This window comes from Streptomyces sp. NPDC057682 (assembly GCF_042799575.1).
Classification (GTDB): domain Bacteria; phylum Actinomycetota; class Actinomycetes; order Streptomycetales; family Streptomycetaceae; genus Streptomyces.
The window spans coordinates 118,152-173,869 of record NZ_JBHVIN010000023.1 but is presented as its reverse complement, the minus strand read 5'-3'; the positions used below and the strand labels follow the sequence as shown (position 1 = coordinate 173,869).

Annotated in this window: 50 protein-coding genes; 32 read left to right on the top strand and 18 right to left on the bottom strand. The window is 72.4% G+C overall.

Annotated elements, in window-relative coordinates:
* Positions 1–65: 65 nt before the first annotated feature.
* The 3 genes from ACFVDM_RS33985 to ACFVDM_RS33975 all read right to left on the bottom strand — a co-directional run bounded on the left by ACFVDM_RS33985 (position 66) and on the right by ACFVDM_RS33975 (position 2,866).
* Positions 66–1,079: a heme A synthase gene (locus tag ACFVDM_RS33985; protein ID WP_383649685.1), complete on the bottom strand. Its 1,014-nt coding sequence runs from the start codon at positions 1,077–1,079 to the stop codon at positions 66–68.
* Between the two features lie 75 nt (positions 1,080–1,154).
* On the bottom strand, positions 1,155–1,922 hold the full coding sequence (locus tag ACFVDM_RS33980) for an ABC transporter permease (RefSeq protein ID WP_383649681.1): 768 nt from the start codon (positions 1,920–1,922) through the stop codon (positions 1,155–1,157).
* Positions 1,919–2,866, bottom strand: a complete 948-nt coding sequence (locus ACFVDM_RS33975; protein ID WP_383649679.1) for an ABC transporter ATP-binding protein — start codon at positions 2,864–2,866, stop codon at positions 1,919–1,921. The genes ACFVDM_RS33980 and ACFVDM_RS33975 overlap by 4 nt, the downstream gene beginning before the upstream one ends.
* A gap of 136 nt (positions 2,867–3,002) precedes the next feature.
* Between ACFVDM_RS33975 and ACFVDM_RS33970 the strand changes: the two genes are divergently transcribed.
* The 8 genes from ACFVDM_RS33970 to ACFVDM_RS33935 all read left to right on the top strand — a co-directional run bounded on the left by ACFVDM_RS33970 (position 3,003) and on the right by ACFVDM_RS33935 (position 9,583).
* Complete coding sequence (locus tag ACFVDM_RS33970) at positions 3,003–3,743, top strand: helix-turn-helix transcriptional regulator (RefSeq protein ID WP_383649676.1); 741 nt, start codon at positions 3,003–3,005, stop codon at positions 3,741–3,743.
* A complete protein-coding gene (gene sufB, locus ACFVDM_RS33965) occupies positions 3,740–5,161 on the top strand; it encodes a Fe-S cluster assembly protein SufB (RefSeq protein WP_383649673.1) in 1,422 nt (473 codons plus the stop codon). Before ACFVDM_RS33970 ends, sufB begins: the two co-directional genes overlap by 4 nt.
* A gap of 74 nt (positions 5,162–5,235) precedes the next feature.
* A complete protein-coding gene (sufD, locus tag ACFVDM_RS33960) occupies positions 5,236–6,417 on the top strand; it encodes a Fe-S cluster assembly protein SufD (protein WP_383649669.1) in 1,182 nt (393 codons plus the stop codon).
* A complete protein-coding gene (locus tag ACFVDM_RS33955; protein WP_383649665.1) occupies positions 6,417–6,734 on the top strand; it encodes a bifunctional 3-phenylpropionate/cinnamic acid dioxygenase ferredoxin subunit in 318 nt (105 codons plus the stop codon). Before sufD ends, ACFVDM_RS33955 begins: the two co-directional genes overlap by 1 nt.
* Before the next feature lie 7 nt (positions 6,735–6,741).
* A complete protein-coding gene (sufC, locus tag ACFVDM_RS33950; protein WP_383649661.1) occupies positions 6,742–7,506 on the top strand; it encodes a Fe-S cluster assembly ATPase SufC in 765 nt (254 codons plus the stop codon).
* Complete coding sequence (locus ACFVDM_RS33945; RefSeq protein WP_383649656.1) at positions 7,503–8,771, top strand: cysteine desulfurase; 1,269 nt, start codon at positions 7,503–7,505, stop codon at positions 8,769–8,771. The genes sufC and ACFVDM_RS33945 overlap by 4 nt, the downstream gene beginning before the upstream one ends.
* A gap of 21 nt (positions 8,772–8,792) precedes the next feature.
* Entirely contained in the window at positions 8,793–9,248 is a 456-nt protein-coding gene (gene sufU, locus ACFVDM_RS33940; RefSeq protein ID WP_383649652.1) for a Fe-S cluster assembly sulfur transfer protein SufU, read from the top strand.
* A complete protein-coding gene (locus tag ACFVDM_RS33935; RefSeq protein WP_383649650.1) occupies positions 9,245–9,583 on the top strand; it encodes a metal-sulfur cluster assembly factor in 339 nt (112 codons plus the stop codon). The genes sufU and ACFVDM_RS33935 overlap by 4 nt, the downstream gene beginning before the upstream one ends.
* A 66-nt stretch (positions 9,584–9,649) precedes the next feature.
* Here the strand turns inward: ACFVDM_RS33935 and ACFVDM_RS33930 are convergent, their stop codons facing one another.
* Positions 9,650–10,651 carry a hypothetical protein gene (locus tag ACFVDM_RS33930; protein ID WP_383649647.1) on the bottom strand — a complete coding sequence of 334 codons (1,002 nt, stop codon included), beginning with the start codon at positions 10,649–10,651 and terminating at the stop codon, positions 9,650–9,652.
* Positions 10,652–10,997: 346 nt separating this feature from the next.
* On the opposite strand from ACFVDM_RS33930, the gene ACFVDM_RS33925 reads away from it, so the two are divergent.
* The 3 genes from ACFVDM_RS33925 (at position 10,998) to dapD (ending at position 13,575) form a co-directional block, all read left to right on the top strand.
* A complete protein-coding gene (locus ACFVDM_RS33925; protein WP_383649643.1) occupies positions 10,998–11,597 on the top strand; it encodes an RNA polymerase sigma factor in 600 nt (199 codons plus the stop codon).
* Positions 11,584–12,453 carry a CU044_5270 family protein gene (locus tag ACFVDM_RS33920; protein WP_383649640.1) on the top strand — a complete coding sequence of 290 codons (870 nt, stop codon included), beginning with the start codon at positions 11,584–11,586 and terminating at the stop codon, positions 12,451–12,453. The genes ACFVDM_RS33925 and ACFVDM_RS33920 overlap by 14 nt, the downstream gene beginning before the upstream one ends.
* A 132-nt stretch (positions 12,454–12,585) precedes the next feature.
* Positions 12,586–13,575, top strand: a complete 990-nt coding sequence (gene dapD / locus ACFVDM_RS33915) for a 2,3,4,5-tetrahydropyridine-2,6-dicarboxylate N-succinyltransferase (RefSeq protein WP_383649637.1) — start codon at positions 12,586–12,588, stop codon at positions 13,573–13,575.
* Between the two features lie 3 nt (positions 13,576–13,578).
* On the opposite strand, the gene dapA is transcribed toward dapD, so the two are convergent.
* Positions 13,579–14,472, bottom strand: a complete 894-nt coding sequence (gene dapA / locus ACFVDM_RS33910) for a 4-hydroxy-tetrahydrodipicolinate synthase (RefSeq protein WP_383649632.1) — start codon at positions 14,470–14,472, stop codon at positions 13,579–13,581.
* Positions 14,473–14,614: 142 nt separating this feature from the next.
* On the opposite strand from dapA, the gene ACFVDM_RS33905 reads away from it, so the two are divergent.
* Positions 14,615–15,283 (top strand): DUF4232 domain-containing protein, encoded by a 669-nt coding sequence (locus tag ACFVDM_RS33905; RefSeq protein WP_383649712.1) that lies wholly within the window; start codon positions 14,615–14,617, stop codon positions 15,281–15,283.
* A gap of 38 nt (positions 15,284–15,321) precedes the next feature.
* Here ACFVDM_RS33905 and ACFVDM_RS33900 read toward each other — a convergent pair whose 3' ends face one another.
* A complete protein-coding gene (locus tag ACFVDM_RS33900; protein ID WP_383649628.1) occupies positions 15,322–16,443 on the bottom strand; it encodes a lipid II:glycine glycyltransferase FemX in 1,122 nt (373 codons plus the stop codon).
* Between the two features lie 252 nt (positions 16,444–16,695).
* Between ACFVDM_RS33900 and ACFVDM_RS33895 the strand changes: the two genes are divergently transcribed.
* Both ACFVDM_RS33895 and ACFVDM_RS33890 read left to right on the top strand, forming a co-directional pair.
* Complete coding sequence (locus ACFVDM_RS33895; protein ID WP_383649624.1) at positions 16,696–18,174, top strand: hypothetical protein; 1,479 nt, start codon at positions 16,696–16,698, stop codon at positions 18,172–18,174.
* Between the two features lie 178 nt (positions 18,175–18,352).
* Positions 18,353–19,822, top strand: coding sequence for an alkaline phosphatase PhoX (locus tag ACFVDM_RS33890; RefSeq protein ID WP_383649619.1), 1,470 nt, complete (start codon positions 18,353–18,355; stop codon positions 19,820–19,822).
* A 67-nt stretch (positions 19,823–19,889) separates the two neighbouring features.
* Here the strand turns inward: ACFVDM_RS33890 and ACFVDM_RS33885 are convergent, their stop codons facing one another.
* Positions 19,890–21,101: a TerD family protein gene (locus ACFVDM_RS33885; protein ID WP_383649616.1), complete on the bottom strand. Its 1,212-nt coding sequence runs from the start codon at positions 21,099–21,101 to the stop codon at positions 19,890–19,892.
* Between the two features lie 86 nt (positions 21,102–21,187).
* On the bottom strand, positions 21,188–21,997 hold the full coding sequence (locus ACFVDM_RS33880) for an NAD-dependent epimerase/dehydratase family protein (protein WP_383649612.1): 810 nt from the start codon (positions 21,995–21,997) through the stop codon (positions 21,188–21,190).
* Positions 21,998–22,239: 242 nt separating this feature from the next.
* On the opposite strand from ACFVDM_RS33880, the gene ACFVDM_RS33875 reads away from it, so the two are divergent.
* The gene (locus ACFVDM_RS33875) at positions 22,240–23,199 is read left to right on the top strand and encodes a 5-dehydro-4-deoxyglucarate dehydratase (RefSeq protein WP_383649607.1); all 960 of its coding nucleotides are present in this window, start codon (positions 22,240–22,242) and stop codon (positions 23,197–23,199) included.
* The gene (locus ACFVDM_RS33870) at positions 23,196–24,374 is read left to right on the top strand and encodes a hypothetical protein (RefSeq protein WP_383649603.1); all 1,179 of its coding nucleotides are present in this window, start codon (positions 23,196–23,198) and stop codon (positions 24,372–24,374) included. Before ACFVDM_RS33875 ends, ACFVDM_RS33870 begins: the two co-directional genes overlap by 4 nt.
* On the opposite strand, the gene ACFVDM_RS33865 is transcribed toward ACFVDM_RS33870, so the two are convergent.
* Positions 24,357–25,577, bottom strand: coding sequence for an MFS transporter (locus ACFVDM_RS33865; protein WP_383649707.1), 1,221 nt, complete (start codon positions 25,575–25,577; stop codon positions 24,357–24,359). The genes ACFVDM_RS33870 and ACFVDM_RS33865 overlap by 18 nt on opposite strands.
* Positions 25,578–25,842: 265 nt before the next feature.
* Between ACFVDM_RS33865 and ACFVDM_RS33860 the strand changes: the two genes are divergently transcribed.
* The 12 genes from ACFVDM_RS33860 (at position 25,843) to ACFVDM_RS33805 (ending at position 39,792) form a co-directional block, all read left to right on the top strand.
* The gene (locus tag ACFVDM_RS33860) at positions 25,843–26,499 is read left to right on the top strand and encodes a GntR family transcriptional regulator (RefSeq protein WP_383649598.1); all 657 of its coding nucleotides are present in this window, start codon (positions 25,843–25,845) and stop codon (positions 26,497–26,499) included.
* A gap of 29 nt (positions 26,500–26,528) precedes the next feature.
* A complete protein-coding gene (locus ACFVDM_RS33855; protein WP_383649595.1) occupies positions 26,529–27,431 on the top strand; it encodes a dihydrodipicolinate synthase family protein in 903 nt (300 codons plus the stop codon).
* Positions 27,428–29,155, top strand: a complete 1,728-nt coding sequence (gene araD, locus ACFVDM_RS33850; protein WP_383649591.1) for an L-arabinonate dehydratase — start codon at positions 27,428–27,430, stop codon at positions 29,153–29,155. The genes ACFVDM_RS33855 and araD overlap by 4 nt, the downstream gene beginning before the upstream one ends.
* Positions 29,156–29,304: 149 nt before the next feature.
* Positions 29,305–30,234 carry a carbohydrate ABC transporter permease gene (locus ACFVDM_RS33845; protein WP_383649589.1) on the top strand — a complete coding sequence of 310 codons (930 nt, stop codon included), beginning with the start codon at positions 29,305–29,307 and terminating at the stop codon, positions 30,232–30,234.
* Entirely contained in the window at positions 30,231–31,151 is a 921-nt protein-coding gene (locus ACFVDM_RS33840; RefSeq protein ID WP_383649585.1) for a carbohydrate ABC transporter permease, read from the top strand. The genes ACFVDM_RS33845 and ACFVDM_RS33840 overlap by 4 nt, the downstream gene beginning before the upstream one ends.
* Positions 31,152–31,156: 5 nt before the next feature.
* Complete coding sequence (locus ACFVDM_RS33835; protein ID WP_383649582.1) at positions 31,157–32,335, top strand: Gfo/Idh/MocA family protein; 1,179 nt, start codon at positions 31,157–31,159, stop codon at positions 32,333–32,335.
* Positions 32,332–33,162: a PmoA family protein gene (locus tag ACFVDM_RS33830; RefSeq protein ID WP_383649579.1), complete on the top strand. Its 831-nt coding sequence runs from the start codon at positions 32,332–32,334 to the stop codon at positions 33,160–33,162. The genes ACFVDM_RS33835 and ACFVDM_RS33830 overlap by 4 nt, the downstream gene beginning before the upstream one ends.
* The gene (locus ACFVDM_RS33825) at positions 33,159–34,730 is read left to right on the top strand and encodes a family 43 glycosylhydrolase (protein WP_383649574.1); all 1,572 of its coding nucleotides are present in this window, start codon (positions 33,159–33,161) and stop codon (positions 34,728–34,730) included. Before ACFVDM_RS33830 ends, ACFVDM_RS33825 begins: the two co-directional genes overlap by 4 nt.
* Positions 34,731–34,826: 96 nt before the next feature.
* On the top strand, positions 34,827–36,161 hold the full coding sequence (locus ACFVDM_RS33820; RefSeq protein ID WP_383649570.1) for an ABC transporter substrate-binding protein: 1,335 nt from the start codon (positions 34,827–34,829) through the stop codon (positions 36,159–36,161).
* A gap of 161 nt (positions 36,162–36,322) precedes the next feature.
* Positions 36,323–37,159: a rhamnogalacturonan acetylesterase gene (locus ACFVDM_RS33815; RefSeq protein WP_383649566.1), complete on the top strand. Its 837-nt coding sequence runs from the start codon at positions 36,323–36,325 to the stop codon at positions 37,157–37,159.
* 63 nt (positions 37,160–37,222) lie between these two features.
* Positions 37,223–38,563 (top strand): polysaccharide lyase family 1 protein, encoded by a 1,341-nt coding sequence (locus tag ACFVDM_RS33810; protein WP_383649562.1) that lies wholly within the window; start codon positions 37,223–37,225, stop codon positions 38,561–38,563.
* A 122-nt stretch (positions 38,564–38,685) separates the two neighbouring features.
* Entirely contained in the window at positions 38,686–39,792 is a 1,107-nt protein-coding gene (locus ACFVDM_RS33805; protein WP_383649558.1) for a pectinesterase family protein, read from the top strand.
* Between the two features lie 67 nt (positions 39,793–39,859).
* On the opposite strand, the gene ACFVDM_RS33800 is transcribed toward ACFVDM_RS33805, so the two are convergent.
* The 8 genes from ACFVDM_RS33800 to ACFVDM_RS33765 all read right to left on the bottom strand — a co-directional run bounded on the left by ACFVDM_RS33800 (position 39,860) and on the right by ACFVDM_RS33765 (position 48,387).
* Positions 39,860–40,624, bottom strand: a complete 765-nt coding sequence (locus tag ACFVDM_RS33800) for a hypothetical protein (RefSeq protein WP_383649555.1) — start codon at positions 40,622–40,624, stop codon at positions 39,860–39,862.
* Positions 40,621–41,196 carry a SigE family RNA polymerase sigma factor gene (locus ACFVDM_RS33795; protein WP_383649551.1) on the bottom strand — a complete coding sequence of 192 codons (576 nt, stop codon included), beginning with the start codon at positions 41,194–41,196 and terminating at the stop codon, positions 40,621–40,623. Before ACFVDM_RS33795 ends, ACFVDM_RS33800 begins: the two co-directional genes overlap by 4 nt.
* A 172-nt stretch (positions 41,197–41,368) precedes the next feature.
* Positions 41,369–42,817 (bottom strand): penicillin-binding transpeptidase domain-containing protein, encoded by a 1,449-nt coding sequence (locus tag ACFVDM_RS33790; RefSeq protein WP_383649547.1) that lies wholly within the window; start codon positions 42,815–42,817, stop codon positions 41,369–41,371.
* Between the two features lie 95 nt (positions 42,818–42,912).
* A complete protein-coding gene (locus ACFVDM_RS33785; RefSeq protein ID WP_383649544.1) occupies positions 42,913–43,572 on the bottom strand; it encodes a response regulator in 660 nt (219 codons plus the stop codon).
* 19 nt (positions 43,573–43,591) lie between these two features.
* Positions 43,592–44,863 (bottom strand): sensor histidine kinase, encoded by a 1,272-nt coding sequence (locus ACFVDM_RS33780; protein WP_383649540.1) that lies wholly within the window; start codon positions 44,861–44,863, stop codon positions 43,592–43,594.
* A complete protein-coding gene (locus ACFVDM_RS33775; protein ID WP_383649536.1) occupies positions 44,860–45,876 on the bottom strand; it encodes a hypothetical protein in 1,017 nt (338 codons plus the stop codon). Before ACFVDM_RS33775 ends, ACFVDM_RS33780 begins: the two co-directional genes overlap by 4 nt.
* Before the next feature lie 91 nt (positions 45,877–45,967).
* Positions 45,968–47,248 (bottom strand): phosphatase PAP2 family protein, encoded by a 1,281-nt coding sequence (locus tag ACFVDM_RS33770; RefSeq protein ID WP_383649704.1) that lies wholly within the window; start codon positions 47,246–47,248, stop codon positions 45,968–45,970.
* Between the two features lie 365 nt (positions 47,249–47,613).
* Entirely contained in the window at positions 47,614–48,387 is a 774-nt protein-coding gene (locus ACFVDM_RS33765) for an IclR family transcriptional regulator (protein ID WP_383649533.1), read from the bottom strand.
* 155 nt (positions 48,388–48,542) lie between these two features.
* Here ACFVDM_RS33765 and ACFVDM_RS33760 point away from each other — a divergent pair, with 155 nt between their 5' ends.
* Positions 48,543–50,063 (top strand): aldehyde dehydrogenase (NADP(+)), encoded by a 1,521-nt coding sequence (locus ACFVDM_RS33760; protein ID WP_383649529.1) that lies wholly within the window; start codon positions 48,543–48,545, stop codon positions 50,061–50,063.
* Positions 50,064–50,145: 82 nt separating this feature from the next.
* Positions 50,146–50,760: a DUF1349 domain-containing protein gene (locus tag ACFVDM_RS33755; RefSeq protein WP_383649526.1), complete on the top strand. Its 615-nt coding sequence runs from the start codon at positions 50,146–50,148 to the stop codon at positions 50,758–50,760.
* A 143-nt stretch (positions 50,761–50,903) separates the two neighbouring features.
* Here the strand turns inward: ACFVDM_RS33755 and ACFVDM_RS33750 are convergent, their stop codons facing one another.
* A complete protein-coding gene (locus ACFVDM_RS33750) occupies positions 50,904–51,923 on the bottom strand; it encodes a zinc-dependent alcohol dehydrogenase family protein (protein WP_383649522.1) in 1,020 nt (339 codons plus the stop codon).
* Positions 51,924–52,024: 101 nt separating this feature from the next.
* Here ACFVDM_RS33750 and ACFVDM_RS33745 point away from each other — a divergent pair, with 101 nt between their 5' ends.
* On the top strand, positions 52,025–53,005 hold the full coding sequence (locus ACFVDM_RS33745) for an AraC family transcriptional regulator (RefSeq protein WP_383649520.1): 981 nt from the start codon (positions 52,025–52,027) through the stop codon (positions 53,003–53,005).
* Between the two features lie 330 nt (positions 53,006–53,335).
* Complete coding sequence (locus ACFVDM_RS33740) at positions 53,336–55,681, top strand: IPT/TIG domain-containing protein (protein WP_383649517.1); 2,346 nt, start codon at positions 53,336–53,338, stop codon at positions 55,679–55,681.
* The last annotated feature ends 37 nt before the right edge of the window (positions 55,682–55,718 follow it).

Sequence of the window (55,718 nt, the reverse complement as noted above, 5' to 3'; positions counted from 1 at the left end):
GGGCTTCGGTACGGGCGGCACAGCCGCCGTACCGAAGCCCCGCACGCGTATGTGAGGCGCTGTGATCAGCCCGTCGTCGCGGGCTCGGGCCGCTCGGCCGCCGGGCCGGGCAGCGGCGCCGCCGCCACCGGACGCTCGCGCAGCGACAGCACGACCCGCACGACCCCGATCCACACCAGGCACGAGCCGAGCATGTGCAGACCGACCAGGATCTCGGGCGTGTCGGTGAAGTACTGGACGTAACCGATGACGCCCTGGGACAGCAGGATCAGGAACAGGTCCCGGGTGCGGTGCAGCGGGCCCACCGGGGCGTCCACGGCCTTCAGGACGAACCAGAGCGCGACGGTCAGCGCCACCACGACCCAGGCCAGGTCCGCGTGCAGCTGGGCGATCGTCTTCCAGTCGATCGGGATGCGGTGCACATCGCTGGAGTCGCCCGCGTGCCGCCCGGCCCCCGTGACCACCGTGCCGACCGCCACCAGCAGACCGGCGGCGACCGTCAGCAGCCAGGTGAGCTGCGCGACCGCCTTGCCGACCAGCGGACGCGGCGCCTCGTCGCCCTCCCGGATCCGCTGCCACATCACCACCGCGAGGGTCAGCAGCGCCGTGGAGAGCAGGAAGTGGGCCGCGACGGTGTACGGGTTCAGGCCGACCAGCACCACGATGCCGCCGAGCACGGCATTGCCCATGACCACCCAGAACTGCGCCCAGCCCAGCCGGGTCACGCTCCGCCGCCACGGCTTCGCGGCGCGGGCGGCGATGATCGCCCAGCCCACCGCCGCGCACAGCACGTACGTCAGCATCCGGTTGCCGAACTCGATCGCTCCGTGGAAGCCCATCGCGCTGGTCGCCGTCAGGCTCTCGTCGGTGCACTTGGGCCAGGTCGGGCAGCCGAGGCCGGAGCCCGTCAGCCGGACGGCCCCGCCGGTGACGACGATGACGACCGCCATGACGACGGCGGTCATCGCGGCACGACGGACCGTACGCGGCGTCGGCGTCCAGCGTTCGGCGATGAAGAGCAGCGGATTCCGCGCGGCTTGAGCGACTTCGGCTCGGGTCAGCTTGGGCACGCGCACCATCGTAGGCGGCGGCTTGTGCAAGCTTTCACGAGGGGGACGAGTTACCCCAATCGCCTACGGAGCGCTGCCGCCGGCTCACTCCCAGCGGAAGAACCGGGCCGCCGCGCCCAGTCCCAGCACGGCCCACACGGCCAGGATCCCGACCTCGCCCCAGGGCAGCGCCGCCCCGTGCCGGAGCACGTCCCGCAGACCGTCGGACAGCGCCGAGATCGGCAGCAGCTCCAGCACCGAACGCACCGGTCCGGGGAACTTGTCCAGCGGCACCACGACGCCCCCGCCGACCAGCAGCAGCAGGAAGACCAGATTGGCGGCGGCCAGCGTCGCCTCCGCCTTCAGCGTCCCGGCCATCAGCAGCCCCAGACCGGAGAACGCGGCCGTCCCCAGCACCAGGAGCAGCAGCACGGCGAACGGGTTGCCGTGCGGCGACCAGCCGAGCGCCAGGGCGACCGCGGTGAGCAGCACCACCTGGAGCACCTCGGTCACCAGCACCGCGAGGGTCTTCGAGGTCATCAGCGCCCAGCGGGGGAGCGGCGAGGCCGCGAGCCGCTTGAGCACCCCGTACCGCCGCTCGAAGCCGGTGGCGATGGCCTGGCCGGTGAACGCGGTGGACATCACCGCGAGCGCGAGGATGCCGGGGGCCAGGAAGTCCACCGGATCGCCCGCCCCGGTGTCCACCACGTCGACGGCGCTGAACAGCACCAGCAGCAGGGTCGGGATGATCACCGTCAGCAGCAGCTGCTCGCCGTTGCGCAGCAGCATCCGGGTCTCCAGCGCGGTCTGCGCGGCGATCATGCGGGTCAGCGGGGCGGCGCCCGGCCGGGGGGCGTACGTACCGGCGCTCATGCGCGCAGCTCCTTGCCGGTCAGTTCGAGGAAGACGTCCTCCAGGGTGTGGCGCTCCACGGAGATGCCGGAGGGCATCACGCCGTGCTGGGCGCACCAGGAGGTGACGGTGGCCAGCAGCTGGGGATCGACGTCACCGGTGATGCGGTACGCGCCGGTGGCGAGCTCCGCCGCCTCCGTGCCGTCGGGCAGCGCCTTGAGCAGGGAGCCGAGGTCGAGTCCGGGGCGCCCGGTGAAGCGGAGGGTGTTCTCGGCGCCGCCGCGGCACAGGGCCTCGGGGCTGCCCTGGGCGACGATGCGTCCGGCGTCGATGACGGCGACGTCGTCGGCCAGCTCCTCGGCCTCGTCCATGAAGTGGGTGGTGAGGATCACGGAGACCCCGTCGGCGCGCAGCTCCCGGACCAGCTCCCAGGTGGAGCGGCGGGCCTGCGGGTCGAGACCGGCGGTCGGCTCGTCGAGGAAGACCAGTTCGGGCCGGCCGACGACCGCCATGGCCAGGGCGAGCCGCTGCTGCTGGCCGCCGGAGAGCCGGCGGTAGGTGGTGCGGCCGCAGCCGCCGAGGCCGAGCCGTTCGATCAGGGCGTCCACGTCGAGCGGGTGGGCGTGCAGTTTCGCCATGTGGCGGAGCATCTCGTCGGCGCGGGCGCCGGAGTACACACCGCCGGACTGGAGCATCACGCCGATCCGGGGACGCAGCCGGGCGGCGTCGGCGACCGGGTCGAGGCCGAGGACCCGGACCGTGCCGGCGTCGGGGCGGCGGTAGCCCTCGCAGGTCTCGACGGTGGTGGTCTTCCCGGCGCCGTTGGGGCCGAGGACCGCGGTGACCGCGCCGGCCGCGACGTCCAGGTCCAGGCCGTCCACGGCGGCCCTGGCGCCGTACCGCTTCACCAGGCCGCGGATCTGGACGACCGGGCCGGACGGGGGTGAAACGGGCTCGCTCTTCATGGGCCGCAATTCTAGGCAGCGGCCGGAGGAGGCCCTGCCCGGGGGCCAGATTAGGTAACCCTAAGTGATGGATTCCACCTTTGATCGTTCCGGACCGTGGTTGTCAGGGCCGGATGAATTACGCAACAATGGCGTTGTGAAATACACGGGCGAGGCTCCGCAGGAGGAACTCGCGACCGGTGAGCGTTCGACGCGCAACCGGGTCGCGCGGTCCATCCTGGACCACGGCCCGTCGACCGTCGCCGAGCTGGCGATGCGCCTGGGACTGACCCAGGCGGCCGTCCGCCGCCATCTCGACGCCCTCGTCTCCGACGATGTCGTCGAACCGCGCGAGCAGCGGATCTACGGGGCGCGGACCCGCGGCCGCCCGGCCAAGGTGTTCGCCCTGACCGACTGCGGGCGGGACGCCTTCGACCAGTCGTACGACGCGCTCGCCGCGGACGCCCTGCGCTGGATCGCCGAGACGGCGGGCGACGCGGCGGTCATGGCGTTCGCCCGTGCCCGGGTCGCCGACCAGTCGGCCGCCTACCGGGCGGCGATCGAGGCCGCCGACCCCGAGGCGCGCACGGAGGCGTTGGCCAAGGCCTTGTCCGCCGACGGGTACGCTGCTACGGCGCGCAGCGCGCCGGCCCCGCAGCAGGGCGAGCAGCTGTGCCAGCACCACTGCCCGGTCGCGCATGTCGCCGAGCAGTACCCGCAGCTGTGCGAGGCGGAGACGGAGATCTTCTCCAGCCTCCTGGGGACCCATGTGCAGCGTCTTGCCACCATCGCCCATGGCGACGGGGTGTGTACGACGTACATTCCGCGCAGCGGACACCCCACCCCACAGACCACCGATTCAGCATCTGCAAGCACAGCCGGGAGGAACCCCGCATGACGCTCCCCACGGAGACTGCCCACCCTGAGCTCGAAGGCCTGGGCACGTACGAATTCGGCTGGGCCGACTCCGACGAGGCAGGCGCGGCGGCCAAGCGCGGTCTCTCCGAGGCCGTCGTCCGCGACATCTCGGAGAAGAAGAACGAGCCCGACTGGATGCTGAAGCTGCGTCTCAAGGGCCTCAAGCTCTTCGACAAGAAGCCCATGCCCAGCTGGGGCTCGGACCTCACCGGCATCGACTTCGACAACATCAAGTACTTCGTCCGCTCGACGGAGAAGCAGGCGGAGTCCTGGGAGGACCTGCCCGAGGACATCAAGAACACGTACGACAAGCTCGGCATCCCCGAGGCGGAGAAGCAGCGCCTGGTCGCCGGCGTCGCCGCGCAGTACGAGTCCGAGGTCGTCTACCACCAGATCCGCGAGGACCTGGAGGAGCAGGGCGTCATCTTCCTCGACACCGACACCGCGCTGAAGGAGCACCCCGAGCTCTTCAAGGAGTACTTCGGCACCGTCATCCCCGTCGGTGACAACAAGTTCGCCTCGCTGAACTCGGCCGTGTGGTCCGGCGGCTCGTTCATCTACGTGCCCAAGGGTGTCCACGTCGACATCCCGCTCCAGGCCTACTTCCGTATCAACACGGAGAACATGGGCCAGTTCGAGCGGACGCTGATCATCGTCGACGAGGACGCCTACGTCCACTACGTCGAGGGCTGCACCGCGCCGATCTACTCCTCGGACTCGCTGCACTCCGCGGTCGTCGAGATCATCGTCAAGAAGGGCGGCCGCTGCCGCTACACGACGATCCAGAACTGGTCGAACAACGTCTACAACCTGGTCACCAAGCGCGCCGTGGCCTACGAGGGCGCGACCATGGAGTGGGTCGACGGCAACATCGGCTCCAAGGTCACCATGAAGTACCCGGCCGTCTACCTGATGGGCGAGCACGCCAAGGGCGAGACCCTGTCCATCGCCTTCGCGGGCGAGGGCCAGCACCAGGACGCCGGAGCCAAGATGGTCCACATGGCGCCCAACACCTCCTCCAACATCGTCTCCAAGTCGGTGGCCCGGGGCGGCGGCCGCACCTCCTACCGCGGTCTGATCGAGATCGGCGAGGGCGCACCGGGCGCGAAGTCCAACGTGCTCTGCGACGCGCTGCTCGTCGACACGGTCTCCCGCTCCGACACCTACCCGTACGTCGACGTCCGCGAGGACGACGTGTCGATGGGCCACGAGGCGACCGTCTCCAAGGTCTCCGAGGACCAGCTCTTCTACCTGATGAGCCGCGGCATGACCGAGTTCGAGGCCATGGCGATGATCGTGCGCGGCTTCGTCGAGCCGATCGCCAAGGAGCTGCCGATGGAGTACGCCCTGGAGCTGAACCGGCTGATCGAGCTGCAGATGGAGGGTTCGGTCGGCTAGGAGGCGTCCCCGTACGCAGCCGACCGCATCCCCCCGACACCTGTCCGACCGAGAAAGCGAGCACTACGACAGCCATGGCTGAGGCTCAGAACATTCCTGCGGGGTCCACGACCGCCGGTTCCATCGCGGTGGCCGCCGAGTCGACCGTCGCCACGCGCATGAGCGCGCCGCCGTCCTTCGACGTCGCGGACTTCCCGGTCCCGCACGGCCGCGAGGAGGAATGGCGGTTCACCCCGCTGGAGCGGCTGCGCGGACTGCACGACGGCACGGCCGTCGCCAACGGCGGCGGGGTGAAGGTCGCCGTCGAGGCCCCCGCCGGCGTCACGGTCGAGACCGTCGGCCGCGACGACGCCCGCCTCGGCAGGGCAGGCACGCCGGTGGACCGGGTCGCCGCCCAGGCGTACTCGTCCTTCGAGCAGGCCACCGTCGTCACGGTCCCCAAGGAGGCCGTGCTCACCGAGCCGATCCGCATCGCGGTGCACGGCGAGGGCGGCGTGGCCTTCGGCCACCAGGTCATCGAGCTGGGCGCCTTCGCCGAGGCCCTCGTCGTCATCGACCACACCGGTGACGCCGTGCTCGCCGCCAACGTCGACTACGTCCTGGGCGACGGGGCCAAGCTCACCGTCGTCTCCGTCCAGGACTGGGACGAGCAGGCGGTCCACGTCGGCCAGCACAACGCGCTGGTCGGCCGCGACGCCACCTTCAAGTCCGTCGTCGTCACCTTCGGCGGGGACCTCGTCCGGCTCCACCCGCGGATCGCCTACGCGGGCACCGGCGGCTCGGCCGAGCTGTTCGGCCTCTACTTCACCGACCGGGGCCAGCACCAGGAGCACCGCCTCCTGGTCGACCACAACACCCCGCACTGCACCTCCAACGTGGCCTACAAGGGCGCGCTGCAGGGCGACGGCGCCCACGCCGTATGGATCGGCGACGTCCTCATCCAGGCCGCCGCCGAGGGCACCGACACCTACGAGATGAACCGCAACCTGGTCCTCACCGACGGTGCCCGGGTCGACTCCGTGCCCAACCTGGAGATCGAGACCGGCGAGATCGTCGGCGCCGGCCACGCCTCCGCGACCGGCCGCTTCGACGACGAGCAGCTGTTCTACCTCCAGTCCCGCGGTATCCCCGCCGAGGAGGCCCGCCGCCTCGTCGTGCGCGGATTCTTCGCGGAACTGGTCCAGCAGATCGGACTGCCCGACGTCGAGGCCCGTCTCCTCGACAAGATCGAGGCCGAGCTGAAGGCGTCCGTCTGATGGCCTTCGTCAAGGCGTGCACGCTGAGCGAGCTGGAGGAGGACACCCCCAAGCGGGTGGAACTCGACGGCACGCCGGTCTCCGTCGTCCGCACCGAGGGCGAGGTGTTCGCGATCAACGACATCTGCTCGCACGCGAACGTCTCCCTCTCCGAGGGCGAGGTCGAGGACTGCATGATCGAGTGCTGGCTGCACGGATCGAGCTTCGACCTGCGCACCGGCAAGCCGTCCGGCCTTCCCGCGACGCGCCCCGTCCCCGTATACCCCGTCAAGATCGAAGGGGACGATGTGCTCGTCTCCGTCACCCAGGAGTCCTGAGTCACCCATGGCAACGCTTGAAATCCGCGACCTGCATGTCACCGTCGAGGCCGACAACGCCACGAAGGAGATCCTCAAGGGCGTCGACCTGACCGTGAAGCAGGGCGAGACCCACGCCATCATGGGCCCCAACGGGTCCGGCAAGTCCACCCTCGCGTACTCGCTGGCGGGACACCCCAAGTACACCGTCACCAGCGGCACCGTCACGCTGGACGGCGAGGACGTCCTGGCGATGTCCGTCGACGAGCGCGCCCGCGCCGGCCTGTTCCTCGCCATGCAGTACCCGGTCGAGATCCCCGGCGTCTCGGTCTCCAACTTCCTGCGCACCTCCGCCACCGCCGTCCGCGGCGAGGCCCCCAAGCTGCGCACCTGGGTGAAGGAGGTCAAGGAGACCATGTCCGGCCTCCAGATGGACCCGTCCTTCGCCGAGCGCAACGTCAACGAGGGCTTCTCCGGCGGTGAGAAGAAGCGCCACGAGATCCTCCAGCTGGAGCTCCTCAAGCCGAAGGTCGCGATCCTCGACGAGACCGACTCCGGCCTGGACGTCGACGCCCTGCGCATCGTCTCCGAGGGCGTCAACCGGGTCCGCTCGACCGGCGAGGTCGGCACCCTGCTGATCACGCACTACACCCGGATCCTCCGGTACATCAAGCCCGACTTCGTGCACGTCTTCGCCAACGGCCGCATCGCCGAGTCCGGCGGCGCCGAGCTGGCCGACAAGCTGGAGAACGAGGGCTACGAGGCATATGTGAAGGGTGGCGCTTCCGCGTGACTGACGCCCGCCAGGGGCTCACCGGCCTCCTCGACACCGAGGCGATCCGCAAGGACTTCCCCCTGCTGGACCGCACGGTCCACGACGGGAAGAAGATCGTTTATCTGGACAGCGCGGCGACCTCGCAGAAGCCGCGCCAGGTGCTCGACGCCCTCAACGAGTACTACGAGCGGCACAACGCCAATGTGCACCGCGGCGTGTACACGATCGCGGAGGAGGCCACGGCGCTGTACGAGGGCGCCCGTGACAAGGTCGCCGCGTTCATCAACGCGCCCAGCCGCAACGAGGTGATCTTCACCAAGAACGCCTCCGAGTCGCTCAACCTCGTGGCCAACATGCTCGGCTGGGCCGACGAGCCCTACCGGGTCGACCACGAGACCGAGATCGTCACCACCGAGATGGAGCACCACTCCAACATCGTGCCGTGGCAGCTGCTCTCGCAGCGCACCGGCGCCAAGCTGAAGTGGTTCGGCATCACGGACGACGGCCGGCTCGACCTGTCGAACATCGACGAGATCATCACCGAGAAGACGAAGATCGTCTCCTTCACGCTGGTCTCGAACATCATGGGCACGATCAACCCGGTCGAGAAGATCGTCCGGCGCGCCCAGGAGGTCGGTGCCCTCGTCTGCGTCGACGCCTCGCAGGCCGCCCCGCACATGGTGCTGGACGTGCAGGCGCTGCAGGCCGACTTCGTGGCCTTCACCGGCCACAAGATGGTCGGCCCGACCGGCATCGGCGTGCTCTGGGGACGGCAGGAGCTCCTGGAGGACCTGCCCCCGTTCCTCGGCGGCGGCGAGATGATCGAGACCGTGTCGATGCACTCGTCGACGTACGCCCCGGCGCCGCACAAGTTCGAGGCCGGAACGCCCCCGATCGCCCAGGCCGTCGGCCTCGGCGCGGCGGTGGACTACCTCACGGCCGTCGGCATGGAGAACATCCACCGCCATGAGCAGGCCATCGCCGGATACGCGGTGAAGCGCCTGCTGGAGGTCCCGGACCTCCGGATCATCGGTCCGGCCACCGCGGAGGACCGCGGCGCCACGATCTCCTTCACGCTCGGTGACATCCACCCGCACGACGTGGGTCAGGTCCTCGACGAGCAGGGCATCGCGGTCCGGGTCGGACACCACTGCGCACGACCGGTCTGCCTGAGGTACGGAATTCCTGCGACGACGCGAGCGTCGTTCTATCTGTACTCCACGCCCGCCGAGGTCGACGCCCTGGTGGACGGTCTGGAACACGTCCGGAACTTTTTCGGTTAGACAGCGGCTGAGGGTTGACTGGTGAAGCTTGACTCGATGTACCAGGACGTGATCCTGGACCACTACAAGCACCCCCACGGGCGCGGCCTGCGGGACGGCGACGCCGAGGTGCACCACGTCAATCCGACGTGCGGCGACGAGATCACGCTGCGGGTGCGCTACGACGGCGACACCGTCGCGGACGTCAGCTACGAGGGCCAGGGCTGCTCCATCAGCCAGGCCAGCGCCTCCGTGCTGAACGAGCTGCTGGTCGGCAAGGAGCTGGCCGAGGCGCAGAAGATCCAGGAGGTGTTCCTGGAGCTGATGCAGTCCAAGGGCCAGCTGGAGCCGGACGACGCGATGGAGGAGGTGCTGGAGGACGCGGTCGCGTTCGCCGGTGTCTCCAAGTACCCGGCCCGGGTGAAGTGCGCGCTGCTGAGCTGGATGGCGTGGAAGGACGCGACGGCCAAGGCGCTGTCCGAAGGGAAGACGGCATGAGCGAGAACGAGACTCTTACCACCAAGCCGGCCTCCGAGGAGGAGGTCCGCGAGGCGTTGTACGACGTCGTCGACCCCGAGCTGGGCATCGACGTCGTCAATCTGGGGCTGATCTACGGCATCCACATCGACGACGCCAACATCGCCACCCTCGACATGACCCTGACGTCCGCGGCCTGTCCGCTGACCGATGTCATCGAGGACCAGGCCCGGTCCGCCACCGACGGCATCGTCAGCGAACTCCGGATCAACTGGGTCTGGATGCCGCCGTGGGGCCCGGACAAGATCACGGACGACGGCCGCGAGCAGCTGCGCGCGCTGGGCTTCAACGTCTGAGGGTCCTCCCCGCGCATCGAGAACGGCCCCCGGCATCCGCCGGGGGCCGTTCCGCGCTCAGGGGGCCTACTCCTCGTACTGCGGGGGCTCCGCCGCGGCCTCGGCCAGGACCGGGCCGAGATTCTCCGTACGGATGCGGCGGTCCACGTACAGCAGCCCCGTCACCAGCGGCGGGAACGTGGACACGACCAGCTGGCTGACCATCTGGCCGAGCAGCAGCGAGCCCGCGTAGCCGCTCAGCGCGAGCAGCACGGACGCCGTGTTCGGGTCGTCGCCCAGGCTCATCGAGCCGAGCATCCCGGAGAACATCCCGATGAACGTGAACGGCATCTGGATCACATAGCTCGCCACCATGGCCATCAACCCGGCCAGCAGCGTGATGCCGAGGATCCGCCACCAGTCGCCGCGCACCAGCCGGAACGACCGGCGCATCGCCTCCACCGGCCCCTGGCTCTCGAACACGGCGACCGACGGCGCCAGACTGAACTTGACCCAGAGCCAGAGCGCCAGCGGCGCCGTCGCCACGAAGCCCAGGAAACCGACCACGACCAGGGCGACCGCCCCGCCGCCCCCGTCCATGCTGAACGCGCCGACGATCAGGGCCACGAACGCCATCCAGCCGAGCAGCACCGGGACCATGGCGATCAGCCCGGTCAGCACGACCGTGCCGATCACGGAGGCCATCCGCGACCAGGCCCGCCGCCATATCGCCGAGAACGTCGTCCTACGGCCCAGGACCGCCTCCTGGAGGACCGCCGGCACCGCCGTGTAGGTCAGCGCCGTGGCGAGCACACCGGTGATGAGCGCCACCAGCGCGACCGAGCCGAACGCGACGACGACCGGCACCCAGTCCGCCCGGTCGGCCGGGTCCCCCTCGTCCAACGCCAGCAGCCGGTCCACATGGTCCGCGACCGCCGAGTACGCGATCAGCGCGGCGGCCACCATCACGGCCAGCGCCCCGCCGAACGCGGCCGCCCCGACACCGAACAACTGCTTGCCGTACCGGCCCAGGGTCGCGAACGCGCCACCGAGCACATCACCGATCCGCAGCGGCCCCAGGGGTATCACCCCCGGTTTCGGCACCGCCCAGCCGCCGCCCCAGCCACCCCGTCCGGGCGGCCCTCCCGGCCCTCCGTACGGCATACCCCCGTACGCGCCACCGCCCCACCCCGCGTCCTGCGCCACTGCTGCTCCGTCGGTCCGTCGATCATGAACTGGCCTGTACTGGACGGCCCACGGTAGCGCCCCCCATTCCGGTCCCGCCCCGGGCCTCCGCCCCCCCCCCGGCCGCGAGACCCTGGGGAGAGCCGCCCGACGGGCCGCCCCGGAGAGCCGCGTGAACCCGGAACGCCGTTGCGGGCAACAGCAGTCGACAGTCCTCGCGCCCACACGCCGAAGAAGAGCGGAGACACCGTTGACCGGACCACCGAGAGACGACGACGCGGCCGTGATCGTCCAGTCCCTGGAGCAGCCCGAAGCCTTCGCCCTGCTCTACGACCGCTATGCCGCCGACATCCACCGCTACGCCGCCCGGCGCCTCGGCGAGGGGGCGGCCGAGGACATCACCGCCGACACCTTCCTCACCGCCTTTCGCTCCCGGGCCCGCTTCGACACCGGGCGGGCGAGCGCCCGGCCCTGGCTCTACGGGATCGCGGCCAATCTGATCGGCCGGCACCGCCGCACCGAGATCCGGGCCCTGCGTGCCCTGGCCCGCACCGGCGTCGACCCGGTCGCCGAATCCTGGACCGACGGCGCCGACCAGCGGGTCACCGCGCAGGCCGCCCACGGCCGGCTCGCGGGCGCGCTCGCCACGCTCTCCGCGGGCGACCGGCACGTCCTGCTGCTGATCGCGTGGGCGGACCTCAGCTACCAGGAGGTGGCCGACGCGCTCGCGCTGCCCGTCGGCACGGTCCGCTCGCGCCTCAACCGGGCCCGCCGCACGGTGCGCCGGGCCATGGGTGCCGATCCGACGGTCGTCACCGAGAGCCTGGAGGTGGCTCATGGACAGGGATGAGATGACGCTGGTGCGCGAACTGCGCGCCGACGCGCCCGTACCGGACCGGGCCGCCCTGGCCGCCGGACGGCAGCGGCTCACCGAGGCCGCCGGACGCCGCCGCCGGGTGCGCGCCGACTGGCGGCTCGCCGTCGTCGCCACGGTCGCCGCCGTCGCCCTGGGCGGAGCCGTCACCGCCGGGGTCGTCGGCGGCGTCCGGGGCGCGGATCCCGCTGCCGCGCCCGTCGTCACCGAACGGATCGACGCCGCCGCGGCGCTCCGCGACGCGGCCGCCCGGGTCGCCGACGACCCCGTCCCCACGCCCCGGGACGGTCAGTGGGTCTACACCGAGGTCCTGGAGGTCCGGGCCGGGGAGGACGGGCCGGGGGAGGAGGCGGGCGGACCGCGCAGGAGCGAGAGCTGGCACCGCTACGCGGACCCGGCCTTCGAGAACGGCAGGTCGGGCGACGACCACTCCCCGCGCGAGCGCTTCCGCTTCCTGGCCGGGCTGCCCTCCGCCCCGGCCGAGGTGAGGAAGCGGGCCCGCGCCTTCTACCCCGGCGACGGGGAGCCGGTCGCCCGGCACGACTTCCGGGCGCTGTCGCTGCTGGCCGCGTCCTCGCCCGCCGACCCGGAAGGGCTCGCCGCCGTCTACCGGGCGATGGCCACCGTGCCCGGACTGGAAGCGGTGCGGACCGAGGACGCGCTCCACCGGCCGGTGATCGGGATCGGCTTCGCCGGGGACCGCGAACTGCTGCTCCTGGACGCGGACACCCTGCGGTACGCCGGCTGGGGCTCGCTGGACTCGCCGACCGCCGACGGCGTGCGCACCGTGGTCAGGACCGCGCTGGTCGACGCCGACGGGGACCGCCCCTGACCGGCGGGGCCGAGGGCGGGCGCCCGGCAGCCGTACGGGGGACACGGGGGTGTTCCCGTACGGCGCCGGGCGCGACGCCCGGACGCTGAGACCGGTTGGCCCGAGCGGGCCCCGGCCGGTTAGGTTTCGGGCATGACCGACACGACTTCCACCCGCACCACCGGCGCCGTCGCCGCCGGCCTCGCCACCGTCGCCGGCGACGGTTCCGTCCTCGACACCTGGTTCCCCGCCCCCGAGCTCACCGCCGAGCCCGGCCCCGCCGGAACCGAGCGGCTCGACCCCGAGCAGGCCGTCAACCTGCTGGGCGAGGGCGCCGCGAAGGCCATCGGCGTCGACGCCCGCCGCGGGGTCGAGGTCGTCGCCGTCCGCACGGTCATCGGCTCGCTCGACGACAAGCCGCTCGACGCCCACGACGTCTACCTGCGCCTGCACCTGCTCTCGCACCGCCTGGTGCGGCCGCACGGGCAGAACCTGGACGGCATCTTCGGCCACCTGGCCAACGTCGCCTGGACCTCGCTCGGTCCGGTCGCCGTGGACGATCTGGAGAAGGTGCGGCTCAACGCCCGCGCCGAGGGTCTGCACCTCCAGGTCACCTCGGTCGACAAGTTCCCGCGCATGACGGACTACGTCGCGCCGAAGGGCGTCCGGATCGCCGACGCCGACCGGGTCCGCCTCGGCGCCCACCTGGCCTCCGGCACCACCGTGATGCACGAGGGCTTCGTCAACTTCAACGCCGGGACGCTCGGCACCTCCATGGTCGAGGGCCGGATCTCCGCGGGTGTCGTCGTCGGGGACGGTTCGGACATCGGCGGCGGCGCCTCCACCATGGGCACGCTCTCCGGCGGCGGCAAGGAGCGCATCGTGATCGGCGAGCGCTGCCTGGTCGGCGCCGAGGCCGGCGTCGGCATCGCGCTCGGTGACGAATGCGTCGTCGAGGCCGGGCTGTACGTCACCGCGGGCACCCGGGTCACCCTGCCGGACGGCCAGGTCGTCAAGGCCCGCGAGCTCTCCGGCGCCTCGCACATCCTCTTCCGCCGCAACTCGGTGACCGGCGCCGTCGAGGCCCGCCCGAACAACGCGGTCTGGGACGGCCTCAACGACGTCCTGCACAGCAACGACTAGGGCCTAGCCGACGGCGATCAGCCGCTCGTACGCCCCGCGCAGCCCGTCGGACGCCTCGTGCCCGGCGGGCTGCAGCGGTTCGCGGACCGGCCCCGCGTCCAGCAGCGCCTTGGCCGTGACCGTGCCGGGCAGGCCCGAGGCCATCATCAGCTCCGTGAGCGGCGTCAGCCGCGCGTTGAGCCGCGCCGCTTCCGCCGTGTCCCCGGCGTCGAAGGCGTCCAGGACGGCCCGCAGCGCACCGGGCGCCACATTGGCCACAGTGCTCACGAATCCCGCCCCGCCCACCGCGTACAGCGGCAGGTTCAGCTCCTCGCACCCCGAGTAGTACGCGAGGCCGGTCGCCGCGATCACCTTGGTGCTGCCGAGCAGATCCATGGCGCAGTCCTTCACCGCGACCACGCGCGGATGCTCCGCGAGCCGCAGCATCGTGTCCGGCTCGATCCGGGTGCCGGTGCGGCCGGGGATGTCGTACAGCATCACGGGCAGTCCGCTCGCGTCGGCGACCCGCCGGAAGTGCGCCTCCACGGCGGCCTGCGGGGGCCGGCTGTAGTACGGGGTGACGACCAGCAGCCCGTCGGCACCGGCCTGTTCGGCCGCGCGGGCCTGCGCCACGGTGTGCCGGGTGTCCGCGGTGCCGATCCCCGCGACCAGCGGCACCCCCGGCCCCACCGCCTCCCGGACCGCGCGCACCAGCTCGGTCTTCTCGGCGTCGGAGGTGGTCGGGGACTCCCCGGTCGTGCCGTTGAGCACCAGCCCGTCGCAGCCGGCGGCGACCAGACGGGCCGCGTGCGCGGCGGCGGCGTACGGGTCCAGGGCCCCGTCGGCGGTGAAGGGCGTGACCATGGCGCAGAGGGCGCGGCCGAAGGGGCGGGGGCGGGAAACGTCGTGCGGTGTCATGTCCGCAGTCTCGGGCCCGCCGACCATGAAGGTCTACTTAGATCTTCTCTGGGGCAAGGTGAAGCAGAACTCAACTATTGCGCTGTTCTGGCATGATCGGCCGCAGACGCGGGGCGGGGCGACCAGGGGCGGGTGCGTGAGGATGCGAACGGCGGCGGACAGCGGTAGGCGCGGGGCGACGGCGGCGGCGCTGGCCCTCACCGGAGTGCTGGGACTCTCCGGGTGCGCCGGATTCCTCGTCCCGGCCGGCGAGGGCGAGCCCGGCCCCAGCCCCTCGCCCACCTCCGCCGGGGCGGTGCGCGCCACGCCCCCGAACCCGATCGACATCGCGACACCCGGGGCACCCCGCCCGGGAGCCCCCACGCCGAAGGCCCCCACACCCACCGCCACCGGCTGCCCGTCCTCGGGCCTCGTCGTCACCATGGGCCCCGTCGAGGCCGCCATGATGCACCGTGCCGTCGGCCTCACCCTGACCAACTGCGGCAGCGAGCCCCGGCGCGTCGACGGCTACCCCTCCGTGCAGGCCCTCGACGAGAACGGCGACCCGCTCCCCGTCAAGGTGAACCCCGGCGGCTCGTACTTCGGACCGGACAAGGGCCCCGAGTCGGTCGTGCTCGCGCCCGGGAAGACCATGCGCTCCCTGCTCGTCTGGGTCTCCACCCCGACGGGCGGCGACCTGATCGAGGGCGACGCCCTGGAGATCGCCCCGGCCCCCGGCCTGGAAGCCCGGACCTTCCCGCTGGAGGGCAGCGACGTACGGCTCCTCGACGAGTTCAACATGACGGGCTGGCGCACGAAGATCGCCGGCTGACCGTCGGGAGGCGGCCCCGGACGCGGACCGCGCGGCGCTCAGCGCCTGGCCATGTACAGCCCGAACGCCCTGTGCAGCACCCTGTTCACCGGGAAGTCCCACTCGCCGACGTACTCGGCGGCCTCCCCGCCCGTCCCCGCCTTGAAGCGGAGCAGGCCCACCAGATGGCTGCCCTCGTCCAGGGTGTCGGTGATGCCGCGCAGATCGTAGACGGCGGCGCCCCGTTCGTGCGCGTCGCTCATCATCCGCCACTGGACCGCGTTGCTGGGCTGCACCTCGCGGCGGCGGGCGGTGGACGCGCCGTAGGAGTACCAGACGTGGGAGCCGACCGTCAGCATCGTCGCCGCGGACAGCACCTCCCCGTCGTGGTGGGCGAGATACAGCCGCATCCGGCCGGGGTCCTCGGCGCGCAACTCCCTCCACATGCGCTCGAAGTACGCGAGCGGACGGGGGATGAAGCCGTCGCGCGCGGCGGTCTCGCGGTACAGCTCGTAGAAGACCGGAAGATCCGTGGAATCCCCCTCGACGACCTTCACGCCCGCCTTCTCGGCCTTCTTGACGTTCCGTCGCCACTGCTGGTTCATCCCCTCGCGGACCTCCTCCAGCGAGCGGCCGGCCAACGGCACCTGGAACACGTACCGCGGCTGCCCGGCGCTGAACCCCGAGCCGTCGCCGTCCGACACGGGCCGCCAGCCCAGAGCGCGCAGTTGCTTCTCCACCTCCGCCGCGCGCGGGTCCGTCGTGTCCGCCGGCACGTCCCGCAGCCGCACCGCCGCCGGATCCGCGATCGCCTCCTTGACCGTCCGCGCCTTCCAGCGGCGCCCGATCACCGGCGGGCCCATCCGGACCGTGAACGCGCCCCGCGTCCTGGCGTGCGCCACCAGCGGCTCCAGCCACCGGCCCAACCCGCCCTCGTGCCACGGGACGACCGGCCCCTCCGGCAGATACGCCAGACAGCGTTTCAGCCGGGGGACCGGGCGGTACAGCACCAGCCCCGCCCCCACGATCCTTCCGTCGGGACCGGTCCAGCCGATGCTCTCCGCCCGCCAGTCCGGCTTCACCCCGCCCCACGACGGGACCTGCATATGGCTGGCCGAACCCTGTCCGACGACGAACGCCAGATGCTGTTCGCGCGTGATCTCCCCGACCCTCAGCGTCATACGGTGCTCCGTTCCTTGTCGGCCGGACGGCCGGCCGGTCCGCTGGTGGTCCCAGTCTGGTTCGGCACATCCGGATGAGAGCGCGGACGCACCGCAGGGGTCCGCCGGTTGCGCGCACCACCGCCTTCTCCTCCGGGTGCCGGGCGGCGCGGGGCGAAATGCGTCTACGCTGGGGGCCGCCCGACCCCGTACGCGACCGGAGCCGCGGCCCGGTGACGCGTACGTCCCGCACGTTCCGAGGAGACCCCCCTGATGTCCGCAGAGCGCCCCACCCTGCCGCCGGTACGGCTGCACACCGAGGCCGAGCTGGCACGGGACGCGCTCGCCGCGCCGCTGCTCGCCCGCGCCGTCCGGCTCGCCCGCTGGGCCGGTCCCGGGACGAGGGTCGGCGCCGGCGGCGAACTCGTCGACGCGCAACTGCCCGCGGCGGCCGAGCACCTCGGTCTCGCGGCGGACGAGGACGGCGCGGCCGAGGCCAGCGAGGCCTGGCGGCTCGCGGTCGACACCGGCCTCGTCGAGGTCGAGGACCCGTCGCCCGACGCGGACCGGGACGAGGACGGCTTCGACGCGCAGGCGGAAGGGACCGTCACCGCGGGCGAGAACCTGGCGCTGCTGACCGGCGGTTCGCCCCAGGACGTCCTGTCCATCTGGCTCGACGGCCTGGAGGCCGCCCACGCCGACGCCACCGCCCCGGTCTTCGACGACCTCACCGACCTCGTCGGCGAGGACGGCTCCATCGACTTCGAGGCCCTGGACTGGGACCCGGAGAGCGAGGCCGAGTTCCTCGACGGGGTGCTCGGCAACCTCTACCTCCTCACCGTCGGCGAGGGCGCGGGCGACGCCCCCGTCCCGCTGCCCGCGCTCGCCGCCTCGATGATCGTGCCCGACGACATGGGCGAGCCCACGGACGACGTCCTTGAACAGGTGTCGGACGCGATGATGCGCCTGGACGACCAGTTCCGGGTCCTCGAACCCATCGGCATCGTCGAGTACCGGCCGGTGGACGAGGCCCTGCTCGTCGAGGAGAGCGAGGGGGACGCCCCGCCCGCCGACGACGAGGACGTCTCCCGCTACGGCATGGTCCGGCTCACCCCGCTCGGCGTCTACGGCATCCGGGCCCGGATGCTGGAGGCCGGCGTGGACGCCCCGGCCATCGGTGACCTCGCGGACAAGGGCGCCGACGCCCTGCTCGCCGGGATCGCCCGGTACCCCGAGGCCGCCGCCCGGGGCGAGATCGAAATCTGGCTCGCCCGGCACGGCGCCGAGGGCGCGGCCGCCGGACTCCTGGAGGCCGCCCGCGGCAACGACCCCGAGGCCCCGCTGCGCCGGCTCCACTGCCAGCAGGCCCTCGCCCTGGTCGGCGCGGAGGCCGAGGACGCCGTACGCGGTGTGCTGGGCGACCCGGAACTGGGCGGCCTCGCCCGCGTCTGGCTCGCCGAACGGGGCGCGACGGACGTCCCCGCCCCCTCCGAGACCATGATCTTCTGGCTGGCCATCGACACGATCGCCGCCCAGCTGGAGGCCGACGGCGACCTCGACGAACTCCAGGGCCTCGTCGAGGGACTCTCCGGCCAGCACAGCGGCTTCTTCGACGAGGCCTGGCGGGTGGACCACCCGGCGACCGCCGACGTCCTGGAGGCCGTGGGGCGCCTGCACAGCGACAAGAAACAGGCCAAGGACGCCCGCAAGGCCGCGTTCAAGGCCCGCTCCCGGAGCGGCTCGGCCGGCTGAGGACGGAGGGCCCCGACCGGGGAGAACGGCCGGGGCGTCCGGCCCGGGGCCGGGTGCGGAACCGGGGATGTTCACGGAAGGGCTTCCCTCGAAGTCGTCCGCAGTTCAACTGGTGTTGGGGCGGGGACGGGACCGTGATCGGGCCAACAACCCGCCCCAGCAGCACCAGGAGTACGTGATGGCCTTCACGCGCAGGGAATTCACCAGACAGTCCGCCCTCACCGGCGCCGGTATCGCCCTCACCGGAACCGTCTCCGCCCTGGCCACCGCACCCGGCGCCCTCGCCGCCGAGGACTCGAAGCACGGCCACGGACACGGTCACGACGAGCACGGTCACGGGCACGGTCACGACCGCGAGCCGGGCTACGGCCCGCTGCTCCCCGACCCGAAGGGCCTGCTCGCGCTGCCCGCCGGCTTCTCCTACAAGGTCATCACCCACTGTGGCGTCACCAAGCTGGAGAGCGGCGAGTACACCCCCTCCAACCACGACGGCACGGCCGCCTTCGAGGGTGCGCGCGGTGTGACGCTGCTCGTCAACAACCACGAGCTGAGCGGCACCCGGGCCGGCTGGGACCACCCGGTCCCGCTCACCGACGGCCTCGTCTACGACCCGATAGCCGCCGGCGGCTGCACCGTCGTGGAGACCCGCCGCGACGGCCGCACCGCCGAATGGGTCGGCATCGCCGGCACCTCCACCAACTGCGCCGGTGGCGCCACCCCGTGGGGCACCTGGCTCACCTGCGAGGAGACCGAGGACAAGGCCGGCAAGAACGGTCTGCTCAAGGACCACGGCTACGTCTTCGAGGTCGACCCCTACGACAAGCGCGCCAACCGCGACCCGCGCCCGATCAAGGCGTTCGGCCGGTACGCGCACGAGGCCGTCGTCATCGACCCCAAGCAGGGCCACGCCTACCTGACCGAGGACGCCTCCGGCCCCAACGGACTGCTCTACCGCTGGGTTCCGCCGCACGGCTTCAAGCACGGCCGCGGCAAGCTCCGCACCCTCGCCGACGACGCCGGTGTGCTCCAGGCCTTCAAGTGCTTCGACAAGGGCGGCCGGTTCGTCGACGACCTCTCCCGCGCGACGACGATCGGCACCGTGTACGGCGTGGACTGGGTCGACGTGCCCGACCGCGACGCCAAGGCCGTCTCCACGCGCAAGCAGTTCGGCGACAAGGAGATCACCCGCGCCCGCAAGCTCGAAGGCATGTGGTGGGGTGACGGCGGCGCGTACATCGTCTCCTCGTTCGCCCGCGCCGAGAGCCCCGTCCAGCACGACGGACAGGTCTGGTTCTACGACCCGAAGCGGCGCACCCTCACCCTGAAGGTGCTCCTCGGCGTCAACGCCGACCCGTCCAAGGACGGCGCCTTCGACGGACCGGACAACATCACCGTCTCGCCCTACGGCGGGCTCGTCATCGCCGAGGACGGCGAGGGCGTCCAGCACCTCTTCGGGGCGACCGACTCCGGCCGCACCTACCCGATCGCCCGCAACGAGCTGAACATCGGCTCGGCGGACGACCCGGAGTACAGCGAGTTCACCGGAGTCACATTCTCGCCCGACGGCAGGACGCTGTTCGCCAACATCCAGACCCCCGGCATCATGGTGGCCATCACGGGGCCCTGGAAGCGCCAGCACAACAAGTAGGACCCCGCGAGGTCCGCGGGCGCCCGGCGGCGGGCGGGGCCGGGCGCCCGCGGACCAGGCGCATCCCCTACAGGGACTGGGCGGCCGGCTTCACCATGCCGCGCACCGTCCGCGACTTCACGAACTCGCCCATGGCCGTCATCTCCCACTCGCCCGAATACTGCCGGATCAGCTTGGCCATCATCACGCCCGTCTGCGGCTCGGCGTTGGTGAGGTCGAAGCGGACCAGCTCCTCGCCGGTGGCCGCGTCGAGCAGCCGGCAGTAGGCCTTGGCGACCTCGGTGAACTTCTGGCCGGTGAACGAGTTGACCGTGAACACCAGCCCCGTCGCCTCCGGGGGGATCCGGCCCAGATCGACGACGATCACCTCGTCGTCCCCCGCGCCCTCGCCCGTGAGGTTGTCCCCGGAGTGCTTGATCGCCCCGTTGAGAATGGTGAGCTTGCCGAAGTAGCAGCTGTCCAGGTGGTTGCGGTTGGGGCCGTAGGCGATCACCGAGGCGTCGAGGTCGATGTCCTTGCCGCGGAACGCGGGCTCCCAGCCGAGCCCCATCTTGACCTGGGAGAGCAGCGGACGGCCGCCCTTGACCAGGGACACCGTCTCGTTCTTCCGCAGGTTGACCCGGCCCTTGTCCAGATTGATCCGCCCGGGGGCGGCGGCCGGGGGAGCGGGCGGGGCGGCGGGCGGTGCCTGCGGAACCGGCGGGGCGGCGATCCTCGGGTCCACCGGGGCGGGCGCCGGCACCGGGGGCGCCACCGGGGCGGGCGCCGCCGCGGGCTCCTCCTCCACCGAGACCCCGAAGTCCGTGGCGATACCGGCCAGCCCGTCGGCGTAGCCCTGGCCCACCGCCCGGACCTTCCAGGCGCCGCCGCGCCGGTAGACCTCCATGACGACCAGCGCCGTCTCCGCGCCCAGCCGGGGCGGGGTGAACGTGGCCAGCGGGCTGCCGTCGTCCGCGTTGCGCACGGTCGCGGTCGGCTCGACGCCCTGGAAGGTCTGGCCCGCCCCGTCCGGGCTCGCCGTGACGACGATCTTCTCGATGGCGGGCGGCACCGCGGCGGTGTCCACCACGATCGCGTCGGGCGCGGTGCCGCCGCCGGAGCGGTACGTCACGCCCGGACCGGCGGGCTGGTTGTAGAAGATGAAGTCGTCGTCGGAGCGCACCTTGCCGTCGGCGGTGAGCAGCAGGCCCGAGACGTCGAGCCGCACGGGCGCGGCGACGTCCACCGCCACACGGACGGCGGGGAGAGGGAGGTTCGAGCCAGGTGTCATTGCGGTCATGTCCGACGTAACGAACGACCCGGCTTTGCCGTTCCCTTACCTTCCGGCCCCTTCGCCCGGACGGCGGCAGCGGCCGCGGCGGCCGTTCAGTACGGCCAGAGCGGCGGATGGGTGCAGAAGTGCCCGCCGAGGTGGGCGTGATCCGGATTGTCCGGGTCCAGTTCGCCCTGCTCGGCGATCAGCTTCTCCGCGAACTCCTCCGAGTCGTCCTGCGGCGCGTACCCCAGCGACCGGGCCGACGTCAGGTCCCACCACAGCCGGGTGTTGTCGGACGAGCCGTGGACCACGGTGTGCCCCACGTTCTCCGCGGTGAGCGCGGCGTCGAAGAGCCGGGCGCCGTCGCCGGGGCTCATCCACACCGACAGCATCCGCACCGATGTCGGCTCCGGGAAGCAGGACCCGATGCGCACCGAGACGGTCTCCAGTCCGTGCCGGTCCCAGTAGAGCTGCGCCAGGTCCTCCCCGAACGACTTGGACAGTCCGTAGAAGGTGTCCGGACGGCGCGGGGTGTCGATCGGGATCAGCGGGTCGCCCGGAAGGGGCCGGGGTGTGAAGCCGACGGCGTGGTTGGAGGAGGCGAAGACGATCCTCCGCGCGTCCTCCGCGAGCGCGGCCTCGTACAGGTTGTACGTGCCCTCGATGTTCGCCCTGAGGATCTTGTCGAACGAGGCTTCCAGGGAGATGCCCGCGAGGTGGATGATCGCGTCGACGCCCCGTACCGCCTCGCGCAGCGCTTCCTTGTCCGCGAGGTCGGCGGTGATCGCGTCCGGTTCGCCCTCGATCGGCATCATGTCGAGCAGCCGGAGTGTGTAGCCGTGGGCGGGCAGCAGGTCCCGCATCAGGGTGCCGAGGCCGCCGGCGGCGCCGGTGAGCAGGACGGTGCGGGGGGCGGGCATACGGGGGCTCCTCGGTACGGGGGCGGCTTGGCTCGCCGGGTCCTTGGATGGGGTTCACATGCGTGGACAAATTAGGGAGCGGTGAGGGTCGGCGTCAAGGGGGGTCCGTAGCGCGTACCTCGACCGTTGGGCGGTTGGTATCCACCTTGACCCCGCCGACCCTCTGCTCTAGCGTGAAGGCGTTCATGAATATGGACGCTAATCAGAAACGTGCACGCTTGAAGCCGCTCAGGGAGCGCCCCGTGACCTCAGCCCCTCTCGCCGCCCGGCTCACCGCCGTCGCCGGACCCCTCTTCTTCCCCGTCACCGCGTACGGACCGGACGGTTCCGTCGATCCCGAAGCCTTCCGCGCGCATGTGCGCGCCGGTGTGGACGCCGGCGCGGCGGCCGTCTTCGCCTGCTGCGGTACGGGGGAGTTCCACGCCCTGACCCCGGAGGAGTTCCGCCTCCTGGTCGCCGCCGCCGTCGAGGAGACCGCGGGCGAGGTCCCCGTCGTCGCCGGCGCCGGCTACGGCACCGCGCTGGCCGTGCGGTTCGCGAGGCTCGCCGAGGAGGCCGGTGCCGACGGGCTGCTCGCCATGCCGCCGTACCTGGTCGTCGCCGACCAGCCGGGACTGCTCGCCCACTACACGGCGCTCGCCGGGGCGACCGGCCTGGAGACGATCGTCTACCAGCGCGACAACGCCGTGTTCACGCCCGAGACCGTCGTCGCACTCGCCCGGACCCCCGGCATCATCGGGCTGAAGGACGGCTACGGCGACCTGGACCTGATGCAGCGGATCGTCAGCGCCGTGCGCACCGGACTCCCGGACGGGGACTTCCTGTACTTCAACGGGCTGCCGACCGCCGAACTGACCGGTCTCGCCTACCGGGGCATCGGCGTCACGCTCTACTCCTCGGCGGTCTTCGCCTTCGCCCCCGACATCGCGCTGGCCTTCTACCGGGCGCTGGAGGCCGGTGACGACAGCCGCGTCAACGCCCTGCTCGACACCTTCTACCGCCCACTCGTCGAACTGCGGGCCAAGGGCCGCGGTTACGCCGTCTCGCTGGTCAAGGCCGCCGTCCGGCTCCAGGGCCTGGACGTCGGCGAGGTCCGCAGCCCCCTCACCGAGCCGCCGGCCGCGCACATCGAGGAGCTGACGGAGATCATCGCGGCCGGCCGGGCGCTGCTGGACGGCGCGGAAGCGGAGGCGCGCGGATGAGGGCGTCGGCCTTCCTCTACCCCTGGGACGTCGTCGGGGACCCGGACGCCGCCGCCCGGATCGCGGAGCTGGGCGTCCAGCAGGTGACGCTGGCCTCCGCCTACCACTCCACCCGGGCGCTGACCCCGCGTCACCCTGGCCACCGCATCGTCACCGCCGAGCACGCGGCGGTGCTCTATCCGCCGGATCCGGCGCGCTGGGCGGGGCGTGCGCTGCGCCCGTACACCTCGTCGTGGGTGGCGTCGCGGGACGCCTACGCGGAGGCCGCCGAGGCGCTGGCCGGGGCCGGTCTGGACGTGCACAGCTGGGTGGTGCTCGCGCACAACTCGCGGCTGGGCGCCGAGCATCCGGACACCTCCGTGGTCAACGCCTACGGCGACCGCTATCCGTGGGCGCCGTGCATCGCCCGGCCCGAGGTACGGGCGTATCTGGTGGAGCTGGCCGCGGAGGCCGCGCCGCGCGCCGGGGCGCGGGGCACCGAGCTGGAGTCCTGCGGCTGGTACGGCTTCGCCCATCTGCACGCGCACGACAAGGTCGCCGGCGTCGGACTCGGCGACGCGGCGCAGTACCTGATGTCGCTGTGCTTCTGCTCCGTCTGCCGGGACGGGTACGGCGCGGCAGGGCTCGACGCCGAGGAGTCGGCCCGTGCCGTGCGCCGGGCGCTGGAGCCGGTCTGGGCCGGCGGGGCCGACGCGGGGACCGGCTGGGACGCGGTGGAGAAGCTGCTCGGCGCGGATCTCGCGGCCGCCACGCTCGCCTTCCGCACCGAGGTGGCCCGGGGGCTGCAGGAGTCGGTGGTCGCCGCCGTGCGGGCCGCCGCCGCGCCGGACTTCCAGGTGCTGCTGCACGCGGACCCCGCCCCGTACCGCTGTGGTGCCAACGCCGGGGTGGACGCCGGGCACATCCTGTCCGTGGCCGACGGTGTGGTGCTGCCCTGCACGGGCGGGGACGCGGCGCGCGAGGCGGTGATCGGCCCGTTCGCCGGCCGGGAGGGCGTCGTCGCGGCCAACTTCACCGTGGTGAGGGGGATGGGCGGCAGCCCGGACACCCTGGAGCGCGACGCGGCGCACGCCGTCTCGCTCGGCGCGAACCAACTGCGCCTGTACCACGCGGGTCTGGCTCCGGACAGCGATCTGACGGCCGTGCGAGCGGCGCTGTCACACCTCGGCGGCTGACGGCGGGCCGGCGGCGGCGGGGTCCCGCCGGCCCGTGACCAGCAGCGCGGCGGTCAGCAGGGCCGCCGCGCCGATCAGGGACAGCAGGACCGGGAGGTCCGTCACGGCGACCAGCCCCGCCCCGAGGGCCAGCGCGGCGGCGTTCGGGGCCATCATCAGGGTGCCGGCGGTGGCGGACGTCCGGCCGAGGAGCGCCTCCGGGGTCTCCCGCTGGACGGCCGTCATGGCGGCGATCAGGACGCACGGCAGACCCGTCCCGACGAGCGCGCAGGCGACCAGGGCCACCGTGTCGTCCGGGACCGCGCGCGCCACCACCGCCACCCCGAACACGGCGATGCCCGCCGCCGCGAAGACCCGTTCCCGCAGCCGGCGCATGAGCGGTCCGGCGAGCAGCCCGATCGCGACGGAACCGGCGCCCTGGGCGACGGAGAGCACCCCGGCGTACGAGGGGGAGCGGTCCAGGGTGCGGTCCAGGACGGCGTACAGGGTGGCCCCGTTGAGACCGGCGCAGAACATCGTGGCCCCCGCGGCGAGGACCAGCGGACGCAGGCTCGGCGACTCCCGGATGTGCCGCAGGCCCGCCGCCCAGCCGCCGCGCCGGTCCGCGCGGGCCTCCTGGGCCCTTCCGCGGGTCCTGAGCAGGGCGTACAGCCCGGCGGCCAGCGCGAAGGACGCGGCGTCCAGGAGGGCCACCGCGCCGCCCCCGTAACGGGCGTAGAGCGCGGCGCCGGTCAGCGGCGCGATCAGTTTCATGCCCTCGTTGGCGGTCATCCGCAGCCCGTTGAAGTCGCCGAGCAGCCGGCTCTCCACGGCCTGGGCGACCAGGGCCGATTCGGCCGCGTCCGTGAGCACGAAGCTCGTGCCGTACACCACGAGGACCGCGAACAGCAGCCAGGTCCGCCCGGCCGAGTCCACGGCGGTCAGGGTGGTCAGCAGCACGGCCATGACCAGGTTCGACCCGACGAGCAGGGCCTTGCGGGGCAGCCGGTCGGCGAGCGCGCCGAGCGGGGGCCCGAAGAGGACAGGCAGCCAGACCGCGAAGAGGGCGAGCGCCGCCAGACTGCTGGAACCCGTCAGCGACTTCACCCAGACCCCGGCCGCCAGCGTCATCGCCGAGCTGCCGAATCCGGAGACGACGATCGCCGTCAGGAACAGCGCGGCCGTCCGGTCCCCCAGGACCCGCCGTGTCGCCGAATCCGCCACCGTACCCACCCGAACCTCCCTGACCTGCACGTCCGTTACGCAGTCAGGCTGCGGGCTGAGGCCCGGGGCGGGCATCGGGCGGATGCCCTAGCCGGCCGGGGCGGCCGGGGCCGGGTCCGGGGCCGGATAGGGAAGTTGCCGCGTTCCGCGAAGTTCTTCTGCGAGAAGCGTTGACGAAACATTCCCGGCGCCTCTAGCTTCATCGCGTCGTACTTCGTACGTCATATATGAGACGCGATACGCGAGATGCGAGAGCCCTTCACCCATGACCTTTGCGCCCACCCCGATTCCGTCCCGCACCCAGTTCGTGCTGGAGGCGATCAAGCACGCGATCCTCACGGCGCAGCTGAGACCAGGGCAGGCGCTCGTCGAGACCGAACTCGCCGCGCGGTTCGGGGTGTCGAAGACCCCCGTCCGCGAGGCGCTGAAGACGCTCGCCGGCACCGGACTCGTCGTCATGAGCCAGTACAAGGGCGCGACCGTACGCCTCGTGGACGCGACCATGGCCCGCGAGGTGTACGACGTACGGCTGCTCCTCGAACCGGAGGCGCTGCGCCGCTCCATCACCCGCAGGGCCTCGCTCGACGAGGCCCAGGAGGCGCTGGAGCGGGCCGACTCCTCGGGTGACCAGGCCGACCGCTCGCTGGCCAACCGGGACTTCCACCGGGCGCTCTACCTGCCCTGCGGCAACCCGCTGCTGGCCCGGATGCTGGACGAGGTCCGCGACCAGGCCGCCCTGGTGTCGACCGTGGCCTGGTCGGCCAACCCGTCCTGGGAGCGGGAGGCGGCCGAGCACCGGGAGATCCTGCGGCTCGCGCTGGCCGCCGACGCGGACGCGGCGGTCCGGGCTCTGCACGACCACATCGCGTCGTTCGTCCGCCGCGCGTTCCCCGACGACGAAGACGGGGGTGACGCGGCGTGAACCGGCACACCGACGAAAGGCCTGTCCGCATGGACCTCACCCCGCTGAAGGCGGCCCTCGCAGATGTCGTGGCGATCCCGGTGACCCCGTTCGCCGAGGACGGCACCATCGACACGGACCGGCACCGCGCCCTGCTGCGCAGGCTCCTCGACGGCGGCGTGCGCATCCTCACCCCGAACGGCAACACCGGGGAGTTCTACGCCCTCACCCCCGAGGAGCGGCGCACCGTCACCGAGCTGACCATCGACGAGGCCGGGGACCGCGCCACGATCCTGGTCGGGGTGGGGCACGACGTGCCGACCGCGGTCGCCGCCGCCGAGCACGCCCGGGACGCCGGGGCGGCGATGGTGATGGTGCACCAGCCCGTCCACCCGTACGTCTCGCAGGACGGCTGGATCGACTACCACCGGGCGATCGCCGAGGCGGTCCCCGGACTCGGGGTCGTCCCCTACATCCGCAACCCGCACCTCGACGGCTCCTGCCTGGCGGCGCTCGCCGACAGCTGCCCCAATGTGGTGGGCGTCAAGTACGCCGTCCCGGACGCCGCGCGCTTCGCCGCCTTCGCCCGGGACGCGGGACTGGAACGGTTCGTCTGGGTGGCCGGCCTCGCCGAGCTGTACGCGCCCTCGTACTTCTCGGCCGGTGCCACCGGCTTCACCTCCGGCCTCGTCAACGTGGCGCCCGGCGTCTCCCTGGCGATGCTGGAGGCGCTGCGGGCCGGCGACCACGCGGCCGCGATGAAGGTGTGGGAGCGCATCCGCCGCTTCGAGGAGCTGCGCGCCGACCGGCAGTCCGCCAACAACGTGACCGTCGTCAAGGAGGCCCTGGCCTCGCTCGGACTGTGCGACCGCGCGGTGCGCCCGCCCAGCCGGGTGCTGCCCGAGGCCCAGCGCGCCGAGGTCGCCGACGAGATCGCCGGGTGGTCCATATGACCGGCCGCATCGCCCCCGAGGAACTGCGCAGCCACCAGTGGTACGGCACCGACGGGCTGCGCTCGTTCAGCCACCGCGCCCGCACCCGCCAGCTCGGCTACCTCCCCGAGGAGCACCTGGGCAAGCCGGTCGTCGCGATCCTCAACACCTGGTCCGACATCAACCCCTGCCACGTCCATCTCCGCGACCGGGCCCAGGCGGTCAAGCGCGGGGTCTGGCAGGCGGGCGGCTTCCCGCTGGAGTTCCCCGTCTCCACGCTCTCGGAGACGTTCCAGAAGCCGACCCCGATGCTCTACCGCAACATGCTGGCGATGGAGACCGAGGAACTGCTGCGCTCCTACCCGGTGGACGGGGCGGTGCTGCTGGGCGGCTGCGACAAGTCGACCCCGGCGCTGCTGATGGGCGCCGCCTCCGTCGACCTGCCGACCGTCTTCGTGCCGGCCGGTCCGATGCTGCCGGGCCACTGGCGCAACGAGGTGCTCGGCTCGGGCACCGACATGTGGAAGTACTGGGACGACAAGCGGGCCGGACTCATCGGCGACTGCGAGATGGGCGAACTGGAGAACGGCCTCGCCCGCTCGCCCGGCCACTGCATGACGATGGGCACCGCGTCCACGCTGACCGCCGCCGCCGAGGCACTGGGCGTCACCGTCCCCGGCGCCTCGTCCATCCCGGCCGTCGACTCCGGCCACGACCGGATGGCCGCCGCGTCCGGACTGCGGATCGTCGACCTGGTGTGGGAGCAGCGCACGCTCTCGCGGATCCTCACGGCGGAGGCGTACGAGGACGCCGTCGCCACCGTCCTCGCGCTCGGCGGCTCCACCAACGCGGTCATCCATCTGATCGCCATGGCGGGCCGCTCCGGGGTGAAGCTCACCCTCGACGACTTCGACCGCATCGCCCGCACCGTGCCGGTGCTGGCCGATCTGCGCCCCGGCGGGAAGTACCTCATGGAGGACTTCCACTTCGCGGGCGGACTGCCCGGCTTCCTGGCCCGGATCGCCGATGTGCTGCACCTGGACCGGCCCACCGTCGCCCACGACACCCTGCGCGAACAGCTCGACGGTGCGCTCGTGCACAACGACGACGTCATACGGGAGCGCTCCAACGCCCTGGCCGAGGAGGGCGGCGTGGCGGTGCTGCGCGGCAACCTCTGCCCGGACGGGGCCGTCATCAAGCACATCGCCGCCGAACCGCGTCTGCTGCGCCACACCGGTCCCGCGGTCGTCTTCGACGACTACCGGGAGATGCAGCGGACCATCAACGACCCGGCGCTGGCCCTGACCCCGGACCATGTGCTCGTGCTCCGCAACGCCGGCCCCAAGGGCGGTCCGGGGATGCCGGAGTACGGCATGCTGCCGATCCCCGACTACCTGCTGAAGCAGGGCGTGCGGGACATGGTGCGGATCTCCGACGCCCGGATGTCCGGCACCAGTTACGGCGCCTGCGTGCTGCACATCGCCCCCGAGTCCTTCGTCGGCGGGCCCCTCGCCCTCGTCCGCACCGGCGACACGATCACCCTGGACGTCGGGGCGCGGCTGCTGAACCTCGACGTGACCGAGGAGGAACTGGACCGCCGCCGGGCGGCGTGGACCCCGCCGCCCGCCCGGTACGGGCGCGGCTACGGGGCGCTGTACCAGGACCAGATCACCCAGGCCGACACCGGCTGCGACTTCGCCTTCCTGGCCCGGCCGGGAGAAGTCCCCGATCCGTACGCCGGCTGAACGGCCCCACGGAATTCGGGCGCCCCGCCCTGTTCGGTATGCCGAACAGTATGCGGCAAGCGCTTGCGTACTACACGCACCACCCCGCACCCCTTGCGAACCCTCGGCACCACCCCGCACCCCCGTACCAGAGAGAACGGAGACGTGTCATGGCCCAAGCCTCCGCCGCGGCCACACCGCCCAAGGTGCCCAGGCGCCGCTCCGCGAACCCCCGCAGCCTGCCGTATGTGCTGATCGCCCCGGCGGGACTGCTGATGCTGGGCTTCATCGCCTACCCGGTGCTCAGCGTCTTCTACTACAGCCTGCAGAACTACAACGTCACCAAGCCGTGGCGGAACGGCTTCGCGGGCCTCGACAACTTCACCCGGATCTTCACCGAGGACGACCAGTTCTGGACGACCCTGGGCTTCAGCGCCCAGTGGGTGGTCACCCAGGTCGCGCTCCAGCTCGCCCTCGGCCTCGGACTCGCCCTGATCGTCAACCAGACCTTCATCGGCCGGGGCATCTCCCGGGCCATGGTCTTCTCGCCCTGGGCCGTCTCCGGGGTGCTGACCAGCACGATCTGGATCCTGCTGTACAACTCCTCGACCGGCTTCAGCCGCTACCTCGCGGACGCCGGGATCGGCGAGTACGGCACCTCGGTGCTCTCCGACACCGGCACCGTCTTCTGGGCCGCCACCGTCGCCGAACTCTGGCGCGGCGTCCCCTTCTTCGCCATCCTCATCCTCGCCGACCTCCAGTCCGTCTCCAAGGAGCTGTACGAGGCGGCGGCGGTCGACGGCGCCGGGCGGCTGCGCCAGTTCTTCCACATCACCCTGCCCCACCTCAGGGACGCGATCATCCTCTCCACCCTGCTGCGCGGGGTCTGGGAGTTCAACAACGTCGACCTCCTCTACACCCTCACGGGCGGCGGACCGGCCGGCGAGACCACCACCCTGCCGCTCTACGTCGCCAACACCGGCATCGAGGGGCACGACTTCGGGTACGCCTCCGCGCTCACCACCGTCGCCTTCGTGATCCTCCTCTTCTGCTCGATCGTCTATCTGCGCCTGAGCAAGTTCGGAGGCGACCACAAGTGACTGCCGCACTCGCCGAGAAGAACGGCACCGACACCACCCGGCCACCCGCCCCGGACCCCGCCGCCCGCGCCCCGCGCCGCCGGCCCCGGCCCGGCCGCGAACGCGCCTTCGACGACGTGCCGCGCTGGCAGATCTACGTCCCGCTCGGCATCTACCTGGTCTTCACCCTCGTCCCGTTCTACTGGATGTTCCTCTTCGCCGTGCGCCCCGCGGGCTCCACCTCGCTGGTGCCCTGGCCCATGACCGGGGAGCACTTCTCCAAGGTCTGGAACGAGCGCAGCTTCGCCGTCTTCTTCCAGAACAGCATGATCGTCGGGGTCTGCACCCTGATCTGCACCACCCTCGTCGCCCTGGCCGGCGGCTACGCGCTCGCCCGCTTCGACTTCAGGATCAAGGGCGGCTTCATGCTGGCGCTGCTCTGCTCCCAGTTCATCCCCGGCGCGCTGATGCTCGTCCCGCTCTTCGAGATCTTCAAGAACCTCCAGATGATCAACTCGCTGGGCAGTGTGGTCATCGCCGAGACGGTCTTCCAGCTGCCGCTCTCCATCATCCTGATCAGCGGATTCATCAAGAACGTGCCGCCCTCCCTGGAGGAGGCCGCCTGGGTGGACGGCTGCTCGCGCTTCCGGGCCTTCTGCGCGGTCGTCCTGCCGCTGCTGCGCCCCGGACTCATCGCCGTCGGCTCCTTCGCCTTCGTGCACAGCTGGAACCACTTCCTGTTCGCCCTGATGTTCCTCAGCGAACAGGACAAGCAGACGATCCCGGTCGGCCTGAACACCCTCATCGGCGCGGACAGCGTCGACCTGGGCGCGCTCGCCGCGGGCGGAGTCATCGCCGCGGTCCCCGTGGTGATCGTCTTCGCCTTCATCCAGAAGTGGCTGATCACCGGCTTCAGCGCCGGCGCAGTGAAGGGGTGACGGACATGACGTCCCTGCCCACCGCACCCGTCCCGATCGTCCTCGCGGGAGCCCGCGGCCACGGCCGCTGGCACCTCGCCAACATCCGCCGCCTCCAGCACCGGGGCCTGGTCCGGCTCGCCGGAATCTGCGAACTCCGCCCCCTGGACGCCACCGAACTCGCCGCCTTCGCCGACGAACCCCCCGCCCAGTCGGACGACTTCGGCGCGCTCCTGGACTCCACCGGCGCCCGCGCCGCCGTCGTCTGCACCCCCATCCAGACCCACACCGCACTGGCGCTCACCGCCGCGGCCCGCGGCGTGCACCTCCTCCTGGAGAAGCCCCCCGCCGCCTCCCGCGCCGACTTCGACCGCATCCTCGCCGGGGTCCGCGAGGCCGGGACCGCCTGCCAGATCGGCTTCCAGTCCTTCGGCTCGCACGCCGTGCCCGCCATCCGGGACCTGGTGAGCGGCGGGGCCATCGGCACGGTCCTCGGCTACGGGGCCGCCGGCGCCTGGGCCCGCGACGACGCCTACTACCGGCGGGCCCCCTGGGCCGGGCGGCGCCGCATCGGGGAGACCGACGTCGTCGACGGCGTACTGACCAACCCGCTCGCCCACGCCGTCGCCACCGCCCTCGCGCTCGCCGGCGACGGCACCGCGCACGAGGTCGCCTCCATCGAGACCGAACTCTTCCGCGCGAACCCCATCGAGGCCGACGACACCTCGTGTCTCCGGATCACCACCACCGCCGGGCTCCCGGTCACCGCGGCCGTCACCCTCTGCGCCGAACAGGCCGGGGAACCCTATGTGATCGTCCACGGCGACCGCGGCCGCGTCACCTTCTGGTACAAGCAGGACCGCGTCCTGGTCCAGCGCGCCGGACACGGCCCCGAGGAGACCGTCCACGGCCGCACCGACCTGCTGGAGAACCTGGCCGCCCATCTGACCGGGGACACCCCGCTGCTCGTACCGCCGCACCGCACCGGCGCGTTCATGGAGGTCGTCGAGGCCGTACGCACCGCCCCCGAACCGCGCCCCCTGCCGGACGGCGCCTGGCACACCGCGCCCGGCACCGCCCCGGCCACCACCCGCCGGGTGGTGCGCGGCATCGACGCCCTGGTCGCGGCGGGCGCCGACACCCTCACGCTCTTCTCCGAACTCGGCGCCCCCTGGGCACTTCCTACCGAGGTGAGTTCACCGTGACCACGACCACCGCCGTGCTGAGCTGCGCCGGCCGCCCCGTCGGCCGCTACACCCGCGGACCGGCCGAGGACGGCCGCCCCCACCTCCACCCGGTCACCACACTCGGCGGCACCCCCGTCACCGAGGAACGCCCCGCCGACCACGTCCACCACCTCGGCGCCTCCGTCGCCGTGCCGGACGTGGCCGGGTACAACTTCTGGGGCGGACGCACCTTCGTCCGGGGCCAGGGACCCACCGCGCTCGACAACCACGGCGTCCAGCGCCACCTGGGCTGGAAGCTCCGAGACCCGGACGGCTTCGTCGAGGAGCTGAGCTGGGAGGCCGGCGGGACCGAGCTGCTCCGCGAGCACCGCACCGTCGCCACCGCCGCACTCGGCGACACCGCGTGGGCGCTGGACTTCTCCTTCTCGCTCACCAACCGGGGCGCCGGCGGGCTGTCGATCGGCAGCCCGGCCACCAACGGCCGCCCCGGCGCCGGCTACGGCGGCTTCTTCTGGCGGGCCCCGAAGGAAGCCGCCGCACCCCTCCTGTTCACCGAGGACGGCGAGGGCGAGGAGGCCGTCCACGGGCGGGCCGCCGACTGGATCGCGATGAGCGGCGAGGACTGGACCCTGGTCTTCGCCGGGGCGACCGAGGAGACCCGCCGCGACCCGTGGTTCGTCCGCGGCGCCGAGTACCCGGGCGTCGGCTCCTCCCTCGCCGCCGACCGGCGCCTCTCCGTCCCGGCGGGCGCCACCGTCGTGCGCCGGATCGTCACCGTCGTCGCCGACGGGCGGCTCGACCGCGCCGCAGCCGCGGCCCTCGCCCGCCGGGCGGTGACCGCGTGAGCGCCGCCGCGACCCGCCCCTGGACCGCCGACCGGGGCGACGGCACCTACCGCAACCCGGTGCTGAACGCCGACTGGTCCGACCCCGACGTGGTGCGCGTCGGCGACGACTACTACCTCACCGCCTCCAGCTTCGGACGGGTCCCCGGACTGCCCCTGCTGCACTCGCGCGACCTGGTCAACTGGACGCTCATCGGCCACGCCCTGGACCGGCTGGAGCCGGCCGCCGACTTCGCCGCGCCCCGCCACGACCGGGGGGTGTGGGCGCCGTCGCTGCGCCACCACGCCGGCCGGTTCTGGATCTTCTGGGGCGACCCCGACCACGGCATCCAGCAGATCAGCGCCGAGGACATCCGCGGCCCCTGGACCACGCCGCACCTGGTCAAGGCCGGTCGGGGCCTGATCGACGCCTGCCCGCTCTGGGACGAGGAGACCGGCGAGGCCTATCTGGTGCACGCCTGGGCCAAGTCCCGCTCCGGGATCAAGAACCGGCTCACCGGCCACCGGATGAGCCCCGACGGACGCGAACTCCTCGACGAGGGGAAGACCCTCGTCGACGCCGACACGATCCCCGGCTGGTTCACCCTGGAGGGCCCCAAGCTCTACCGGCGCGACGGCGAGTTCTGGATCCTCGCCCCGGCCGGCGGGGTGTCCACCGGATGGCAGGGCGCCTTCCGCTCCCGGGACTTCTTCGGACCGTACGAGGAACGCGTCGTCCTCGCCCAGGGCTCCACCGACGTCAACGGCCCCCACCAGGGCGGCTGGGTGACGACCCCGTCCGGCGAGGACTGGTTCCTGCACTTCCAGGACCGGGGCCCCTACGGGCGGGTGGTGCACCTCCAGCCGATGCGCTGGGACGCCGGGGACGGCGGCTGGCCGGTCATCGGCGACCGGGGCGAGCCCGTTCGCGCGCACCGGAAGCCGACCGCCCCCGAACAGACCGTCACGGCACCGGCCTCCAGCGACAGCTTCCCCGGCGGCCGGTACGGCCGGCAGTGGCAGTGGACCGCCAATCCGCGCCCCGGCCGGACCGTCGAGCACGGCGGCGACGGGCTGCTGCTCAGCTGCGTACGGACCGCGCACGCGCACGATCTGCGGGCCCTGCCGCATGTGCTCGTCCAGCGGCTGCCCGCCGAGACCTTCACCGCCGAGGTGGAGCTGAGCCTCGGCAGCGAGGTTCCGGGGGCCAAGGCCGGACTGGCCGTGCTGGGCGACGCGTTCAGCTGGATCGGTCTGGAGCGGGCGGCCGACGGCGAGGAGGACGGCGACGGCGGCGTACGGCTCGTGCACCGCTACGCCGAGTCCGTCGCCGAACGGGAACGCGACGCCGCGTACGCCCGGCCGGTGCCGGGGGCGAGCGTCCGGCTCCGGATCGAGGTGGGCACGGGGGCCCGCTGCCGGTTCCTGGCCGACACCGGGGACGGGACCGGGTTCCGGCCCTCGGGCCAGGTCTTCGCCGCGATGCCGTGGCGCTGGGTCGGCGCCCTGCTCGGCCTGTTCGCCACCGCGCCGGACGGCACCGGACCGGCCGGCACGGCCCGCTTCACCGCGTTCCGCACCACCGCCTGAACGGCGTGGAGCCGGCCCCGGGCCGGCTCCACGCGGAGCACCGAACCCCCCACTCACGCGCACCACCCGAGAGAACACGAGAGAGAAGAGCCGATCATGAACATCTCGAAGACGCGGCGCGCGCGGGCCACGGCCGCCGTCTCGCTGGCCGCGGTGCTCGCGCTGACCGCCACCGCCTGCGGGGACGACGGCAGCGACACCGGCACCGAGGGCAGCGGCAAGGGCGAGATCACCTTCTGGGACAACAACGGTGGTCCGCGCACCGCGATCTGGAACGAGATCATCAAGGACTTCGAGAAGAAGAACCCGGACATCAAGGTCAAGTACGTCCCGATCCCGATCGCGGACGTGCAGTCCAAGTACGACACCGCCATCGCGGGCGGCGGTCTGCCGGACGTCGGCGGCGTCGGCACCGCCTACCTGGCCAACATGGTCTCCCAGGAGGCCCTGGAACCGCTCAACGCGCGGATCAAGGGCTCCTCCCTGGACGGAAAGCTCGTCGAGGGCATGGTCGCGAGCGTCAAGGACGCGGCCGGCCGGGGCGACGAGATGTACTCCGTGCCGACCTCCGCGAACAACGGCGCCCTCTGGTACCGCACCGACCTGTTCGAGGCGGCCGGCCTGGAGGCGCCCACCACCTGGGCCAACTTCTACAAGGCGGCCGAGAAGCTCACCGACTCCAAGCACAACAAGTTCGGCTACACCATCCGGGGCGGCGCCGGTTCCATCGCCCAGGCGATCGACGCCGCGTACGGCCAGTCCGGCATCACGGAGTTCTGGAACGGCGACAAGACGACGCTCAACGACCCGAAGAACGTCGCCGCGCTGGAGAAGTACGCCGCGCTGTACAAGAAGACGACGCCCGCCGCCGACGTCAACAACGACTTCACCAAGATGGTCGCCCAGTGGGACACCGGCACCATCGGGATGCTCAGCCACAACCTCGGCTCCTACCAGGACCACCTGAAGGCCCTCGGCAAGGAGAAGTTCGCCGGCATCCCCAACCCGATCGGTGACGGCGGCACCCGCGTCCAGGTCTCCAACCCCGTCGACGGGCTCGGCCTCTTCCGGTCCAGCAAGAACAAGACGGCCGCCTGGAAGTTCATCGAGTTCGCCGCCTCGCACGAGTCCAACAGCAAGTGGAACGAGTCCGCGGGCGCCATCCCGGCCAACACCGAGGCCGCCAAGGACCCGTGGATCAGCGCCGCCGAGCCGACCGAGCTGGCGGCGAAGGCCCTCACCGACGGTTCCACCAAGATCGTGCAGCTGCCGTACTACCTGCCGGACTGGAACAACATCAGCAAGGCGGACAACGAGCCGGAGTTCCAGAAGCTGCTGCTCGGCAAGGTCACGGCGAAGGCCTTCCTCGACAAGATGGCCGACGAGCTGAACAAGGCCCAGGAGGAGTGGAAGAAGATCGGCAACGGCTGATCCACTCCGTCCGACACCCCGGTGACCGGGGGCCGGCGGCGGCGGACACGTCCCGCCGCCGGCCCCCACCTCGAAAGGCCCCGCGCCCGCAAGGCCCCGGCCCCGTACCGACGTGCGCCCGCGCACGCCCCGCTACGCACCCCGAGAGAGGCAGCTTCACCGTGTCACTCACCCGCAGGCAGACCGCCGCCGCCCTGGCCGCCCTGCCCCTCGCCCTCGCCACGGCCCACGCCGTGCCCGCCGCGGCCGACGACCGGCACGGCCGCCCCCGCCCCCGTACCGTGCACATCGCGGGGGACTCCACGGCCGCCCAGAAGTACGCCGACGCCGCGCCCGAGACGGGCTGGGGCATGGCGCTGCCCTTCTTCCTGGGCCGCACCCTCACCGTCGCCAACCACGCGATGAACGGCCGCAGTTCCAAGAGCTTCATCGACGAGGGCCGGCTCGCCGCCCTGCTCGACGGGGTCCGCGCGGGCGATCTCCTCCTCGTCCAGTTCGGGCACAACGACGAGAAGACCGACGACCCGGCCCGCGGTACCGATCCGTACACCACCTTCCAGGACTGTCTGCGCCAGTACCTGGACGGGGCGCGCGCCCGGCACGCGCTGCCGGTCCTGCTCACGCCCGTCGAGCGCCGGCGCTTCGCGGCGGACGGTACGGCCAGGCCCACGCACGGCGCGTACCCGGACGCGATGCGGCAGCTGGCCGCCGAGGAGGGCGTCCCCCTGATCGACCTCCAGGCCCTCACTCTGGCCCGCTGGCAGGAACTGGGCCCGGACGCCACCGAGGGGTACTTCAACTGGCTGGAGCCCGGCCGGTCGCCCAACTACCCCGAGGGCCGGCAGGACAACACGCACTTCCAGCCCCGTGGCGCCATCGAGGTCGCGCGGCTCACCGCGCGGGCCCTGACCGCCGCCCGGGTCCTCGCCCCGCGCGACGTGCGCCGCACCGACGAGCCGGTGCCGGCCGAGTGGATCAGCTGGCCGCAGCCGGTCTGAGACACGCGCCCAACCACCCTCACTCCCGCAGCACCTCATCACCTCACGAACGAAGGAACCGTCATGCCCGCACGCATGTGTCATGCTCGCGCCATAGCCCTGGTGATGGGCAGCGCCTCCCTGGCGCTCGCCCTGACCGTCCCCGCCCAGGCCGCCCCGAACGGCGGCGGCGCGCACCACCGGGGCATCGAGCGCGCCGTCCTCCCGCAGGGCGACGGCTGGGCGTCCGCCGAGGGCTCCACCACCGGAGGCGCGGCGGCCACCCCCGACCACGTCTACACCGTGACCGACCGGGCCGAACTCATCGCCGCCTTCGAGGACGCCGGGGACGCGCCGAAGATCATCCGGATCGACGGCACCGTCCACGGCAACGCCGACGCCGCGGGTGACCCCATCGGCTGCGAGGCCTACCAGACCGACGGCTACACCCTGGACAAGTACCTCGCCGCCTACGACCCGGACACCTGGGGCCGCACGGAGGTCCCGTCCGGACCCATGGAGGACGCCCGCCTCGCCTCCGCCAAGCGCCAGAAGGACGCCGTCAACGTCTACGTACCGTCCAACACCACGATCGTCGGCGTCGGCAAGGACGCCACGGTCATCGGCGCCAGCATCCAGATCCAGAACGTCTCCAACGTCATCGTCCGCAACATCACCTTCGAGGACACCTACGACTGCTTCCCCCAGTGGGACCCCACCGACGGGGACACCGGCCACTGGAACTCCGAGTACGACAACCTCGTCGTCCACGGCTCCGACCACGTCTGGGTCGACCACAACACCTTCAGCGACGGCGACCGCCACGACGCCGACCAGCCCCGCTACTTCGACGAGCTCTACCAGCAGCACGACGGGCTCTTCGACATCGTCAAGGGCGCCGACCTCGTCACCGCGTCCTACAACGTCCTCAAGGACCACGACAAGACGATGCTGATCGGCAACAGCGACAAGGCCGGCGACACCGACCGGGGCCACCTCCGCGTCACCCTGCACCACAACCTCTTCAAGGACCTCAACGAGCGCGCCCCCCGGGTCCGCTTCGGCCAGGTCGACTCCTACAACAACCACTTCGTCGCCACCCGGGGCAGCGTCTACGGCTACTCCTACGGCATCGGGGCCGAGTCCCACCTCGTCGCGGAGCACAACGCGTTCTCCCTCAGCGGCGAGTTCGACCAGGCGAAGATCCTCAAGAAGTGGTCCGAGTCCTCGCTCACCGCCGGGGACAACTACGTCAACGGCCGCCGGACCGACCTCATCGCCGTGCACAACGCCGGAGTCCCCTCCGAGCAGCTCACCACGGGCGCCGGCTGGACCCCCACGCTGCGCACCCGCGTCGACCACCCGCTCCTCGTGCCGCTGGTCGTCGGCGTCTCGGCGGGCGCGGGCCGGATCCCCGGCGCCTGACCGCCCGTCCCTCCGGACCGGGGCCCGTCCGCCGCCCGCGCGGCACCGGACGGGCCCCGGCCCCCGCCCCCCAGTACACGCACCCCCGCCCCACCCGCGACCGCGCAAAGGATGGACCGCCCATGCCCAGCAGACGCCGTGCCCTGACCCTGTTCGCCTGCGGCGGCACCGCCCTCGCGCTCGCCGCCCCCACCGCGCACGCCCGCGCCCTCCCCGCCTCCCGCCCCTTCGGACGCCACGGCTCGCCCGCCCGCCGCCCCGACGCCGGCACGCTCTACGTCGACGCGCGCGGCCGGGGCGACCACACCACCGTCCAGGCCGCCGTGGACGCCGCGACCGGCACCGGCCGCACCCTGGTCATCGCCCCCGGCACCTACCGCGAGACCGTCGACATCCCGGCCGACCGCACCGGACTCACCCTGATCGGCGCGAGCGGCGACCCGCGCGACACCGTGATCGTCTTCGACCACGCCAACGGCACGCCCCGCCCCGACGGTTCGGGCACCTACGGCACCAGCGGCTCCGCCACCGTCACCGCCCGGCCCGCCGGACTCACCGCGTACGCGCTGACCTTCGCCAACGACTGGCTGCGCGCCGACCACCCGGACTACACCGGGACCCAGGCCGTCGCGATCAAGGTGACCGGGGACCGCTCGGCGTTCCTCCGCTGCCGCTTCCTCGGCCACCAGGACACGCTGTACGCCGACTCCGCCTCCCTCGCCGACGTCGCCCGCCAGTACTACCGCGACTGCTACGTGGAGGGGGACGTCGACTTCGTCTTCGGCCGTGCCACCGCCGTCCTGGACCGCTGCCACTTCCGCACCCTCGCCCGCACCGACCTGGCCTCCGCCCCCTACGGCTTCGTCTTCGCGCCCAGCACCGCCGGGGCCAATCCGCACGGCTTCCTCGTGCTGCGCTCCCGCGTCACCAGCACCGCCCCGGACGGCTACTTCAAACTGGCCCGCCCCTGGGTCCCCTCGTCCGACCTCACCGCGCACCCCATGCTGACCGTCCGCGACAGCGTGCTCGGCGCGGGCATCGACACCGACGCGCCCTACGGGACCATGTCGGCCGGGTTCCCCTGGCAGGACCAGCGCTTCGCCGAGTACCACAACACCGGACCCGGCGCCCGTGTCACCGTCCCCGCCAACCGCCCGCTGCTGACCGCCGCCGAGGCCCGGCTGCACACCCCGGCCGCCTGGCTGGGCGACTGGCGGCCGTTCGCCTGAGCGCGGCCGGAGCCCCGCCGGACGCCTCCGGCGGGGCTCCCGCCGCACGGGCACCGCGGCCCGGCCGTCACCGCGCGGGCGGACCGAACCCGTCGCCCACCGAGACCCGTTCGCCGGAGGCCCGGAGCGCGCGGACGGTCACGTAGTCGCCCGACGCGTCCCGCGCCCCCTCCGCGTGGTTGTACTGCCCGGCGAAGGTGTGCGTGCCCTCGGGCACGGTCCGGCCCGGCCGCAGCGCCCACCGGTAGACCAGGAAGCCCCCGTCCTCGCTCGCCGACACGGTGAAGTCGTCCTCCGGCAGCGACCGCCAGGAACCGGTGGTGTTCACCCCGCCGGTGAGCGCGATCCGCAGCTCCACGGTGAGCGAGGTCAGCGGCTCCGCCGTCCTGACCGTCACATCGCTCTGCGCCCAGTACGCGTTGCTGTGCGGATCGACGACCGCGTCCGTCCACAGGGGCCCGTCCTCGGTGCGCAGCGATCCCGGCCCGGGGGGCCGGGCGGCGTCGGGAGCGGGGGAGGAGGCGGCGGGGGACGGTGCGGGGGAGGACCGTGCCTGGGAGGACGCCGGGGGCGCCGCCACCCGCTTCCCGCTCCCGCCGTCCCCGTCGGCCGGGGCGACGACGAACGCCCCGAAGGCCAGTACCCCGCAGACCGCGGCCGTCGCCCCGGCGACCCGCAGCCACGGTGTCGCACGGCGCGGCGGGCGCACCGCACGGGACGGCCGGCGCGCCTCCTCCATCCCGCGCCCGACCCGGGCCAGCATCCGCTCGCGGTCCGGGTGGTGCGCCTCGGCGGCCTCCCGCAGCCGGCCGGAAAGCTCCTCGTCGTTCACCGCTCTCCTCTGCTGCGCTGCGCCGCGACCGCCACCTCGACCTGGGCCGCGCCCGTGTCCGGACCCAGCAGCCGCTGGAGTTCCGCGACGGCCCGCGAGGTCTGGCTCTTCACCGTACCGACCGAGATCCCGAGCACCAGCGAGGTGTCCCGCTCCGAGAGGTCGAAGGCGTGCCGCAGCACCACGCACGCCCGCTTGCGGAACGGCAGCCGGCGCAGCGCGCCCTGCACGTCCACGACCGCCGACACGTCGGGCCCCTCGGCCGCGTCCCCGTCCCCGCCGTTGCGCGGCCCCCAGAACAGGGCGATGCGGCGCCGCTCGCGCACCGCGCTGCGGATCCGGGTGCGCGCCAGATTGGCGACGACCCCGCGCGCGTACGCCACCGGATGGTCGGCCTCCCTGACCCGGTCCCAGCGGTGCCAGAGCGCCAGCAGCGCATCGGCCGCCAGATCGTCCGCCGCGTCCGCCTCGCCGGTCAGCAGATGGGCCAGCCGGGCCAGTTCGGCGTAATGGGCCTCGAAGAACGCGTGGAACTCGGCGGCGGCATCGGTGCGCTCCACGGACGTGCCCACGGCTCCCTCTCCTTGCGCTCGGATCCCCGTGCCCGCGCGATGCGGTTGTGTACGTTCACAGTCCCGTTCCGGCGGGTGTGCGGGGCGAGAGCGTACCAGCGAGGCCCGGAAGCGCTTCGACGCGGGTACGCCTCCGGGAGCCGTACCCGCGCCGGGTCCGTCCGCACCCGCCCTACCGCCGGAGCGCGGCCTCCATCATCGCGCGGGCGACCGGGGCGGCCAGCCCGTTGCCGCTGACCTCGGAGGCGGCGGCGCCGGAGTCCTCCACGACCACCGCGACGGCGACCTCCCGGCCCGAGGAGTCCTTCGCGTACGAGGTGAACCAGGCGTACGGAGTGTTGCTGTTGCCCACCCCGTTCTCCGCCGTGCCCGTCTTGCCGCCGACCTCGGCCCCCGCGATCCGGGCGTTGGTGCCGGTGCCCTCCTCCACGACGGTCACCATCGCACTGCGCAACTGCCGTGCCGTGGACGCGGAGACGATCCGCTCGGTGTCGCCGTCGGCGAAGTCCTCCAGTGTGCGGCCGTCGGAGTCCGTGACCTTGGAGACCATGTGCGGCGCGGCCAGCTCGCCGCCGTTGGCCAGGGCCGCCGAGACCATGGCCATCTGGAGCGGCGTCGCGGTGACCTCGAACTGGCCGATGCCGCTGAGCGCCGTCTGCGCCTTGTCCATCCCGGTCGGGTAGACGCTCTCCCACGCCCGCACGGGCACGTCGAGCTTCTCGTCGTTGAAGCCGAACTTCTCCGCCATCGCGCGCACCTTGTCCTGGCCGAGATCGGCGGCGGCCTTGCCGAAGACGTTGTTGCAGGAGTACCGCAGCGCCACCCGCAGGCTGGCGTTCTCGCAGGGCGCGCTGGCGCTCTCGTTGGGCAGCGGGGTGCTGGTCCCCGGCAGGGTGTACGGGCTGGGGCTCTTCGTCGGCACGTCCACCGAGGCGTACAGCCCGTCCTCCAGTGCGGCGGCCGCCACCACCAGTTTGAACGTCGACCCCGGTGCGAGGGGCTGCCGCAGCGCCCGGTTGGTGAGCGGCTTGTCCGGATCGGCGAGGAGCTTCTTCCAGGTGTCCCCGTCCGTCGTCCCGCTGATGCCGGAGGGGTCGTAGGACGGGGTGGAGACCATGCCCAGGATCTGCCCGCTCTTCGGATCGATCGCCACGGCCGCGCCCTTGTCGTCGCCGAGCGCCTTGTAGGCCGCCTTCTGGACATCGGGGTCGATGGTCGTGACCACGTCGCCGGGGGCGCTCCGCTTGCCGGTCAGCGTGTCCAGCGGACCGGCGAGCCCGGTGTCGGTGCCGTCGAGCACATGGCTGTAGATCCCTTCGAGCTGGGTGGAGCCGTAGGCCTGGGAGCTGTAGCCGGTGACGGCGGCGTAGAGGTCGCCGTCCTTGTAGACCCGCTTGTACGCGAGATCGCTGCCCTCCGTCCTGGCGGATCCGGTGACCGGTGAGCCGGCCACGATGATGTCACCGAGCGGCTGCGCGTACTGCGCGATCGTCTTCCGCCGGTTGTGGTCGTCGTCCGCGAGCGCCCGCGCCTGGTACGTCTGCACCCAGGTCGCCCGCACCAGGAGGGCGAGGACCAGCAGCAGCGTGAAGACGGCGGTGCGCCTGATCGTTTTGTTCATCCCGCTGGACAGACGTGCGAAACAAGGTCATCCGTTCCCCGCTGTGCCGCTTCTCACCGATTTCTCACGAGTGTGACCGCGGAGGGGAGGGCCGGTCACCCCGGAGTGATGAATCCGGTCTCGTAGGCCGCGATGACCGCCTGGGTGCGGTCCCGGGCGCCGGTCTTCGCGAGGACCCCCGCGACATGCGTCTTCGCCGTCGCCGCCCCGACCCGCAGCCGCTGCGCGATCTCCGCGTTGGTCAGCCCCCGGGCCATCAGCCGCAGCACGTCCGCCTCCCGGTCGGTGAGCCGGGCGGCCCACGGCGGCGGCGCTGTCCGGCGGTGCCCGCCGTGCGCGGCGGCCAGCCCCCGGACCGCCGCCGGGAAGAGGAGCGAGTCGCTGCGGGCGACGAGCCGCACCGCGTGCACCAGTTCCTCGGCCGCCGCCCGTTTGAGGAGGAAACCCGCGGCCCCGGCGCGCAGCGCCTCGTACACGTAGGAGTCGTTCTCGAAGGTGGTGACGACGACGATGCGCGGGGCCGGGTCGAGTGTGGCCAGGATCTGTTCGGTGGCGCGGATCCCGTCGGTCTCCGGCATGCGGACGTCCATCAGCACCACGTCGGGCCGCAGGGCGCGCACCACGGACACGGCCTCGGCACCGGTCGACGCCTCGCCCACCACCTCCAGGCCGTCCTCGGCGTCCAGGATCACGCGCAGCGCGGTGCGGACCATGTGTTCGTCGTCGGCGAGGACGATGCGGACCGGGGTGTTCATGAGGGTCTCTCCTGGTTCGTCATATGTCCTCCGGGGTGGCGGGGACGGCGGGGGTGCGCAGGGGGAGGAGCGCGGTGAGCCGCCAGCCGCCGTCGTGCTCCCCGGCCGAGGCGCTGCCGCCGAGCAGCGCTGCGCGTTCGGCGATGCCGCGCAGCCCCCGTCCGCCGCCGGGGCGGACCGCCGCGGGCCGCGCGCCCCGCGGGCTGTCCAGGACGATCTCCAGCTCCTCGTCGCGCACCGCGGTCCGCAGCCGCACCGGCCCCTCCCGGCCGCCGTGGCGCAGCGCGTTGCTCAGCCCCTCCTGGACGATCCGGTAGGCCTCCCGGGAGACCGCGGCGGGAACCCGTGAGAGCTCGCCCTCCGGGGTGTGCGCGACGGGCAGTCCGCAGTGGTCCAACAGCGTGTCCAGGGCGTCGAGCCCCGGGCCGGCCGGGCCCTCACCGCCGTCCGGGCCGTCGTCGTCCCGGCGCAGCAGCCCCAGCACCGCGTCGAGTTCGCCGACGGTCCGGCGGGTGGTCTCCTCGATGGCGGTGAGCGCGGCCCGGACGAACTCGGGGTCGCGGTCCAGGACCCGGCGGGCCGCCCCGGCCTGGAGGGTGACGGCGCTGAGCGCGTGGCCGACGGAGTCGTGCAGTTCGCGGGCGAGCCGGTTGCGCGCGGCGAGTTCGGCGGCGCGGCGCTCGGCGGCGGCCAGCCGGTCCTCGGGCGTCGGACCCAGCAGGACCGGGGCCCGTCCGGCGAGCAGCGCGCCCGCCGCCGCGGCGCAGCCGGCCAGCGCCGCGAGCATGGCGAGCGAGCAGAGCGGGGCGAGCGCGAGGACCGGGAACCGGTTCAGTTCCGGGGGCAGACCGAAGGCGGCGGAATCGCGCAGCTCCCGGGAGAACGGCAGTCCCAGGACGGCGACGGAGAACGGGACGAGCGCCAGCGTCGCGCCGCTGACCAGCGTGCCGACGCCGGTGTGCAGGGTGAACCAGGCGGCCGAACGGACCCTGGCCTGCCGGGTCCCCGCCGTCCCCTCGGCGAGCTGGACCCCGGGCGGCAGTCCGCACAGGGCGCGGGCGGCGGCCACCGACAGCGGCCGGGTGAGCGGCAGCAGCCCGCTCACGGCGGCCATCGGCAGCGCGCAGACGTACGAGAGCAGCTGGGTGGTGAGGGAGGTGAAGCCGTTGGCGTCCGGCCGGAACAGTCCGACGACCACCGTGCCGACCAGGTAGTACGGCATCAGCAGGGCGCCGCCGATGATCAGGTGCAGCCAGCGCCGGCGGGCGCGCCGGCCGAGCAGGAGTCTCACCCGCGGGGCTCCCGAGGCCGCACGGCGTGGGAGCGTTCCGCGAGGAAGTGGGCACCCGCCGTCATCACCATCGCCCCCACCAGCATCTGGACAGCGTAGATCAACACCATGACGGAGGTGGGGCGTTCGGCCGCGTTGTCCTGGGGGAGCAGGGCGGCGAGGCTCATCCAGCCGCCCCAGCAGGCCGTGGCTCCCGAACCGCCCCAGGCCAGGGCGAGCGGCACCCGCAGCGGCAGTTCCGTACGCCGGAAGGCCAGCAGCAGCACCCCGGCCGCGGTGGCGGCCACGAAGAGGGCGTAGACCGCTTCCAGTACATAGAAGCCGCTGTCGCGCTGGGCGGTACGGGCCTCGCTGAGTCCGGCGGACGCGCCGGCGGCCCAGAGCAGATGGGTGGCGGCGGGGGCGAGGGCGATGAGCGAGGCGACGACGGCGGCGGCGCGCAGCGCGGGCGTCGTGGGCGTGCCGGGCACATCGCGCAGGGTGCCCCGCCAGAGGTGGCCCCAGCGGTCGCGGGCGTACAGGGCGAAGAGGGTGCCCAGGGCGAGTCCCTGGAGGATGAAGCCGCCGTAGACGACGCCGAAGACCCATTCGCGCAGGAACGGGCGGCCGGACTCGTCCTGGACGACCTGCCCGCCCAGCGCCCGGACCAGCAGTTGCAGCGGATAGCCGGTCATGATCGGCAGCAGCAGCCCGGTCGCCACCCACATCGGCAGGGCGAGCAGCCAGGCGGGCACCCGCATCCCCCACGGCCGGGTCAGCAGCAGCGCGAGGACGACGACGGCGCTGTCCATCACGACGGAGCCCGCGTTGCCGATGACGAGCGCGGTGGTGTGGTCGAGGAGTTCGCTGCCGTCGGGGATGCCGACGCGACTGCCGCAGATCCACGCGGTCTTGAGCGCCAGGTACGGGACGCAGGCGACGATCGCGACGGTGCGCAGGACGAGGCGCGTGCGGTCGGTGGCGGGCGGGGCGGAGGCCGCCGCGGGCGCGGGGGCGGTGGAGGTCCGTGTCATGCCGTCCAGGCTTCCGCGCGGGCGGCCGGGGCACCTCCTGCCCCGTGACGATCCGTCTCCGCCGCGTGGCGGAGACGGATCGCGGCCGGTGTCAGACCAGTTCGGGCCGCAGCTCCGGCTGCGGTGCCACGGCGGGCTTCGGGTCCCACTGCCGGACGGTGCGCACGTACAGCGAGATCACCGAGACGAGCGCCAGGACGAGCAACGGGCCGAACACCCACGGGTGGGCGGCGAACTGCGTCGACAGATAGCGGGCGGCCACCAGGATCGCGGTGAACACCACCGTGCCGTGGACGACGAGCAGGGTCGCGGACCGGTCCCAGCCGCGCTCCAGGGCGCGCAGCGCCGTCTCGATGGTGAGGGTGAAGATCACCCCGGTGATGATGTCGATGCCGTAGTGGTAGCCGAAGCCGAGCGTCGCGGCGAGCGTGGCGAGCAGCCAGAACGTCCCCCCGTACCGCAGCACGCGCGGACCCCTGCGGGAGTGGATGAAGATCGTGGTGGCCCAGGCCGTGTGCAGACTGGGCATGCAGTTGCGCGGGGTGATCTCGTCGAACGGCATGTGCTCAGGGCCGACGCTCGGCGGCATCACGTCCGGCCAGATGTCGGCCACGGCCCAGTGGCCGCCGTCGGCGCCGAAGGCGAAGATCGGCCCGACGACCGGATAGATCATGTAGATGGCCGGCCCCAGGAGCCCGATCACCAGGAAGGTGCGCACCAGGTGGTGCGGCGGGAAGCGGCGGTCGACGGCCACCCTGCGCAGCTGGTAGACGGCGACGACGACGGCGGCCACGGCGAGCTGGGTGTAGACGGAGTCGAGGAAGACCTCGCCGACGTGGCCCGTGGACCGCACCATGCGGCCGACCAGCCAGGAGGGGTTGCCCAGCGCGTGGTCGGCGGTCGCCACGTACTGGTCGAGCACCTGCGGCCGGGTCTTGGAGGTGATGAGCAGCCAGGCGTCACCGGTCTTGCGTCCGGTCACCAGCAGCAGCCCGAGCCCCACGCCCTTCAGCAGCAGGAGGCGTTCGGAACCGGTACGCCGGGTGACGGCGAAGACCGCGGTGCCGAGGATCACCCACAGCGCGCCGCTGCCGAAGGGGTGCCCCTGGGTGACCGGGGCGTCCGCGATCCAGCGGATCAGCAGGATGAGGAGGTCGACGCCGATCGCCGCCCCGAGGGCGAAGGCCCGCTGGCGCCAGGTGAGCACCACCATCATCAGCCCCATGCTGCCGTACAGCAGGAACCCGGAGACGGGCGGGAGCACCACCTCGCGCGCCTGGTTGACGAGGGGGCCCGGTACTCCGTAGTGGCGTGCGGCGAACTCCAGGGCGACCAGGAAGCCGAGACCCACCACCCCCACCGCGGCCCACAGTGCCGTCCGGGGGCTGCGCCCCGTGCCGGGCTCGTCGCCGTCGGTTATTCGGGAGGACGCCCGTATTCGGGAGAGCACCCGCGATGCGTTAGGTATCAAGAGTCTGGCCGTTTTGTCAGGTGACGGGGGAGTACGTCACGAGGTGGGTCACTCGGCGCGCCGGGCAGCACGGTTCATCCGGTGGAGGGGTGAACGATGAGGTCAATCGTCATGAATTCGAGCATGTTATCGGAGGGGTGTGCGAGGCCCTCGAAGGTCATGCCGAAAACGCGGCGGACCGGAGGGGTCCGCCGCGTGGGGGAGACGGCCGGGGCCGTCGTGCGCAGGCGGGGGGAGGCGGGGCCGTCGTGCGCAGGCGGGGGCGGTCAGAGCCGCCGGGTGGCCAGGGTGAGCCGGTCGCGGGCGTCGAACAGGGCGTCCTTCACCATCTGCTCGTGCGCCGGGGTCAGCCGGGCGACCGGCACCGAGCAGCTGATGGCGTCCCGGGCCGGGGTGCGGTACGGCACGGCGACGCCGAAGCAGCGCAGCCCCAGCGTGTTCTCCTCGCGGTCCACGGCGTAGCCCTGTTCGCGGATGACGTGCAGCTCCTCGATGAGCTTCTCGCGGTCGGTCAGGGTGTGCTCGGTCAGCGCCGGAAGCGTCTCGGGCAGCATCTTGCGGACCTGCTCGTCGCTGTGGGTGGCCAGCAGCGCCTTGCCCAGCGAGGTCGAGTGCGCGGGGAGCCGGCGGCCGACGCGGGTGAACGGACGCAGATAGTGCTGGGACTGGCGGGTGGCGAGGTAGACGACGTTCGTCCCGTCGAGCCGGGCGAGGTGGATGGTCTCCGTGGTGTCGTCGGAGAGCCGGTCCAGGGTGGGGCGCGCGGCGGCGACCACCTCGTCGCCGTCGATGTAGGAGGTGCCGACCAGCAGCGCGCGCACACCGATCCCGTACCGCGTCCCCGTCGCGTCCGTCTCCACCCAGCCCAGCTCCACCAGGGTGCGCAGCAGCATGTAGAGGCTCGACTTGGGGTAACCGACGGCCTCCTGGACCGCGGCGAGCGAGTGCATGCCCGGCCGCCCGGCGAAGTACTCCAGCAGCTCCACCGTCCGTACCGCGGACTTGACCTGTGCCCCACCACCGGACTCGGCAACCGACATCGTCCTACGCCCCTTCCAGCCCACCTACAGAACCCAGCGACTTCTTGCCAACACCGAACGCCCGGAAATAGAGTCGCTTCATATTCACGATCAGGAACTATGTTCAGAATACCGAACAACTTCTGATGTGTGGCAGCGGAGCGGAAGGAAACACGGTGGCAGCAGCACCAGTCTGGAGCGTCGACCCCCGCACCGGGAACCCGCGTGAGCAGGTTGCCGTGGAGGCTACAGCGGAGGAGGTCGACCGCGCGGTCCGGGCCGCCCACGCCGTACGCGACGCGCTCGCCGACCGCACCGTACGCGCCGAGTTCCTGCGCACCGCGGCCGATCTGCTCGCCGAGGCCGGCGACCACGTCATCGAGGCCGCCGACGCCGAGACCGCCCTCGGCCCCGCCCGGCTGACCGGCGAACTCGCCCGCACCGCCGCCCAGCTGCGCGCCTTCGCGGAGGTCGTCGAGGAGGGCGCGTACCTCGACATCCACATCGACCACGCGGACCCCTCCCGCACCCCGCCCTGGCCCGACCTGCGCCGCTACAAGATCCCGCTCGGCGTGGTCGCCGTCTACGCGGCCAGTAACTTCCCGCTCGCCTTCTCCGTCCCCGGCGGCGACACCGCCAGCGCCCTCGCGGCCGGCTGCCCCGTCGTCGTCAAGGCGCACCCGGACCACCCCGCGACCTCCGAACTCTGCGTCTCGGTCCTGCGCCGGGCCGCCGCGCGCACCGGTCTGCCCGAGGACGTCGTCGCGCTGGTCCACGGCTTCGAGGCCGGCGTCGAACTGGTCCGCCACCCGCTCGTCTCCGCCGCCGGCTTCACCGGCTCGGTCCGCGGCGGCCGCGCCCTGTTCGACGCGGCGGCCGCGCGTCCGGTCCCCATCCCCTTCCACGGCGAGCTGGGCTCCCTCAACCCCGTCGTCGTCACCGAGGCCGCCGCCGCCGAGCGCGCCGAGCAGATCGGCGCCGGGCTCGCCGGCTCGATGACCATGGGCGCGGGCCAGTTCTGCACCAAGCCCGGATTCGTCCTCGTCCCCGAGGGCGAGGCCGGCGACCAGCTCCTGAAGGCACTCACGAGCGCCGTCAGCGACACCGAGGCCGGAGTCCTCCTCGACCACCGCATGCGCGAGGCCTTCCTCGCAGGCGTCACCGAACGGTCCGCCCTGCCCGAGGTCGACGCCCCCGTCACCCCCGGCGCCGGCGGCGAGCACACCGTCGCGGCCGGATTCCTCACCGTCCCCGCCCGGCTGCTCATCGCCGAGGGCCCGCACGACGCGCTCCTGGAGGAGTGCTTCGGCCCGGTCACCGTCGTCGCCCGCTACGCCTCCACCGACGAGATCACCACCGTCCTCTCCCGGCTCCCCGGCAACCTCACCGCCACCCTCCAGATCGCCGACGCCGAGGCCGACGGCACCGCCGCCCCCCTTCTCGCGGCGCTCACCCCCCTCGCCGGCCGCGTCCTGGTCAACGGCTGGCCCACCGGCGTCGCCGTCGCCCCCGCCCAGCACCACGGCGGCCCCTACCCCGCCACCACCTCGACCTCCACCTCGGTCGGCGCCACCGCCATCGAACGCTGGCTGCGCCCGGTCAGCTACCAGACCACCCCCGAGGCCCTGCTCCCGCCCGAGTTGCGCGAGGACAACCCGCTGCACCTGCCCCGCCGTGTGGACGGACGCCCCGCATGACGACCTCCGGCCTCCCGCTCCCGCCCGGGCCGCGCGGGGGGCGACCGCTGCACCTGCCCCCTCGCCTGAACGGACACTCCGTATGACCGCCCCCGACCTCCCCGAACTCCCCTTCGCTCTGGAGCCGTTCGGCCCGGCCGCCGACTGGACCTACGAGGACGGCGTCCTCACCACCCGGGCCGGCGCCCGCCAGGACCGCTTCGTCCCGCCGGGCGGGGACGGGCTGGAGTCGGTGAGCGACGCGCCGCGGCTCCTGGGCGCCGCGCCCGAGGGCGACTTCCAGCTGATCGCCAGGGTGCGGGTCGGCTTCGCCGCCGCCTTCGACGCGGGTGTCCTCTACCTCCACGTCGGCGACCGGGAGTGGGCCAAGATCTGCCTGGAGCTCTCCCCGGACCGCCCCACCATCTGCACGGTGGTGACGCGCGGCCAGTCGGACGACGTCAACTCCTTCGTCGTGGACGGCGACACGTACTGGCTCCGCCTGAGCCGCACCGGCAACGCCTTCGCGTACCACGCCTCCCCGGACGGCGAGAAGTGGACCTTCGTCCGCGTCTTCGCCCTCGGCACCCCGGAGCGGACGGCCGCAGCCTCCATCGGCTTCCTCGCCCAGTCACCCACGGGCGAGGGCTGCGCCGTCGCGTTCGACCGGATCGCGTTCCGCGCGACGGGGGTGGCGGACCTGCGGGACGGGAGCTGAGGGAGGACACCGTCCCGGTCACCGCCCGACCCGGTCACCGTTCCGCCCCGGGCATCGGAGGTCGCCCGTCGGGGACGGGCACCGGCTGTCGGCCGTGGGGGCCGCCACGGCCGGCAGCCCGCCGGAACGGCCGCTTCCGCCCGTCAGTGGGCGACGGTGACCACGATCTTCCCGGTGTGGGTGTTGGACTCCATCAGCCGGTGGGCGTCCGGCATGCGCTCCAGCCCCTCGAAGACGGCCGCGATCACGGGGTCGAGCGCGCCGGCCCGCAGCCCGGAGGCGATGAAGGCGGCGGCGCGTCCGCGCGCGACGGGATCGCCGGAGAGTTCGAGGTTGCTGTAACCGATGACGGTGAGCGGCCAGTTCATCGGCATCACCGTGGGCCGCCCGTCCAGCCAGCCGTAAATGATCAGGGTCCCGCCGGGGGCGACCGCCTCGCCCAGCCGGGCGAAGTCCGGCCCGCCGACCGCGTCGAGGACGACGGCGGCCCCGCGTCCGCCGGTGATCCGGGCGATCTCCTTCACCACGTCCTCGTCGTCGGTGGTGACGACGTGCGCGGCACCCGCGTCGAGCAGCCCCCGCTTCTTCGCCGCGCCACGGGTGGTGGCGATGGGCACGGCCCCGATCAGCCGGGCCACCTGGAGGGCGGCCGTGCCGACGCCGCTGGACGCCCCGGTGATCAGGACATGGTCGCCGGGCCGCAGCCCGCCCTTCTCCAGCAGAGCGCCGTACGCGGTGGCGTACGTGGTCCAGGCCGCGGCGGCCCGCACCGCGTCGACGCCCTCGGGCACGGGGATCACCTGCGAAGCCGGGACGACGACGCGCTCGGCGTACAGCCCGTGCCCGCTCAACTCCCCGGCCGGGGTGGCGATCACCAAGTCCCCGACCGCGAAACCGCCGACCCCGGCGCCGACCGCCTCGACGGTGCCCGCGGCCTCGTAACCGTTGCGGGAGGCGGGGAGCGCCGGCCGGTAGAAGTACGTTCCGGCGCGGAAGAGTGCCTCGGCCCGGTTCAGACCGAGGGCCTCCACCCGGATCAGGACCTCGCCGGGCCCGGGGGCGGGAAGCGGCACCTCCTCGACGGTGAGGACATCGGGCTCACCGGTGGAGTGGAAGAGAACGGCGCGGGTGGTGGCGGGAGTTGATATCTGGTCCTTCGTCATGCGCACCACCGTAGGAACGCGGGACGAGACGATCCATGTCCTGGAATCCCCGTTCCATGTCCGATCGTGCTCCCCGGGCCCCGACTGGATACGCTCCCGCCATGGATGTCCTGAGTGACGTGATCACGGCGATGCGGGCGGGCCGTCCGCACTCCTCGCGCCGCCTCAAGCGCGCCCCCTGGGGCATGCGGTTCCCGGCTTCCGAGGGAGCCGGGTTCCATGTGGTGCTGGAGGGAACGGCGTGGCTGATCCCGCCCGGGGACGACGCCGCGCCCGTCCGCCTCGGCGTCGGCGACGTGGTCTTCCTCGCCCACGGCCGCGGCCACGCCCTGGCCGACGCCCCGGGCACCCCGCTGGAGGACGTGGTCCCCGGCCCGGACGGCACCTGGCCGACCCCGGCCGACGAGCCGCCCACGGACCCGGACGCCCCGACCACCCGACTCCTCTGCGGCGCCTACCAGTTGAACCGCTCCCGCGCGCACCCCCTGCTCACCCACCTCCCCGACGCGGTCCATCTCCCCGCCCGCCTCGGCGCCCACCCGGCCCTGCGCTCCGCCATCGACCTTCTCGGCGCCGAACTCCGCACCCCGCAGCCCGGCTCCGACGCCATCGTCCCCGCCCTCCTCGACACCCTCCTCCTCTACATCCTGCGCGCCTGGTGGCTGGAGGACAGCCACGCCCCGAGCCGCCCCGGCGAGGCCACCGGGGCGGGCGCCCCTGCCACCGGCCCCGGCGAGGCCACCGGCTGGGCGGCCGCTCTCGCCGACCCGCCCGTCTCCACCGCCCTCGACGCCCTCCACGCCGACCCCGCCCACCCCTGGACCGTCGAGGAACTCGGCACCCTCGCCGGCCTCTCCCGCGCCGCCTTCTCCCGCCGCTTCACCACCCTCCTCGGCCAGCCGCCCCTCACCTACCTCACCTGGTGGCGCATGACCACCGCCGGCCACCTCCTCCGCACCGACGACGCCCCCCTCCGCGTCATCGCCCAACGCACCGGCTACACCTCCGAGTTCGCCTTCGCCAAGGCCTTCAAGCGCGAGTTCGGCGTGGCGCCGGGACGGTATCGGGGCGGGGTGGGGTGAGGGAGCGGGGCGGGGCGCCGCCAGGGCGGTACGTGTATCGGCCATCTTCGGGGTGTGAGGAACCACAGGGCGGCAGGCATGTGATTCCCGATGAAACCGGCACGGAAGTGAACGTGCATATATCTATCCTGCCTACTCCGCGTGACCGACTGATACACGCTGGGCTACCCGCTCCTGTCTGACGTGGCCTGAACAAACCTCGTGACCGAACGAGATGCTCCCTTCTCCCGTGCGAGGCCGCGCCTGTGAGTAGCTTGTGACCGCCTGCGAGGAAACTGCGGGTGTTCATGGGGCTTTCGTGACTCATGTGGGGGCTCCGGGGAGGGCGCAGTGCGTAAGCACGGAGAGCGGTTCGGCATGCGTGGGTCCGGGCGTTGGCGAACGCTGACGGTCGGCGCGCTGCCTCTGGCCCTGTCGGCCGGGACGATTTCCGCGGACAATTCTCCGGGTGCGCCGTCGTCGACTCCCGCCGCCGACGCCTCGGCCCCGGCAATCGCGCCCCTTCCGTCACCGGGCACGACCAAGGGAGAGGCGCCGACGGCACAGGTCGGGAAGCCCGGTCCCTCACCGGCGGCCACAGCCGCAGCGGACGCCACGACGACGAACAACGCCAGCTACGCGTACGACGCGACCGGCCGTCTGGTCGGAGTGAGCGACCCGGATGGTGAAACGGCGCGCTACCGCTACGACGAAGCGGGCAACCGCCTCGGCGTCGACCGCTTCCCCTCCAGCACGCTTTCCGTCCTCTCCCTGGTCCCCGTGCGCGCCCAGACCGGCCGGACCGTGACCCTGTCGGGCACCGGCTTCGCCACGGCCGCCGCCTCCAACACCGTGAAGTTCGGCTCCGCGCAGGCCGACGTGATGACCGCTTCCGCGACCCGGCTGGAGGTCAAGGTCCCTGTCGGGGCGGCCACGGGCAAGGTCACGGTGACCGTGGGCGGTGTGACCGCGTCGTCGCCCGAGACCTTTACATCTGCGTCGTCGGGGCCTGTTCTCACCGCCATGACGCCGACGAGTGGCCTGGCGGGGACCCAGGTGACTTTGACCGGGTCGGAGTTCGCCCCCAGCGTGACGGACAACGTGGTGAGGTTCGCAGGTGGCTCTCTCGCGGAAGTGACGGCCCGAACCGACACGGCTCTGACCGTTCTCGTTCCGCCTGGTGCTGTCTCCGGGCCGGTGGTGGTTTCCACGCCCGACGGTTCAGCGTCGTCGACCACCTTCAGTATGCTCTCCGGTGGCGCCTCCGAGTTCGAGACCACGGTCACGACCTCAGTGACCGACGAGACGCCTCCGACGGTGGCCGTGACGACGCCCGGCAACAAGGCGAGGGTCCTTTTCGACGGAGACGCCGGGCAGGACATCAGCGTCGGCGTGTCCGGTTCCACGTTCAACAGCACCGTGAGCCTGCGTCTCACCGATCCGCAGGGGGCACAGGTCGGTACGGCTTCTGTGCCCGCGAGCGGCGGGGACTGGGACGTGCCGAACCTGCCGGTCGGTGGGCGCTACTCGCTCGATGTGGAGCCGGGCACGAACAACATCGGAGCCGCGACCATCACGGTTTCGACCACCACCGGCGGTCCCCTCGACTTCACCGCCCCCACACTGCAGACCGCGATCACTCGCCCGGGGCAGGACGGGCGATGGTCCTTCAACGGTGTGATGGGCCAGTCGCTGAGCGTAGGGATCGGATCGTCGGGCTTCACCAAGACGCTGGCGGCGCGTCTCTACGGCCCCGACGGCAAGCGCATCACCTCGGCGGACACCAATGTCCCGGCCGGGTCCACCGGTTCCATCGATCTTGACACCCTGACAGAGTCGGGTACGTACGTGCTGGTCGTGGACCCGGATTCCGGTGGTACCGGAACTGTCAGCGTCACTCTGTCCAGCTTCGCTCAACTCCCGGCGCTCGATCCCACCGCGCCCGGCGCCGATCTCGCCATCACCTGGCAGGGCCAGAACGGCCGAGCAGAGTTCGGGGCAGTGGGTGGCCAGCGCTTCCAACTCTGGTTGCAGTCAAAGGGATTCACATCCTTTGTGAGTGTCGACATCTACGCGCCTGACGGATCGTCGCTGGCCGACTTCACCCTTCCTGTCGGAGCAGGCAAGGAATGGGACAGCCCCGTTCTGCCTGCCACTGGCATGTACACCATCGTCTTCTCACTCGACAAAGCGGCTACAGGAACACTGGGAATAACGCTCTCGCGATCGCTCGGGGTGGCCCAACTGTCACCGGCCGGGGACTCTGTCCTCGTCGAACTCAGCCGTGCGGCGCAGAACGCGGAGTCGGTGTTCCAGGGGCAGATCGGGGACCACCTGTCTTTGGGCGTCACCGAGAACACCTTCATGAAGACGGTCTATCTGTCCGTGACGGCACCCTCGGGGAAGACCGTCGTCGACCAGCAGTTCATAGCCGCAGGCTCTCCGGCCAGAGTGGTGATGCCGGCTCTGACGGAGTCGGGCACCTACTCCCTGGTGGTCAATCCGGCTCAAGGGGCGACAGGATCGCTACGCGTCACCCTGTCCGCCGACGTACAGGTGCCGCTGTCCCCGGATGGGGCGACTGCGCCTGTTGCGGTTGAACGTGCTGGGCAACAGGCCACGGGGTCGTTGGCGGGCCCCGGCCGGGCCCCCCCGGGGGGGGGGGGGTGGGGGGCCCACAACACCTACAACCAATGAGTGTTCCGGGTTGGGGCAAACCACCCAAACCCACTGG

Excerpts from the sequence above, each read along its gene's own strand:
- ACFVDM_RS33985 (WP_383649685.1), bottom strand. The coding sequence starts at position 1,079 with ATGGTGCGCGTGCCCAAGCTGACCCGAGCCGAAGTCGCTCAAGCCGCG.
- ACFVDM_RS33980 (WP_383649681.1), bottom strand. The coding sequence starts at position 1,922 with ATGAGCGCCGGTACGTACGCCCCCCGGCCGGGCGCCGCCCCGCTGACC.
- ACFVDM_RS33975 (WP_383649679.1), bottom strand. The coding sequence starts at position 2,866 with ATGAAGAGCGAGCCCGTTTCACCCCCGTCCGGCCCGGTCGTCCAGATC.
- sufB (WP_383649673.1), top strand. The coding sequence starts at position 3,740 with ATGACGCTCCCCACGGAGACTGCCCACCCTGAGCTCGAAGGCCTGGGC.
- sufD (WP_383649669.1), top strand. The coding sequence starts at position 5,236 with ATGGCTGAGGCTCAGAACATTCCTGCGGGGTCCACGACCGCCGGTTCC.
- ACFVDM_RS33955 (WP_383649665.1), top strand. The coding sequence starts at position 6,417 with ATGGCCTTCGTCAAGGCGTGCACGCTGAGCGAGCTGGAGGAGGACACC.
- sufC (WP_383649661.1), top strand. The coding sequence starts at position 6,742 with ATGGCAACGCTTGAAATCCGCGACCTGCATGTCACCGTCGAGGCCGAC.
- ACFVDM_RS33935 (WP_383649650.1), top strand. The coding sequence starts at position 9,245 with ATGAGCGAGAACGAGACTCTTACCACCAAGCCGGCCTCCGAGGAGGAG.
- ACFVDM_RS33920 (WP_383649640.1), top strand. The coding sequence starts at position 11,584 with ATGGACAGGGATGAGATGACGCTGGTGCGCGAACTGCGCGCCGACGCG.
- dapD (WP_383649637.1), top strand. The coding sequence starts at position 12,586 with ATGACCGACACGACTTCCACCCGCACCACCGGCGCCGTCGCCGCCGGC.
- dapA (WP_383649632.1), bottom strand. The coding sequence starts at position 14,472 with ATGACACCGCACGACGTTTCCCGCCCCCGCCCCTTCGGCCGCGCCCTC.
- ACFVDM_RS33905 (WP_383649712.1), top strand. The coding sequence starts at position 14,615 with ATGCGAACGGCGGCGGACAGCGGTAGGCGCGGGGCGACGGCGGCGGCG.
- ACFVDM_RS33900 (WP_383649628.1), bottom strand. The coding sequence starts at position 16,443 with ATGACGCTGAGGGTCGGGGAGATCACGCGCGAACAGCATCTGGCGTTC.
- ACFVDM_RS33895 (WP_383649624.1), top strand. The coding sequence starts at position 16,696 with ATGTCCGCAGAGCGCCCCACCCTGCCGCCGGTACGGCTGCACACCGAG.
- ACFVDM_RS33890 (WP_383649619.1), top strand. The coding sequence starts at position 18,353 with ATGGCCTTCACGCGCAGGGAATTCACCAGACAGTCCGCCCTCACCGGC.
- ACFVDM_RS33885 (WP_383649616.1), bottom strand. The coding sequence starts at position 21,101 with ATGACCGCAATGACACCTGGCTCGAACCTCCCTCTCCCCGCCGTCCGT.
- ACFVDM_RS33880 (WP_383649612.1), bottom strand. The coding sequence starts at position 21,997 with ATGCCCGCCCCCCGCACCGTCCTGCTCACCGGCGCCGCCGGCGGCCTC.
- ACFVDM_RS33870 (WP_383649603.1), top strand. The coding sequence starts at position 23,196 with ATGAGGGCGTCGGCCTTCCTCTACCCCTGGGACGTCGTCGGGGACCCG.
- ACFVDM_RS33860 (WP_383649598.1), top strand. The coding sequence starts at position 25,843 with ATGACCTTTGCGCCCACCCCGATTCCGTCCCGCACCCAGTTCGTGCTG.
- ACFVDM_RS33855 (WP_383649595.1), top strand. The coding sequence starts at position 26,529 with ATGGACCTCACCCCGCTGAAGGCGGCCCTCGCAGATGTCGTGGCGATC.
- araD (WP_383649591.1), top strand. The coding sequence starts at position 27,428 with ATGACCGGCCGCATCGCCCCCGAGGAACTGCGCAGCCACCAGTGGTAC.
- ACFVDM_RS33845 (WP_383649589.1), top strand. The coding sequence starts at position 29,305 with ATGGCCCAAGCCTCCGCCGCGGCCACACCGCCCAAGGTGCCCAGGCGC.
- ACFVDM_RS33835 (WP_383649582.1), top strand. The coding sequence starts at position 31,157 with ATGACGTCCCTGCCCACCGCACCCGTCCCGATCGTCCTCGCGGGAGCC.
- ACFVDM_RS33820 (WP_383649570.1), top strand. The coding sequence starts at position 34,827 with ATGAACATCTCGAAGACGCGGCGCGCGCGGGCCACGGCCGCCGTCTCG.
- ACFVDM_RS33810 (WP_383649562.1), top strand. The coding sequence starts at position 37,223 with ATGCCCGCACGCATGTGTCATGCTCGCGCCATAGCCCTGGTGATGGGC.
- ACFVDM_RS33805 (WP_383649558.1), top strand. The coding sequence starts at position 38,686 with ATGCCCAGCAGACGCCGTGCCCTGACCCTGTTCGCCTGCGGCGGCACC.
- ACFVDM_RS33790 (WP_383649547.1), bottom strand. The coding sequence starts at position 42,817 with ATGAACAAAACGATCAGGCGCACCGCCGTCTTCACGCTGCTGCTGGTC.
- ACFVDM_RS33785 (WP_383649544.1), bottom strand. The coding sequence starts at position 43,572 with ATGAACACCCCGGTCCGCATCGTCCTCGCCGACGACGAACACATGGTC.
- ACFVDM_RS33775 (WP_383649536.1), bottom strand. The coding sequence starts at position 45,876 with ATGACACGGACCTCCACCGCCCCCGCGCCCGCGGCGGCCTCCGCCCCG.
- ACFVDM_RS33765 (WP_383649533.1), bottom strand. The coding sequence starts at position 48,387 with ATGTCGGTTGCCGAGTCCGGTGGTGGGGCACAGGTCAAGTCCGCGGTA.
- ACFVDM_RS33755 (WP_383649526.1), top strand. The coding sequence starts at position 50,146 with ATGACCGCCCCCGACCTCCCCGAACTCCCCTTCGCTCTGGAGCCGTTC.
- ACFVDM_RS33750 (WP_383649522.1), bottom strand. The coding sequence starts at position 51,923 with ATGACGAAGGACCAGATATCAACTCCCGCCACCACCCGCGCCGTTCTC.
- ACFVDM_RS33745 (WP_383649520.1), top strand. The coding sequence starts at position 52,025 with ATGGATGTCCTGAGTGACGTGATCACGGCGATGCGGGCGGGCCGTCCG.